52 protein-coding genes and 1 pseudogene (2 of these 53 cut by a window edge) are annotated in these 57,671 nt (G+C 68.5%); 33 read left to right on the forward strand and 20 right to left on the reverse strand.

Features of this window, described 5'->3' with window-relative positions:
- Nucleotides 1-982, reverse strand: the 5' portion of a protein-coding gene (locus IPN02_13895) for a DUF5317 domain-containing protein (protein ID MBK9297895.1). It extends 605 nt beyond the left edge of the window; 982 of the gene's 1,587 nt are visible here — the first part of the coding sequence; it begins with the start codon at nucleotides 980-982; the stop codon falls past the left edge of the window.
- A 91-nt stretch (nucleotides 983-1,073) separates the two neighbouring features.
- On the opposite strand from IPN02_13895, the gene IPN02_13900 reads away from it, so the two are divergent.
- From IPN02_13900 to IPN02_13915, 4 genes are all read left to right on the forward strand, one after another.
- Nucleotides 1,074-1,952, forward strand: a complete 879-nt coding sequence (locus IPN02_13900) for an enoyl-CoA hydratase/isomerase family protein (GenBank protein MBK9297896.1) — start codon at nucleotides 1,074-1,076, stop codon at nucleotides 1,950-1,952.
- A 17-nt stretch (nucleotides 1,953-1,969) separates the two neighbouring features.
- On the forward strand, nucleotides 1,970-2,716 hold the full coding sequence (locus tag IPN02_13905) for an enoyl-CoA hydratase/isomerase family protein (protein ID MBK9297897.1): 747 nt from the start codon (nucleotides 1,970-1,972) through the stop codon (nucleotides 2,714-2,716).
- A gap of 174 nt (nucleotides 2,717-2,890) precedes the next feature.
- Nucleotides 2,891-4,642: a VCBS repeat-containing protein gene (locus IPN02_13910; protein MBK9297898.1), complete on the forward strand. Its 1,752-nt coding sequence runs from the start codon at nucleotides 2,891-2,893 to the stop codon at nucleotides 4,640-4,642.
- 12 nt (nucleotides 4,643-4,654) lie between these two features.
- Nucleotides 4,655-5,107 carry a HEAT repeat domain-containing protein gene (locus IPN02_13915; GenBank protein MBK9297899.1) on the forward strand — a complete coding sequence of 151 codons (453 nt, stop codon included), beginning with the start codon at nucleotides 4,655-4,657 and terminating at the stop codon, nucleotides 5,105-5,107.
- Between the two features lie 134 nt (nucleotides 5,108-5,241).
- On the opposite strand, the gene IPN02_13920 is transcribed toward IPN02_13915, so the two are convergent.
- Complete coding sequence (locus IPN02_13920; protein MBK9297900.1) at nucleotides 5,242-5,781, reverse strand: septum formation family protein; 540 nt, start codon at nucleotides 5,779-5,781, stop codon at nucleotides 5,242-5,244.
- Nucleotides 5,782-5,809: 28 nt separating this feature from the next.
- A complete protein-coding gene (locus tag IPN02_13925; GenBank protein ID MBK9297901.1) occupies nucleotides 5,810-6,790 on the reverse strand; it encodes a class E sortase in 981 nt (326 codons plus the stop codon).
- Between the two features lie 105 nt (nucleotides 6,791-6,895).
- Between IPN02_13925 and ccmA the strand changes: the two genes are divergently transcribed.
- From ccmA to IPN02_13970, 9 genes are all read left to right on the forward strand, one after another.
- Nucleotides 6,896-7,624, forward strand: a complete 729-nt coding sequence (ccmA, locus tag IPN02_13930; protein MBK9297902.1) for a heme ABC exporter ATP-binding protein CcmA — start codon at nucleotides 6,896-6,898, stop codon at nucleotides 7,622-7,624.
- Nucleotides 7,617-8,309 (forward strand): heme exporter protein CcmB, encoded by a 693-nt coding sequence (locus IPN02_13935; protein ID MBK9297903.1) that lies wholly within the window; start codon nucleotides 7,617-7,619, stop codon nucleotides 8,307-8,309. The genes ccmA and IPN02_13935 overlap by 8 nt, the downstream gene beginning before the upstream one ends.
- Entirely contained in the window at nucleotides 8,306-9,136 is an 831-nt protein-coding gene (gene ccsA / locus IPN02_13940) for a cytochrome c biogenesis protein CcsA (GenBank protein ID MBK9297904.1), read from the forward strand. The genes IPN02_13935 and ccsA overlap by 4 nt, the downstream gene beginning before the upstream one ends.
- The gene (locus IPN02_13945; GenBank protein ID MBK9297905.1) at nucleotides 9,133-9,333 is read left to right on the forward strand and encodes a hypothetical protein; all 201 of its coding nucleotides are present in this window, start codon (nucleotides 9,133-9,135) and stop codon (nucleotides 9,331-9,333) included. The genes ccsA and IPN02_13945 overlap by 4 nt, the downstream gene beginning before the upstream one ends.
- Entirely contained in the window at nucleotides 9,326-9,811 is a 486-nt protein-coding gene (locus IPN02_13950; GenBank protein ID MBK9297906.1) for a cytochrome c maturation protein CcmE, read from the forward strand. The genes IPN02_13945 and IPN02_13950 overlap by 8 nt, the downstream gene beginning before the upstream one ends.
- A gap of 37 nt (nucleotides 9,812-9,848) precedes the next feature.
- A complete protein-coding gene (locus IPN02_13955; protein ID MBK9297907.1) occupies nucleotides 9,849-11,888 on the forward strand; it encodes a heme lyase CcmF/NrfE family subunit in 2,040 nt (679 codons plus the stop codon).
- 74 nt (nucleotides 11,889-11,962) lie between these two features.
- Nucleotides 11,963-12,508, forward strand: a complete 546-nt coding sequence (locus IPN02_13960) for a TlpA family protein disulfide reductase (GenBank protein ID MBK9297908.1) — start codon at nucleotides 11,963-11,965, stop codon at nucleotides 12,506-12,508.
- A complete protein-coding gene (locus tag IPN02_13965) occupies nucleotides 12,501-12,998 on the forward strand; it encodes a cytochrome c-type biogenesis protein CcmH (GenBank protein MBK9297909.1) in 498 nt (165 codons plus the stop codon). The genes IPN02_13960 and IPN02_13965 overlap by 8 nt, the downstream gene beginning before the upstream one ends.
- Entirely contained in the window at nucleotides 12,991-14,394 is a 1,404-nt protein-coding gene (locus tag IPN02_13970; protein MBK9297910.1) for a tetratricopeptide repeat protein, read from the forward strand. Before IPN02_13965 ends, IPN02_13970 begins: the two co-directional genes overlap by 8 nt.
- Nucleotides 14,395-14,401: 7 nt before the next feature.
- On the opposite strand, the gene IPN02_13975 is transcribed toward IPN02_13970, so the two are convergent.
- Nucleotides 14,402-14,887: a histidine phosphatase family protein gene (locus IPN02_13975; GenBank protein MBK9297911.1), complete on the reverse strand. Its 486-nt coding sequence runs from the start codon at nucleotides 14,885-14,887 to the stop codon at nucleotides 14,402-14,404.
- Between the two features lie 58 nt (nucleotides 14,888-14,945).
- Between IPN02_13975 and IPN02_13980 the strand changes: the two genes are divergently transcribed.
- The 8 genes and pseudogenes from IPN02_13980 to IPN02_14015 all read left to right on the forward strand — a co-directional run bounded on the left by IPN02_13980 (nucleotide 14,946) and on the right by IPN02_14015 (nucleotide 23,157).
- Entirely contained in the window at nucleotides 14,946-16,022 is a 1,077-nt protein-coding gene (locus tag IPN02_13980; GenBank protein ID MBK9297912.1) for a hypothetical protein, read from the forward strand.
- Between the two features lie 226 nt (nucleotides 16,023-16,248).
- Complete coding sequence (gene gatC / locus IPN02_13985; GenBank protein ID MBK9297913.1) at nucleotides 16,249-16,587, forward strand: Asp-tRNA(Asn)/Glu-tRNA(Gln) amidotransferase subunit GatC; 339 nt, start codon at nucleotides 16,249-16,251, stop codon at nucleotides 16,585-16,587.
- Nucleotides 16,584-18,002, forward strand: a pseudogene (gene gatA / locus IPN02_13990) (Asp-tRNA(Asn)/Glu-tRNA(Gln) amidotransferase subunit GatA). Before gatC ends, gatA begins: the two are co-directional and overlap by 4 nt.
- A complete protein-coding gene (gene gatB / locus IPN02_13995; protein ID MBK9297914.1) occupies nucleotides 17,977-19,419 on the forward strand; it encodes an Asp-tRNA(Asn)/Glu-tRNA(Gln) amidotransferase subunit GatB in 1,443 nt (480 codons plus the stop codon). The pseudogene gatA and the gene gatB overlap by 26 nt, the downstream one beginning before the upstream one ends.
- 10 nt (nucleotides 19,420-19,429) lie before the next feature.
- Nucleotides 19,430-20,035 carry a M23 family metallopeptidase gene (locus tag IPN02_14000; protein MBK9297915.1) on the forward strand — a complete coding sequence of 202 codons (606 nt, stop codon included), beginning with the start codon at nucleotides 19,430-19,432 and terminating at the stop codon, nucleotides 20,033-20,035.
- A gap of 180 nt (nucleotides 20,036-20,215) precedes the next feature.
- A complete protein-coding gene (locus tag IPN02_14005) occupies nucleotides 20,216-20,476 on the forward strand; it encodes a hypothetical protein (protein MBK9297916.1) in 261 nt (86 codons plus the stop codon).
- A gap of 133 nt (nucleotides 20,477-20,609) precedes the next feature.
- On the forward strand, nucleotides 20,610-21,998 hold the full coding sequence (locus tag IPN02_14010) for a cystathionine beta-synthase (protein MBK9297917.1): 1,389 nt from the start codon (nucleotides 20,610-20,612) through the stop codon (nucleotides 21,996-21,998).
- Entirely contained in the window at nucleotides 21,988-23,157 is a 1,170-nt protein-coding gene (locus IPN02_14015) for a cystathionine gamma-synthase (protein ID MBK9297918.1), read from the forward strand. Before IPN02_14010 ends, IPN02_14015 begins: the two co-directional genes overlap by 11 nt.
- Nucleotides 23,158-23,187: 30 nt before the next feature.
- Here the strand turns inward: IPN02_14015 and IPN02_14020 are convergent, their stop codons facing one another.
- Together IPN02_14020 and IPN02_14025 are read right to left on the reverse strand one after the other, a co-directional pair.
- On the reverse strand, nucleotides 23,188-24,828 hold the full coding sequence (locus tag IPN02_14020; GenBank protein ID MBK9297919.1) for a bis-aminopropyl spermidine synthase family protein: 1,641 nt from the start codon (nucleotides 24,826-24,828) through the stop codon (nucleotides 23,188-23,190).
- Nucleotides 24,825-25,667: a hypothetical protein gene (locus IPN02_14025; GenBank protein MBK9297920.1), complete on the reverse strand. Its 843-nt coding sequence runs from the start codon at nucleotides 25,665-25,667 to the stop codon at nucleotides 24,825-24,827. The genes IPN02_14020 and IPN02_14025 overlap by 4 nt, the downstream gene beginning before the upstream one ends.
- A gap of 340 nt (nucleotides 25,668-26,007) precedes the next feature.
- On the opposite strand from IPN02_14025, the gene IPN02_14030 reads away from it, so the two are divergent.
- On the forward strand, nucleotides 26,008-26,844 hold the full coding sequence (locus IPN02_14030; protein ID MBK9297921.1) for a PQQ-dependent sugar dehydrogenase: 837 nt from the start codon (nucleotides 26,008-26,010) through the stop codon (nucleotides 26,842-26,844).
- Nucleotides 26,845-26,849: 5 nt separating this feature from the next.
- Here the strand turns inward: IPN02_14030 and fetB are convergent, their stop codons facing one another.
- From fetB to IPN02_14055, 5 genes are all read right to left on the reverse strand, one after another.
- Entirely contained in the window at nucleotides 26,850-27,641 is a 792-nt protein-coding gene (gene fetB / locus IPN02_14035; protein MBK9297922.1) for an iron export ABC transporter permease subunit FetB, read from the reverse strand.
- Nucleotides 27,638-28,186 (reverse strand): phosphate ABC transporter ATP-binding protein, encoded by a 549-nt coding sequence (locus tag IPN02_14040; protein ID MBK9297923.1) that lies wholly within the window; start codon nucleotides 28,184-28,186, stop codon nucleotides 27,638-27,640. The genes fetB and IPN02_14040 overlap by 4 nt, the downstream gene beginning before the upstream one ends.
- A 78-nt stretch (nucleotides 28,187-28,264) precedes the next feature.
- A complete protein-coding gene (gene udk, locus IPN02_14045) occupies nucleotides 28,265-28,894 on the reverse strand; it encodes a uridine kinase (protein ID MBK9297924.1) in 630 nt (209 codons plus the stop codon).
- 93 nt (nucleotides 28,895-28,987) lie between these two features.
- Nucleotides 28,988-29,593: a hypothetical protein gene (locus IPN02_14050; GenBank protein MBK9297925.1), complete on the reverse strand. Its 606-nt coding sequence runs from the start codon at nucleotides 29,591-29,593 to the stop codon at nucleotides 28,988-28,990.
- Between the two features lie 117 nt (nucleotides 29,594-29,710).
- A complete protein-coding gene (locus IPN02_14055) occupies nucleotides 29,711-30,814 on the reverse strand; it encodes a zinc-ribbon domain-containing protein (GenBank protein ID MBK9297926.1) in 1,104 nt (367 codons plus the stop codon).
- A 223-nt stretch (nucleotides 30,815-31,037) separates the two neighbouring features.
- Here IPN02_14055 and IPN02_14060 point away from each other — a divergent pair, with 223 nt between their 5' ends.
- Nucleotides 31,038-33,782 (forward strand): cation-translocating P-type ATPase, encoded by a 2,745-nt coding sequence (locus IPN02_14060; GenBank protein MBK9297927.1) that lies wholly within the window; start codon nucleotides 31,038-31,040, stop codon nucleotides 33,780-33,782.
- 162 nt (nucleotides 33,783-33,944) lie between these two features.
- On the opposite strand, the gene IPN02_14065 is transcribed toward IPN02_14060, so the two are convergent.
- The gene (locus IPN02_14065; GenBank protein MBK9297928.1) at nucleotides 33,945-34,874 is read right to left on the reverse strand and encodes a type IV toxin-antitoxin system AbiEi family antitoxin domain-containing protein; all 930 of its coding nucleotides are present in this window, start codon (nucleotides 34,872-34,874) and stop codon (nucleotides 33,945-33,947) included.
- A gap of 471 nt (nucleotides 34,875-35,345) precedes the next feature.
- Nucleotides 35,346-36,122 (reverse strand): Sir2 family NAD-dependent protein deacetylase, encoded by a 777-nt coding sequence (locus IPN02_14070; protein MBK9297929.1) that lies wholly within the window; start codon nucleotides 36,120-36,122, stop codon nucleotides 35,346-35,348.
- Between the two features lie 153 nt (nucleotides 36,123-36,275).
- Between IPN02_14070 and moeB the strand changes: the two genes are divergently transcribed.
- A complete protein-coding gene (moeB, locus tag IPN02_14075) occupies nucleotides 36,276-37,508 on the forward strand; it encodes a molybdopterin-synthase adenylyltransferase MoeB (protein MBK9297930.1) in 1,233 nt (410 codons plus the stop codon).
- A gap of 12 nt (nucleotides 37,509-37,520) precedes the next feature.
- On the opposite strand, the gene IPN02_14080 is transcribed toward moeB, so the two are convergent.
- A complete protein-coding gene (locus IPN02_14080) occupies nucleotides 37,521-40,292 on the reverse strand; it encodes a glycosyltransferase (protein ID MBK9297931.1) in 2,772 nt (923 codons plus the stop codon).
- Nucleotides 40,293-40,394: 102 nt separating this feature from the next.
- Here IPN02_14080 and IPN02_14085 point away from each other — a divergent pair, with 102 nt between their 5' ends.
- From IPN02_14085 to IPN02_14115, 7 genes are all read left to right on the forward strand, one after another.
- A complete protein-coding gene (locus tag IPN02_14085) occupies nucleotides 40,395-41,510 on the forward strand; it encodes a glucose-1-phosphate thymidylyltransferase (GenBank protein MBK9297932.1) in 1,116 nt (371 codons plus the stop codon).
- A 36-nt stretch (nucleotides 41,511-41,546) separates the two neighbouring features.
- Nucleotides 41,547-42,113, forward strand: coding sequence for a dTDP-4-dehydrorhamnose 3,5-epimerase family protein (locus IPN02_14090; GenBank protein ID MBK9297933.1), 567 nt, complete (start codon nucleotides 41,547-41,549; stop codon nucleotides 42,111-42,113).
- Between the two features lie 42 nt (nucleotides 42,114-42,155).
- Nucleotides 42,156-43,127 carry a dTDP-glucose 4,6-dehydratase gene (gene rfbB, locus IPN02_14095; GenBank protein MBK9297934.1) on the forward strand — a complete coding sequence of 324 codons (972 nt, stop codon included), beginning with the start codon at nucleotides 42,156-42,158 and terminating at the stop codon, nucleotides 43,125-43,127.
- Complete coding sequence (locus tag IPN02_14100; protein MBK9297935.1) at nucleotides 43,124-44,596, forward strand: O-antigen ligase family protein; 1,473 nt, start codon at nucleotides 43,124-43,126, stop codon at nucleotides 44,594-44,596. Before rfbB ends, IPN02_14100 begins: the two co-directional genes overlap by 4 nt.
- Nucleotides 44,593-45,561, forward strand: coding sequence for a glycosyltransferase family 2 protein (locus IPN02_14105; GenBank protein MBK9297936.1), 969 nt, complete (start codon nucleotides 44,593-44,595; stop codon nucleotides 45,559-45,561). The genes IPN02_14100 and IPN02_14105 overlap by 4 nt, the downstream gene beginning before the upstream one ends.
- 93 nt (nucleotides 45,562-45,654) lie before the next feature.
- Entirely contained in the window at nucleotides 45,655-46,356 is a 702-nt protein-coding gene (locus tag IPN02_14110) for a phosphocholine cytidylyltransferase family protein (GenBank protein MBK9297937.1), read from the forward strand.
- A gap of 138 nt (nucleotides 46,357-46,494) precedes the next feature.
- On the forward strand, nucleotides 46,495-47,988 hold the full coding sequence (locus IPN02_14115) for a methyltransferase domain-containing protein (GenBank protein MBK9297938.1): 1,494 nt from the start codon (nucleotides 46,495-46,497) through the stop codon (nucleotides 47,986-47,988).
- An 85-nt stretch (nucleotides 47,989-48,073) separates the two neighbouring features.
- Here IPN02_14115 and IPN02_14120 read toward each other — a convergent pair whose 3' ends face one another.
- From IPN02_14120 to IPN02_14145, 6 genes are all read right to left on the reverse strand, one after another.
- Complete coding sequence (locus tag IPN02_14120; protein ID MBK9297939.1) at nucleotides 48,074-50,755, reverse strand: UPF0182 family protein; 2,682 nt, start codon at nucleotides 50,753-50,755, stop codon at nucleotides 48,074-48,076.
- A gap of 62 nt (nucleotides 50,756-50,817) precedes the next feature.
- Nucleotides 50,818-51,537: an ABC transporter ATP-binding protein gene (locus IPN02_14125; GenBank protein ID MBK9297940.1), complete on the reverse strand. Its 720-nt coding sequence runs from the start codon at nucleotides 51,535-51,537 to the stop codon at nucleotides 50,818-50,820.
- Between the two features lie 74 nt (nucleotides 51,538-51,611).
- Entirely contained in the window at nucleotides 51,612-52,451 is an 840-nt protein-coding gene (locus tag IPN02_14130; GenBank protein ID MBK9297941.1) for an ABC transporter permease, read from the reverse strand.
- A gap of 17 nt (nucleotides 52,452-52,468) precedes the next feature.
- Nucleotides 52,469-53,815, reverse strand: a complete 1,347-nt coding sequence (locus IPN02_14135; GenBank protein MBK9297942.1) for a sugar transferase — start codon at nucleotides 53,813-53,815, stop codon at nucleotides 52,469-52,471.
- Nucleotides 53,812-55,062, reverse strand: a complete 1,251-nt coding sequence (locus IPN02_14140) for an ABC transporter ATP-binding protein (protein ID MBK9297943.1) — start codon at nucleotides 55,060-55,062, stop codon at nucleotides 53,812-53,814. Before IPN02_14140 ends, IPN02_14135 begins: the two co-directional genes overlap by 4 nt.
- Nucleotides 55,063-55,064: 2 nt before the next feature.
- A complete protein-coding gene (locus tag IPN02_14145) occupies nucleotides 55,065-55,874 on the reverse strand; it encodes an ABC transporter permease (protein MBK9297944.1) in 810 nt (269 codons plus the stop codon).
- Between the two features lie 91 nt (nucleotides 55,875-55,965).
- On the opposite strand from IPN02_14145, the gene IPN02_14150 reads away from it, so the two are divergent.
- Nucleotides 55,966-56,886 carry a class I SAM-dependent methyltransferase gene (locus IPN02_14150; protein ID MBK9297945.1) on the forward strand — a complete coding sequence of 307 codons (921 nt, stop codon included), beginning with the start codon at nucleotides 55,966-55,968 and terminating at the stop codon, nucleotides 56,884-56,886.
- Between the two features lie 95 nt (nucleotides 56,887-56,981).
- Nucleotides 56,982-57,671 carry the 5' portion of a glycosyltransferase family 2 protein gene (locus IPN02_14155; GenBank protein MBK9297946.1) on the forward strand. It continues 12 nt past the right edge of the window, so 690 of the gene's 702 nt are visible here — the first part of the coding sequence; the start codon lies at nucleotides 56,982-56,984; its stop codon lies off the right edge, out of view.

A 57,671-nucleotide genomic window follows, 5' to 3' on the forward strand; every position in this document is an offset into this window, starting at 1 on the left:
CGGGATCGGCCTCGCGTGGCGGAAGGGGCTCGAGGTCGACGACCGCCGACTCGCCGGTGTCGGGCCCCAGCCCCGACGGTGCCGGCCGGATATCGCCCTGGGTCGGGACCACCCGGCGGCGGGGTCGGCTGGCGGGATCCGGATCGGCCTTGCGTTCGCTCCGGGAGACGCGATGAACGATCACGCTCCCGTCGTCGTCGATGGAGTCCGAACCGCTCATGCCCTCGACCTGCGTCCCGACCATGTCGAGTTGGGCTGGCGCGTCGGCCGTGCGCATCGGCACCGGGCGGACGTTGCCGGAGCTGCCCATCGACACGTGCTCGACCTCCACCCCATGGGTGTTGTCCGCCGGGCCCTGGCCCAGCGTCTCCAGGGCCTCCTGATAGGTCGCCAGCGTCACCCGTGGGCTGCGCTTTGGCGGTGCGGGGCCACCGATTCGCACCTGCCGCCGACGGAGGATGGCCTGGGTCACCAGGGTGACCCCAACGAGGGCGATCAGGTCGCCAAAGGAGATCACCAGACCGAACGGAAGCGGGATGACCGCGCCGAGTGGGGTGACGAGGTCTTCGGAGGTAGCCAGATGGCGCGGACCGGTCAGCTCGACGGTGCCCACTTCCGCCTTGGTCATCGCGCCGGAGGAGACCATGGCGTCGGTCGAGACCGGAGTTCCGCCGTTGACCAGCATGGGGACGAGGTTCATGGCCAGGCCGACGGCGACGAGCACCATGCCTCCGACGCGTCGGTTCATCCAGGCCACGTACACGAGGGCGGCGACCGAGGCCAGGCCAAGAACGAACGGGAACACCCCGGTCCAGCCGAACGCATCGGCGACCACTTGGACGACGATCGCACCGACCGCCACCTCCCACGCGGCGGGTCGCCACTGGAGAAGGTTTCCAATGTTGCCGCCGCCGATCAGCCCGATGCCGATGCCCAGGAGGATGGCGAGCAGCACGGGCAGCAGTGCCAAGAGCGCCGACATGGGGGGCAACGCTAGTTCACCCCGACACCGGCGGGCGGCACCCGTCGGCCGAAGCGCTGCGCCGAAGCGGTGACCTGGTTACGGTGCAACCGTGAGCGAACCGACCGACCAGCGACGATCCGACCGAGCGGCGCCACCACCCGCCTCCGGCGTGCCCGCAACCGATGGGTCCGCCGCCGATCTGCCCGGCGCCGGCATCGACGGCCTCGCCGTCGAGCTCGACGGGCGCACGCTGTGGGTCACCCTCGACCGCCCGAAGCAGCGCAACTCGTTGACCTGGGCGATGATCACCGGCCTGAAGACGATCTTCGAACAGGTCCGTAGCGATCGTCGGGTGGGCGCAGTCGTGCTGACCGGTGCCGGTGATCGGGCCTTCTGCTCCGGGGCCGACCTGTCGGGGATGACCGGCGGCTCGGCCTTTGAGATGCATGAGTCCCGGGGGCAACTGCCCGCCCTGTTCGAGGCGATGTGGGCAAGCGGCACCCCGACGATCGCCGCGGTCAGGGGTTACTGCCTGGCCGGAGGCATGGGACTGGCCCTCGCCTGCGACCTGGTCGTCGTCGCCGATGACGCGGTGTTCGGCACCCCGGAGATCAACGTGGGCCTCTGGCCCTATGTGATCTCGGTGCCGCTCCTGCGTTCGATGCCGCCCAAGCGGGCCCTCGAGCTGATGATGACCGGCCGCCGCATCGACGCCGCCGAAGCCGATCGTTTCGGGTTCGTGGCCCGTCTGGTCGCCGTCGACGAGCTTCGCAGCGCCACGACCGAGCTGGCGAGGGGCCTGTCGGAGGCGCCGACCGGGGTGATGGCGCTGGGCCGCGACTCGTTCTACCGGGTGGTCGACGCCTCGGCGACCGACGCCCTCGCCCACCTGCAAGCGATGTTGAGCCTAGGTTCGTCGCTCGACGATGCCACCGAGGGCACAACCGCCTTCCTCGAGAAGCGCCGACCGAACTGGAGTGGATCGTGACCGAACCGACCGAACAGATGCCGGCCCCAGATGCCGTCGTGCTCAGCGAGCGCCGTGGCGACGTCCAGCTGATAACGATCAACCGGCCCCGGCGGCGCAACGCCCTCGACGCCGAGGCGGTCGAGGCCCTTCACCAGGCGATTGACGCCGCCGCCGAGTCCGCACCGCGGGTGTTGGTGCTCACCGGCACCGACGGCCATTTCTGCGCCGGTGCCGACATCACCACCACCGAGGACCCCGACTACACGGTTGGTCTGCGCCACATGCTCGACGCGCTGGTCGGCCTGAGGTTCCCGACCGTGGCCGCTATCGCGGGATCGTGCATGGGCCTGGGCGTGCAGCTGGCCCTGTCGGTCGACCTCCGGGTAGCGAGCGAGGATGCTCGCTTTGCTGTGCCGGTGGCGCGGCTTGGCCTGCTGACGGACCATCAAACGCTCCAGCGCTTGACGTTGGCGGTCGGCTGGGGGATGGCGCGTTCCATGGTGCTTGCGGGTGACGTGTTGAACTTCGACGATGCCTGGCGCCTCGGTTTGGTGCAGCGGCGCGGCGACCTGGACGATGCGTTGGCGTGGGCCGCCGACATGGCCACCCTGGCGCCGCTGTCCCAGGCCGGCGCCAAGCTGGGTCTCGATCTGCTGGAGAAGCCGGTCGCCGACCACCCCCGCTACCGGGAGGCATTTCTGGCGGCCTGGGCCTCTGAGGACCTCGCCGAGGGTCGGGCGGCGTTCGCCGAGCGGAGGACCCCGACCTTTCGGGGCCGGTGACCCGCACTGCCAACAAAGCTTCCAGTCCGCCACAAATACCGTCAGGGAGGTGAAAGGGTCGAGTCCTGGTCGAGACTCATGACGCCAAACGGGTTGACTGTATGTGCTCAGAGGCGCATAATGCAGTTACCGCTTCATCACGCTGGACGCGTTCGGAGCTGTGGGGGGATTCAGATGTCTCGACACGATGATTTCGATGGTGACGGACGGGCCGAGCTGCTGGTGTCGAGTCCTTGGGGCATCGGGCTGTTGGAAATGTTGGGCAGCGCCTTCAATGCTCCCATGATGGCGCCGAACGGCACCCGATTCGGTGGCTGGAACCTGCAGACCGGCGATAACCGGTTTGGGCCGGTCGGCGACTTCGATGGAGACGGACAGGCGGAGATCGTGTTCTCCAGCCCATGGGGCCTCGGGGTCCTCGAACAGCGGAAAAACACGTTCGCACCCCTGATGATGGCGCCGAACAGCACCCGATTCGGTGGCTGGAACCTGCAGACCGGTGACAACCGGTTTGAAAAGGTCGGCGACTTCGATGGTGATGGACGTGCCGAACTCCTGATTACGAGCCCGTGGGGCGTGGGGATCCTGGAGCTTGCTGGGTCGACGCTCGCCGCTCCCATGATGGCGCCGAACGGCACGCGATTCGGTGGCTGGAACCTGCAGACCGGCGATAACCGGTTTGGCCCCGTCGGCGACTTCGACGGCGATGGACGGGACGAGATTTTTGTCTCCAGCCCGTGGGGTGTGGGGATTCTGCAAATGCAGGGGAACACCTTGCGGCCGCTCATGATGGCTCCGAATGGGACGAGGTTTGGCGGCTGGCTACTCAACACCCGCGACAACTTCTTTCGGATTGCGGCCGACTTTGACGGAGACGGCCGTGTGGAACTGCTCGTGACCAGCCCTTGGGGAATCGGGATTCTTGAGTTCACCGGCGGCACCCTCGGAGCGGTCACGATGGCATCCAACGGCACCCGATTAGGAGGGTGGATCGTCGACACCACCAACAACCGCTTCGGCCCTGCAGCGGACTACGACGGGGACGGCCGTGCGGAACTCTTGATGTCCAGCCCATGGGGGATCGGCACACTCGAGCTGAACGGCGGGGCGTTCACATCGCCGCTTATGGCCGCCAACGGAACCCGCGTGGGCGGCTGGGTGGTCGACACCCGCAACAATCGGTACGGACCTGCAGCGGACTACGACGGGGACGGGCGGGCTGAACTGCTCGCTACGAGCCCTTGGGGTCTCGGTGTGCTCGAGCTGACCGTCCCCGGGGGTGGTTCGCCGGTCATGGCTCCCAACGGCACTCGCTTCGGCGGGTGGAACCTGCAGACCGATGACAACCGATTCGGCGTCCGCCGCTCCTGCTTCGACCATGTGGTCGTCCACTTCAAGATGCTCGTCGCGCCGTCCGCCGCGCTCACCACGTTCATGGACAGGCAGTACAAGGCGATGGAGGACCTGTTCGCCGACTACGGCGTCGCAACCTACCGAGGAACGACAGAAGACCTCAGTGCTGATGCCAGACTAGCGGGCGTAGTCGACCTCGATGTCGGCGCCTGCACCCGCGGAAACCCAACGGCGGAGCACAATGCGCTCTTCGCTAACCGAAACGGTGTGAGGGCCAACGAGCTCGTCGTGTACGTCGTCCGCACCTTGAATAGCAGCGCGTCGACCAACCTTCTTGGGTGTGCCACCCACCCGAACAACCAGCCGGGATGCGCTGTCGTGCAGGCGAACGCCCGTTGGCTGGTGGCCCACGAAATCGCGCACGTGCTCGGGCTTCGCCACTGGCCGAAAACGCCAACAACCAACAGCCAATACCTGATGTTCCCCAACGTCGGATGGACCGATACTCCGCCGGACATCGTCCAGACGGAGGTAGCAACCATGGTGGACTCGCCCCTAACCCGGGCCTTCTGAAAGGGGATGGAGATGGCCTTGAACATGCCGGAGTTGCGATTGCGTCTCAGCTCGATCGAGGGCGACCCGCAAATGTACGTCGACCTTGGCCCCGACGAAGTCCCTCTCCTGGTGGAACTCCTCAACGACGAGGAAGCGTGGATGGCGTCGCGTGCGGTGTACGCACTGACGAGAATCGCGACGCCGGAGGCCGTAGATGCGATTCACGAGGCGAGCGCCAGTCCCCGTGGCGAGGTCCGTGTCGCAGTAGCGGCCAGCGCGAACCTGCTCCCAGTTCCGGAGGCCGACCAGGTCCTCACCAGACTGCTCGCGGATCCGGATGTCGGCGTGCGGAAGTACGCCATCGGTTCCGTGATGCCCGACAGCGATGCGAGTCTCAAGCAGCTGGTCATCGACATTTCCGACTCGGACGACGCTGTCCTCAAGGGCACGGCAGAATCCCGGGCACGCGACCTGGGCCTGTGAGCCGTCGACGTGGTCGGTGAACGTGCATTGTGGGTCGAATCAAGGAGTTCCGATCACCCTGGCTGACGCTGCGGGCCTTGCGTGAAGCGCAAGGGTCCGACCACCTGACGAACACCGCCCCGGGACAACGCCGCCTAGACGCCGGAGCCCTCCATCGATCCCGTCAGGTCCGCCTGGCTGCGGTGAAAGAGCACGCAGCTGAGCTTGCGGTCGTTGCCCTTCTCCCACGAGACCGACGTGGGAAACCAGGTCTCGATGTCGAGATCGGAGTCGCGCCACACCTGGCCGACGAAGCCCTCGAAGCGCTCGAAGCAACGCTCCTCGGCGAAGTTTCGCACTGCGTCGTCGCCCGGGTAGCCGTCGGACAGGCCCTCGTTGAAGCTGTCCGTGGCGTACACCTCGTACTGATGCGCCTGCTCGCAGGGTAGGAGCAGCACCATGATGTCGCGTTGGCTCGGATCGGGCGCCGGGTCATAGCAGTCGCCGAGCTCCAGGTTCTCCACCCCGCCCGGCACCGCTCCATCCGCCGGCTGGGACAGGTCGCGCTCGGTCGGCTTGGCCTCGGTCGTCGTCGTGGCCTCGGTCGTCGGCGGGATGGGCACGGCGTCGCCCCCACCGCCGCAGCCGGTGAGCAGCACAGCGCTCAACGCCACGAGGGCCGCCACGTTCCGCATTGGTCCTCCGGTCATCGCAGGCCCGGGGTCACAGGCTGGGAATCCAGTTGTTGATCCAGGTGAACGCAAACCACAGGCAGAAGGCGAACGGCGGCAGGGCCACCAGGTAGACGATCCAGCGTTTGGAACCGACGAACAGCCCGACGCCGAAGGCCACCAACCAGATGCCGAAGGTGGCGCCGGTCCAGGCGAGAACCTTGGGCAGGTGCTCGGGATGCCAACCGAGATCGTCCAGCTGGTCGGTCGCCCCCTCCGCCAACTCCACGCCGGCCTCACCGGCCACCTCGGTGCCCTTGGCCTGGTTGCCCTTGGTCGTCGCCGCCGGGTTGCCCACCAGCTCGGCCGCGACGATGATCCGTTCGGCGGCGGAGTACTTGGGGTGGCAGGCGGTGAGCGTCAGGCGGTTGTCGCCCTTGTCCTCGAGTACCGATACGTCCGAGGGGGGCACGATCCAGTGGGCCGGGCCCTTCTCGCCGGAGAAGTCGGCCGGCGGCGGCAGCACCCGGTAGGTGAACTCGCCCTGGCGAGTGAACACGCTGATCAGGTCACCCGGCACCAGCTCGTCGATGCGGTGGAACGGTGAGCCGTAGGTCACCCGGTGACCGGCGATCGACGCGTTGCCCTTCTGCCCCGGGAACGGCGTCCCCAGGTAGTGCCCCGGACCCTTCTTGAGGTCGTCCTTGTCGGTGCCCTCGACGAACACCTTGCGCATGTCGATGCCCGCCTTATTGAGGTTCGGCTTGAACTGGATGATGCCCAGGCTTTCCCCTTCTTCCGGCTTGGGGAGTTCTTTGGTGTCGGCCGGGTCGATTTTGCCCAGGCTGGCTGCGACCTCGCCGAGGTCTTGGTCGGCCGCTGCCGAGTCGGAGGTCAGCTGGCCGGCGAGCTCGTTCTGTGCGTTCGATTCCTCCAGCCCGGTACCCCACAGCTGGAACGCGACGAACAGAAAGGTGATCACGCCGAGCGAGATCATCGTTTTACCCAAGCCGGAGAGGAAGCGGGCCAACATCGTTTCAACTCTAGGTGGGCCACCGGAGCGGAAGGCACAGGCTCGGACGCCGTTCTCAGGCCCCGCTGAGGTCGGTGGGCGCTCGACGCCTACGATGGACTGTCCATGGCCCCCGTTGTCCAGCTCTCCTCGGCGGTCGCACTGCTGGGCAGGTTCCCGGCGCTGGCCGGTGTCGATCTGACGCTTGAGCAGGGTGAGGTCGTTCTGTTGCAGGGGCCCAACGGCGCCGGCAAGACCACGTTGCTGCGCGTGTGTGCCGGTTTGGTGCCGGTCGTCGAGGGCACCGCCGTCGTGCTCGGTTCCGACCTGGTGGCCGACCCCACGACCGTGCGTCGTCGGGTGGGATACCTCGGTCATGGGTCGGGTCTGTACCCGGACCTGACCATCGCTGAGAACCTGCGCTTTTGGTCGAAGGCGGCCGGCATCGATCTCGGCCCCGACGATGCCGCCCTCGAGGTCGTCATCGATCGGCTCGGACTTGGCGGTCGGCTGACCGACCTGGCGGTGGCACGGCTCTCCGAGGGTCAGCGCAAGCGGACCGCCCTGGCCGCACTGGTTTTGCGCCGACCGGAGCTGTGGCTGCTGGACGAACCCCACGCCGGCCTCGACCGGGCGGGACGGGACCTGACCGACGAGCTGATCCGAGAGGCGGCGGCTGCCGGGGCCACCGTAATGATGTCAAGCCACGAACTCGATCGTGCCCGCACCGTCGCCGGCCGGATCGTCACCGTCGCCGGAGGCGTCGTCGTCGCCGACCCGAACCCTGCTGACCCGAACCCTGCTGACCCGTTGCCCGATCGGGCTCGGCTCGACTCGGCGGTGACCGATGGCTGACGCGACCCGCCGTGTTTTTCGAGATGCAACCCTCCTCGCCGGCAAGGACCTGCGCCTCGAGGCGAAGTCCCGGGTGGGGCTGGCCCAGGTGCTGCCCTTCGGCGTGCTCGTGCTCGTCGTCATGGCCTTTGCCCTCGATGCCGAGAGCCGCCTGCTCATCGAGGTGTCGCCAGGACTGTTCTGGGTGACCGTCACCTTTGCCGCCGTCCTGACCGTCGGCCGTTCGGCCGCACTCGAGATCGAACCCGGAGTGGACGACGCGCTGCGCCTGTCCGGCATCGCCCCGATGGCGATGTTCCTCGGCAAGTGGATCGCCGTCGCCGTGCAGCTGCTCGTGTTGGAAGCGGTCCTGGTGGCGGCGATGGCGGTGCTCTACCGAACGCCGTTGTCGGGGCCGGCGCTCGGTATCGCCACGATGGTGACCGCCACGGCAGGCATCGCTGCGGTCGGTACGCTGCTGGCGGCGCTCGCCTCGACAACCCGGGGACGGGAAAGCCTCATTCCCCTGTTGACGTTGCCGGTGCTCGCCCCGGTGCTGATCGGTGCAACCCGTGCCACGGACGTGGCGTTGGGTGGCTCCGACGGAACCGGCGGATGGCCCTGGGTGGCATTGCTCGGGGTGTTTGCACTCAGCTATGTGTCGCTTGGCGTGCTGGCCTACCGGCCGCTGATGGAGGATTCATGACAGCTACTCGAACCGGTTCGGCCGCCGATGTCCGCACCGACGCTCCGCAGGGCACCGGCTCGACCGCCACCCGCGTGCTCGGCGTCTTCGTCGTCGTCGGCGGTGTGCTGCTGGCGGTGCTCGGCCTGGCGGTCACCAAGCCTGACGTCGACCTGGGCGAGCGGATGCGACCGATCTACGTCCACGTTCCCACCGTCTCCGCGGCCTACCTGCTGTTCGTCGTCAACGCCATCGGCTCGGCGATGTGGCTGTGGCGCAAGTCCCGGTTCTGGGACCAGCTGGCAGCGGCCGCCGCTGAGGTAGGGCTCATCTTCCTGGGCCTCACGCTGCTCACCGGGTCGTTCTGGGGTCGCATCACCTGGGGCGTCTACTGGGACTGGGATGCCCGGCTCACCTCGACCTTGGTGATGTTCCTCGCCTACCTGGGATATGTCGCCCTCCGCGGGTCGATCCTCGACCCGACGACCCGGGCCACCCGAGCCGCCGTGCTCGGCATCGGCTCGGCGCTGTTGATCCCGCTCGTGCACAAGTCGGTCGACTGGTGGCGGTCCTACCACCAGGGCTCGACGCTCTTCGGTGAGCTCGACCCGTCGATGGGCGGCCTGCAGCTGTTCACGCTGTTTCTGGGCCTGAGCGTCGGCATGGCCCTGGCGGCCTGGCTTCTCATCCACCGGTTCCGCGTCGGATGGCTGACGCTCCAACTTGAAGAGGGCGGGTTGACCGAGGCGATCGACGCCCGTCGTGCCGAGGCTGCGTCGGCTGCCGATGGCATCGAGCGCCCATCCCAGGGGGTCACCACTGCCCCAGCCGAGGAGGCAAAATCGTGAGCGCATTCCTGGCCCAACAGATCACCGGTGCCGACCCGTGGCCCCTGATCTGGGCATCGTTTGCGGTGACCTTCGGCACCTTCGGGGTGTACGCGGCGGTGCTCGTACGGCGAGGTCGCCGGCTGAGCCGCGAGGTGCCACCCGAGCGACGTCGTTTCCTCGTCCAGGGGGGCCATGATGGGACGTCCCATGGCTGACAACTCGCTCGACCTCACCCCCCGAACCGGCCCCGACGATGCCGTCCCGCCCCGCAGCCGGTCCAGTCGGCGCGCCTGGGGTTTCGTCGGCGTCGTCGTGCTCGTTGGCTTGGTTGTCGCCGTCGTGATGGGTCTGTCCGACGCCACGATGTTCTTCCGCAACGTCGACGAGGCGGTGGCCGAGCGAGCCGAGCTGGGTGATCAGCCGTTCCGCATGCAGGGGTCGGTGATACCCGAGAGCGTCACCAAGACCCCCAACGGCGTCTCGTTCGACCTGACCTACAACGGTGCCACCGCCAGCGTGGCCCACTCGGGCAGCGAACCGGCACTGTTCGAGAACACCGACATTCCCGTGGTCGCCGAAGGCCGCTGGAAGGGCGACGTGTTCCAGAGCGAGCGGCTGGTCATCAAGCATGACGAGAACTACGACGAGGAAAACCCCGACCGGATCGACGCAGCCCGCGACGCCGGGCGATGAGTAACGGATCCACCTCGCTGAGCTGCGGTTCCCGCTCGTGAGCAACGTCGCCCTCGGGCGTTTGGGCATCACGATCGGCATGGTTGCCGCGGCCATGGGTGCCATCGGCACCGCCTTCGGCATCATCAGGCACCGACCAGCCATGGTGCAGTCGTCGCGCACCTATGCCTGGGCGGTGCTCGCCGGAGCCATCACAGCGGTGATTGCCATGGAGCGGGCCCTGATCACGCGCGACTTCTCGGTGAAGTACGTCGCCGAACACGGCAGCTCCGCCACCCCGCCCCTGTTCAACGTGGCGACGATGTGGTCGGCGCTCGAGGGATCGATCCTGCTGTGGGTCATCATCCTGTCCGGGTACCTGGCGTCGGTGGCGTGGCGCTTCCGCAAGCGCATCGACGACGAGCTCGTCGGTTGGGCGATGGTCACGCTGTTCGCGATCGCCCTGTTCTTCTTTCTGCTGTTGCTGGGGCCGACCAACCCGTTCGTGTCGACGACGGTGCCGCCCGGGTTCGACGGCCCGGGCCCCAACCCGCTGCTGCAGAACCACATCCTGGTCGCCTTCCACCCGCCGCTGCTCTACCTGGGCTACGTCGGGTTCTCCGTGCCCTTTGCCTTTGCCATCGGGGCGCTGATCACCGGGCGGCTGGGCGAGGGCTGGCTGATCGAGACCCGTCGCTGGACGCTGCTTGCCTGGGGCGCCCTCACCGGCGGCATCATCCTGGGCGCCTGGTGGAGCTACGAGGTTCTCGGCTGGGGCGGATACTGGGGGTGGGACCCGGTCGAGATCGCGTCGTTCATGCCCTGGTTGACCGGGACCGCCTTCTTGCATTCCGTGCTGGTCCAGGAGCGTCGGGGCATGTTGCGGGTCTGGAACCTGGCGCTGCTGTGCTCGACGTTCGCGCTGACGATCTACGGCACCTTCCTCACCCGGTCCGGCGTGGTCAACTCGGTGCACGCCTTCTCCGAGGGCACGGTGGGCCCGATGCTGCTCGGCGCGTTCGGCATGGTCGTGGCGCTGTCGATCGGGCTGATCGCCTGGCGGGGCGATCTGTTGCGGGGCGAGGGCCGGATCGATCGGGCCATGTCCAAAGAGGGGGCGCTGCTGGCCAACAACATCCTCTTCGCCGCCTTCACGTTCGTCATGTTGCTCGGCACGACATTTCCCCTGGTCGTCGAGGCGCTCAACCGGGGCACCCTGTCGATCGGTGAGCCGTACTTTGAGCGGATGTCGGGCCCGATCGGGCTGGGCCTGCTCGCGTTGATGGCGGTGGCGCCCGTGTTGCCCTGGCGCAACGCCGCCCCGGAGCTGTTGTCCAGACGGTTGCTGTGGCCGGCCTGGAGCGGTGCCGCAGCGCTGGTGATCGCCCTGGTGCTGGGGGCGAGGGGCCTGATGCCGTTGGTGGCGATCGGGCTGGCCGGGTTTGCCGGGGGTACCGCCGTGCGGCACCTCATCCTCGCCGTGCGCCGCCACGGGGTCAGCGGGCTTTTCGGTCGGTCCTCGGGCGGCATGGTGGTGCACCTGGGGCTGGTCGTCGTCGCGCTGGCCTTCACCGTGAGTTCCGCCTACGCCAGCAATGGCCAGTTCACGATGTCCGAGGGGGACACGGTGGAGCTGGCGGGGCATACGCTCACCTACGAGGGCGTCGTCCAGCGCGACCTGCCCCAGGGGCTCGAGTACACGATGGCGGTTCGCATCGACGACCAGGTGTACGAGCCCAAGGTCACCCGTTTCGCCTCCAGCGGTCAGGTGATCGGCACGCCGTCGGTGAAGACCGGCCTGCGCCGCGACATCTACCTGGCCGTGTCGGCGCCGCCGACCGAGTCCGAGCCCCGCATCACGCTGCGGGTGATCATCCAGCCCGGCGTGTCGTTCCTGTGGATCGGTGGCATGGTGATGGTGATCGGCACGGCGATGGCCGCCGTTCCGGAGGCGGGCCGGGCCCGGCGTCGCGGCATCTCAACGGTCGATGATGGACCGGCAGGGCGCGCTCCCATCGAGGGGGGTCCGATCGACGATCCGGTGGACGCCGACGCCGAACCGATCGGCGTGGGCGCAGCCGAGCCTCCGGCCCCGTGAGCACGACCGTGCGGCCGGGTTCCCCGGACGCGACCGTAGGGGGGTCGGAGCCACCCCGGACCAACGTGCGCCGGGTGGCGCTGGGTGTCGCGGGAGTGATGGCGCTGCTGTTCGGCGTGTTGATCGTGGCGACCACGCGCAGCGACGACCCCAAGGAATCGGCCAGCTCGCCGCTGGTCGGGGCCGAAGCGCCGCCCCTCGTCGCCGACACGCTCGACGGCGACACGGTCGACCTGCGCGACTACCGGGGTAGCTGGGTACTGGTGAACTTTTTCGCCACCTGGTGCGTGCCCTGTCAGGTCGAGCATCCCGAGCTGGTGCGGTTCTCCGAGCAGCACGCCGGGCCCGGTGACGCCCATGTGATCTCGGTGGCCTTCCAGGACGAGCCTGCCGATCTCAAGGCCTTTTTCGCCGAGAACGGGGGCGACTGGCCGGTGGCGGTCGGCGACACCTCATCGATCGCCCTCGACTACGGGGTGGTCAAGTTGCCGGAGAGCTACGTGGTGGCGCCGAGCGGCGTGATCGTCGCCAAGGTCGCCGGCGGAGTGAAGGCCGACGACATCGATCGGTTGATCGCGGCGGCCAGCGGGGCGAGCGCTCAGGTCGGCAACGATGGCTGAGGTGCGCACGCCGGCGCGGAAGTGGCGGCCGATCGCCTGGGGCCTCCTCGGCCTCGTCGTCGCTGTGGCGCTGGTGATCGGCGCGTTCGGGCGCCGGCCGACGGAGGGCGAGGATCGCGTGCAGGCGCTCGCCGGCCAGATCAAGTGCGTCACCTGCGTGGGCGAATCGGTCGCCGGGTCGCAGAGTGACTTCGCCGTCAACGCCCGTGAGGACATCCGCACGCGGGTCGACGATGGCGACACCGACGAGGAGATCCTCGGCTACTTCTCGTCCCGCTATGACGACGTTTTGTTGAACCCGTCGGCATCCGGGGTGAACTCGCTGGTGTGGATTTTGCCGATCGTCGTCGTTGCGGTTGCGATCGCCGGCGCGGTGTTGACCGTCCGTCAGCGCCGTCAGACAAGCGCCAGCCGCCCGAGCGCCGAGGATCGTCGTCTGGTGGAGGCTGCGCTCCAGGACTTTCTTGCGGGGGGTGAGCCCCATGGATGAACCCTCCGACGCTGGGCCGACCGCTGCTGGGTCATCCGATGCTGGACCTACTGATGCTGGACCTACTGATGCTGGGGATCCCGGGACCGGCCCGTCCGGTACCGAGCGGCCCGAGCACTCCCGGGGCGACAGCGCTGCGCATCGCGCCGACGAAGCCGAGCGCGACGAGTTGCTCGCCACGCTGCTCCGCCTCGACGAGGACGCTGCCGCCGGCGACCTCGACGCCGAGGAGGCCGACGCTGTTCGCGACGACCTCACGCTGCGCCTGGCCGCCGTGCTGCGTCGCCTCGACGCGCCCGCCCGGCCGGCTCAACGGTCGCGTCGATCCGAGGCGTCCACCGGCACCGATGAGGATGGAACCCAACGCGCGGAGGTCCCCCTCTGGCGTCGGCGCGGCAACCTGGCGGTCGTCGCCACGCTGGTGATCGTGGCGGTCGTCGGCGGCGTTCTCGTCGCCCAGTCGGCCGGCACCCGAGCTCCGGGCGGGGCGATCTCGGGGGCCACCGGCTTCTCCGAACGCCTCGATGCATGTCGCACGCTGCGAGCCGACTCCGGCGCCGAGATCGACTGCTACGAGCAGCTGGTCGAGGAACGGCCCGACGACATCGAGGCCCTCACCTACAGCGGGTGGGCCCTGGCCCGGGCCGGCCGGACCGACGAGGCAACCGACCGGTTCGACCGGGTGGTGAAGGTCGACCCGAGCTATCCCGATGTGCGGGTGTTCCGGGCCTCGGTGGCGCTGCGCTCCGGCGACCCCGAGGCCGCCCAGGACGAACTCGATGCCTTCTGGGCCTCCGACCCGCCCCCGGGCATGGTGACCATCCTGCGGGACCAGAACCTGGAGTCGGCGGTGGCCGAGGCCAACCTTCCCGACAACGTTCGGCGCTGCTGGAAAACCGTGGATGATGCCGCCTCGGCAGCGGCGACGACAACGACCCCCGGCCAGGACCTGCCCGACCTTGAGAGCGCCTTGGGCCTCACCGACGGCTTGAAGTGCTTCGACGACCTGATCGAGGCCAACCCCGACGACGTCGTCGCTCTCACCACCCAGGGGTTGGTGTTCACTGCGCTCGGCCAGGGCGTCTTCTACGACCGGGCGGTGCAGCGCCTCAACGCCGCCCTGAAGATCGACCCCGAAGAGCCGACGGCGCTGTTGTTGTCGGCGGGCATCGCCAACGCCCAGGACCGGCCCGAGCTTGCCATCAAGTTGTTGGACCGCTTCGACGAGGTGGGGGAGCGGCCGAGCGGTCTGTTGCCGCCTGAGGTCACCGCCGACGCGATCCGTCAGGTGGCCGAAGGACGCCTTGACGCCGGTCCCAGCCCGACCTCGACAACGCAGCCCGAAAGCGGCCCGTCACCGACCACCGCCGGCGGTTCGAACCCAGACGGGGGCTAGCCGTGGGCTAGCCGGGCAGCGCTGATTTGGGCGGTGGCGCTTCCCAGTCGCCCCGCACGATGCGACCGTCGTCGACGGTGAAGGTCCAGAGCGACCCTTTGGTGAACCCAGCTCGACCCGGCACGATCATGCCCCGCCCCTGGGCGCGGCGCACCAGGTCGGGAATGACGTCGCCGTGGCTGCACATCAGGACGTCTCCGTTGTGTTCGAGCCCTTGGGCGATCACCGCCCAGGAGGTGTCGATGTCGGTCCCTTCGGCCAGTCCATCGAACAGCTCGACATCCAGCCCGGCGGTCACAGCAAGAGGCTCGACCGTCTGGTTGCAGCGGGGTAGGGGGCTCGACCACACGGCGTCGATGGGCTGGTCGATCAGTCGGTCGGCCAGCCAGATCGCCTGACGGCGGCCCTTGTTGTCCAAATGCCGCTGCGTGTCCAACGGATCACCGTCGTCGCGCTTCCCGGCCCTGCCGTGACGGACGAGGTAGAGGGTCACCCGGGCAACGCTACTACCGGACGGACCGCCTCGGATGGGACACCGTTAGCCTCCGCTGGTGGCCGACCTGCGGACCGAGCTGACCGAGATCGTCACCGGCCTGGGCACGCTCGGCTTTGCCGACGTTCATCACGCCGTCGCCGCTGCGCCCCGGGCGCTGGTCGGGGTGGACCCTGCCGTGCTCGGCCGGGTGGGTGATCACCTCGACGATCCCGTGCTGGGACCCCTCGCTCGGGTGGCGTTTACCAACGGTGCCACCTTCCTCGCCGCCACCGAGGGCCTGCGGGGCCGGGTGCCTCATCGGGTCGAGTGGAAGGGACCCCACAAGCCGCCGGGGTTCGAGACCGTGCCGGCCGACCTGCGCATCGACCACGTCTATCTGGTGAGCTGTAAATACGGTTCGGACATCCTCCATAACGTCAGCCCTGCCCATCTGATCGACCGCCACCTGGCCCAGAAGCGCAGCCCCACGACGGTCGACTGGTTCACCGAGGTCGCCCCCGAGGCATATGGCGACCTGTACCGCCGAACGGTGGCCTGGTCTGGCTTGGATCTTCCGCCAGAGGTGACCCAACTCGATCGAGATCAGCGCACGTCACTGCGCCGGGCCCTACCCAAGGGAACCTGGCCCGACGATCTGGCGCAGGAGTATTGGTCCTTCGTCGGCGAGGTGGCGGAGGCGACGGCCAAGCGTTGGCAGGGTGCGCTCGCCGTGCCGGCTCAGCGTGAGGAGATGGTCTGGCGGTTGTTGCGGCTGCAATCGGCGCCCTATTTCGTGCTTGGCCAGAGCCGCTCGGGCGAGCCGCTGCGCTACCGGGTGGACACCCCGTGGGACTTCCGTCGCCGCTATGCCCTTGAGTCCTTTGTGGTGTTCGCCGAACCGGCCGGCCAGGCGGTCGTCGGTTGGCGGGCGGAGGTGCGCGTGCGTTCGGACGCAATCGACGATGAACGGCCGGCCTCGGGGGTTCCGTCCCTGGAGGCTCTGCCCTTCGAGCCGGCGGAGGATCGGCGCGCCGTCGAAGGTCGGGTTGAGTTGCGCTGGAGCCACGGCAAGTTCTCCGGCAATCCGGAGGCCAAGGTGTACCTCACCACGCCGCCCCACGACGTCCCCGGCTATACGCAGTTGCTGTCCTGAACCTGCGCCGACCAGCTAAGGCGTCCCGGAGCGCTCGCCGACCGACGATCTGCACCTCATCGCCGTGTTGAAAGACATCCGTAGGTCCTTGACCGATTGATGGGACGTACGACCGGCCGACCCGCCCATTCCCGGCCTGGGTCCGGTCCTCGGTACCATCGCTGCCTGATCGACGACCGCCCCGGACCAGCGGGCCGACGCCATCCGCACGCCGAAGTTCGTGGAAATGCATCAAGGAGCCCACCCTGTGACCACCGATGACGGATCACCGCCCATCACAACCGATGACGTGGCCAAAGTGGCCGCCTTGGCACGCTTGGAGCTGACGCCGGCCGAGCTGGACACCTTCACCGGCCAGTTGGCCGACATCCTCGACCATGCCGCCGACCTGTCGGCGATCGACCTGGACGGGGTCGAGCCGTTGGGTACCCCGGTGCCGATGGAGAACGTGCTGCGAGCCGACGTCCCCGGTGACACGCTCGACCGCGACGAGGTTTTGGCGTCGGCACCTGCGTCGGAGGACGGCAAGTTCAAGGTCACCTCCATCCTGGGGGAGGGGGCATGAGCGCCCGCACCGCACTCGGGACCGCGGCGGCGGTCAGGTCCGGCGAGCGCTCCGCACGCGACGTGGTCGACGAGTCGCTCGCCGCCATCGACGAGGCCAACGCCGACCTCAACGCCTTCCTGTGCGTCACCGCCGACGAAGCGCGGGCCGCCGCCGACGCAGTCGATGCCCAGGTGGCGGCCGGCGATGACCCCGGCCCCCTGGCCGGCGTGCCCATCGCGCTGAAGGACAACCTGGTCACCCGCGGCGTGCCCACCAGCTGCGCCAGCAGGATCCTGGCCGGCTGGGTGCCGCCCTATGACGCCACCGTGGTGCAGCGCCTGCGCGCCGCCGGCGCGATCAGCGTCGGCAAGACCAACCTCGACGAGTTCGCCATGGGCTCGTCCACCGAGAACTCGGCGTTCGGCCCCACCCGCAACCCCCACGATCGCGAGCGGGTTCCCGGTGGTTCCTCGGGCGGTTCGGCCGCTGCGGTGGCCTCGGGCATGGTGCCCCTGGCGCTCGGATCGGACACCGGCGGTTCGATCCGCCAGCCCGCCTCGCTGTGCGGGGTGGTGGGCGTGAAGTCCACCTATGGCACCGTCTCTCGCCTCGGCCTGGTCGCCTACGGCTCATCACTCGACCAGATCGGTCCGTTCGCCGCCAACGTCGCCGACGCCGCGCTGTTGCTCGAGGTGATCTGCGGGCACGACCCGGGCGACTCGACGTCGCTGAAGCTGCCCGCCCCCGAGGTGAGCGCCCACCTGGACGACGGCGTCGACGGCCTGCGGGTCGGCATCATCGCCGAGCTGATGGGCGAGGGCATCGCCCCCGAGGTGGTCGCCCGCATCCGCTCCGCCGCCGAGGCGCTGGAGGCCGCCGGTGCCACGGTGGAGGAGGTGTCGGTCCCGTCGATCACGACGTGCCTGTCGGCGTATTACATGGTGGCGACGGCCGAGGCGTCCTCCAACCTGTCCCGCTACGACGGCGTGCGCTACGGCAACCGGGTGGAGGCGGCCAACGTCACCGACATGATGACCGCCACCCGAACCCAGGGCTTCGGCGACGAGGTGAAGCGGCGCATCATGTTGGGCACCTACGCCCTCTCGGCCGGCTACTACGACGCCTTTTACGCTACCGCCCAGAAGGTGCGCACCAAGGTGCGGGCCGACTTCGACGCGGTGTATCAAAACCACGACCTGCTGATGTGTCCCACCTCGCCGACGCCGGCCTGGCGCCTGGGCGAGAAGATGGACGATCCGCTCACGATGTATCTGAGCGACATCTGCACCATCCCGGCCAATCTGGCGGGGCACCCTGCCGTGTCGGTCCCGTTCGGCGCCAACGGTGCCGGGCTGCCCATCGGCGTGCAGGTGCTGGGTCCGACGCTGGGGGAGACCGCCATGTTCCGTGCGGCCGCCGCGTCCGTCGAGCACCACGGTGGACCTGTCCACGTGGGAGATCGTCATCGGCCTCGAGGTGCACGCCGAGCTGGCGACGGCCACCAAGTTGTTCTCCGCTGCGCCCCAGCTGTTCGGTGCCGAGCCCAACACGAACATCGACCCGCTCACCCTCGGGCTGCCCGGCAGCCTGCCGGTGCTCAACGAGCAGGCGGTGGAGCTGGCGATCCGGGTCGGCCTGGCGCTCAACTGCACCGTGCAGCGTTCGGTGTTCGCCCGCAAAAACTACTTCTACCCGGACCTGCCCAAGGACTACCAGATCAGCCAGTTCGACCTGCCGATCGACATCGACGGCTGGCTGGAGCTGCCGACCGGCAAGATCGTGGGTATCGAGCGGGCCCACCTGGAGGAGGACACCGGCAAGTCGACCCACGCCGGCGACACCGGCCGACTTCAGGGCGCCTCGTCGTCGCTGGTCGACTACAACCGCGCCGGCGTGCCGCTGCTCGAGATCGTCAGCCGCCCCGACATCCGCGACGCCGATCAGGCCCGGGCCTATGTGTCCGAGCTTCGCTCGATCCTGGTGGCGGTCGGGGCCTCCGACGGCAAGATGGAGGAGGGCTCGATGCGGGTGGACTGCAACGTGTCGGTCCGCCCCCAGGGTTCCGACACGCTCGGCACCCGCTGCGAGATCAAAAACGTCAACTCGCTGCGCTCGTTGGGCCGGGCGGTCGACTACGAGGCCGCCCGCCAGGTCGATCTGATCGAGGGCGGCGGCACCGTCCGTCAGGAGACCCGTCACTGGAACGAAAACGACGGCCGCACCCACACGCTGCGGGTCAAGGAGGAGGCGGACGACTACCGCTACTTCGCCGACCCCGACCTGGTGCCGTGCGACCCGGGCGATGAGTGGATCGAGCGGGTGCGCGCAGCGCTGCCCGTCCTGCCCGCCGCTCGGCGCGCTCGCCTGGGTGAGGCGACGGGAGGCGACGCCGAAGGGATCGCCATCGTCGTCGAGCGCGGCCTGGACGATCTGGTGCTCGCTGCGATCGACGCCGGGGCCGACCCGGCGCGTGCCCTCACCCGCGCCGAGCACAACCTCTCGGACGAGCGTTCGGCCGAGCTGGACCCGGCTGCGTTTGCCAAGCTGGTCAACCTGGAGGTCGAAGGCAAGCTGTCGGCCACCCAGGCCAAGACGGTGCTGGCCACGCTGGTCGCCGAGGGCGGCGACCCGGCCGAGGTTGCTGCTGCGGCCGGGTTCGAGGCGATGGACACCTCCGAACTGGAGGGCATCGTCGACGGGCTGATCGAGGCCAACCCCGCCGAGTGGTCCCGCTTTTGCGAAGGCGATCAGAAGGTGACCGGCTTCTTCGTCGGTCAGGTGATGCGGGCGACCAAGGGTCAGGCCGACGGCAAGGTGGTTACCCAGCTGCTCAACTCCCGCAAGCGGTAGCATCCTGCGGGTGCGACCTCGTCAAAGTCGAGTGCTCGGGCATTCCCGCCGCGGTGGGAGCGCCCTGGCGGTGTGGGCCATTTCACTCAGCGCCGTCGGGCTGCTGGCCGGCGGATGCGCGACCACGCCCCCTCGGGCGTTCGCCTTCCCGGTGAAGTCGTCGGCCACCCGTTATGCCCGCACCCACCACCACTACCCGGCGGCGGACATGTTCGCCCCCTGCGGCACGGCGGTGGTGGCCCCCACCGATGCCGTGGTCGAGGAGGTCGAGACACGGGACCGGTGGAGACGGGCCACCGACGATCCTGCGCTGCGCAGCGGGCTGCTGGTGTCGCTCGTCGACTTCCGGGGCGTGCGCTACTACGGCAGCCACCTGTCGAAGGTGCAGGTGTCGGTGGGCCAGCGAGTGAGCCGTGGGCAACGGGTGGGATCGGTGGGCGACACCGGCAACGCCAAGGGCACCGGCTGCCACCTCCACTTCGGGCTGTCGCCCGCTTGCCTCACCGGCTGGCAGAATCGCAGGGGCAAACTCGCCCCTCAGCCCTATCTGGACTCGTGGCGCAAGGGTGCCCGGAACGACCCGGCTCCGGCGATCGCCCGCATGGCCTGCCGGTGAGCAGATCTCCCGCCCGCGGAGCGGTGGTTTGGTCACCCAGTGCGGATCCGGCGACGGCGCCGGCGCGAGGCCCTGCACGCGCTTGCCTTGGCGTCCCACGGTGAGCTATGGTCAAGCCGTACGACGTACGAGCAGCTGGAGCGACATGCCGTGACGATCCGACGGAGTCTCCTGGTAGGAATGCTGCTCACCGTTGCGATCGGTGCGATCCTGATGGCCAGTCCGTTGCGTTCGGTCACGTCTGACGCCTTCGACAAGGTGAGCGTGACCCGCTCAACCAAGGAGGGCAAGACCAGTGCGGCGGGTTCGGAGCTCAACGTGTCGGGCGCCTCGGCCGAGGATATCGATCGGTCGCTGGTCGGTGTGGCCACGCTGGGAGCGGTTTTCCTTGGTCTCTCCGCGCTGATGTTTGTCATCGTCGCTATCAGCCTGCGTTTCTGAAGCAACAGTCGTTCTCGCAACGGGGTGGGTCGGATCGAGCCCGAGGTGGCAGGCTGTGCCCGATGACCGAGGATCTTGCGTGAGCCCGACCGAGCCCATTGAAGCGACCGGGCACGGCGGCCTGCCGGCGGGTATCGCCCCTTCGGTCCTCGACCTGTTTGGCAACACCCCGCTGGTCCGCCTTGGTCGCCTGTCCGAGCAGGAAGGCCTGGTCGCCACGCTGGCGATGAAGATGGAGACCACCAATCCTGGCGGTTCGACCAAGGACCGTCCGGCGCTGCAGATGATCCTCGACGCCGAGGCCGCCGGCGAGCTGGTTCCCGGTGGCACGATCGTCGAACCGACCAGTGGCAACACCGGCGTTGGCCTGGCGATCGTCGCTGCCCAACGGGGCTACGATTGCATCTTCGTCATGACCGACAAGGTGGCTCCCGAGAAGGTCGACCTGCTCCGCTCCTACGGGGCGGAGGTGGTCGTGTGCCCGGTGGCGGTGGCACCCGAGGACCCCGAGAGCTACTACTCGGTGGCCGAGCGGCTGGTCGAGGAGACCCCCAACGCCTATCGGCCCAACCAGTACGCCAACCCGTCCAACCCGGCCGCCCACACCGCCTCGACCGGCCCCGAACTGTGGGCACAGACCGAGGGACGCATCACCCACTTCGTCGCCGGCGCCGGCACCTGCGGCACGATCACCGGCGTGGCGACGTACCTCAAGGCGCAGAACCCCGAGATTCAGATCATCGCAGCCGACCCCGAAGGTTCGGTGTTCTCCGGTGGCTCCGGGCGGCCCTACCTGGTCGAAGGGGTCGGCGAGGACTTCTTCCCCGACGCCTGGAACACCGACCTGTACGACGGCATCATCGCCGTGTCCGACGCGGACAGCTTCTCGATGGCTCGGCGGGTGGCCCGCACCGAGGGCATCCTCGTCGGCGGCTCGGGCGGCATGGCGGTGGCCGCTGCGCTACAGGTGGCCGCCGCGGCCGGGCCCGACGACCTGGTCGTCGTCCTCAACCCCGACTCTGGGCGTGGCTACCTGTCCAAGGTGTTCAACGACGACTGGATGGCCAACTTCGGGTTCACGACGTCCTCCGGGCCGACGCTTGCAGACGCCATCGAGCGCTCGGGCGGGCCACGCGACCTGTTGTACGTCAACCCCGAGCAGCCGGTGCGGGAGGCGATCGACGTGATGCGCTCCAACGGCATCAGCCAACTGCCGGTGTGCAAGAACACGCCGCCCTTCGCCGCCGCAGAGGTGATGGGCTCCGTCGACGAGCTGGTGCTGATGCGGGCCGCCGCTGGTGATCGGGCCACCCTGGACCTGCCGGTCGAGTCGGTGCTGGGCCCCAGCCTGCCGACGATCGGGATCGGCCAGGAGGTCAATTTGGCGATCGAGCAGCTCCGCACCGCTACCGCCCTCCTCGTGCTGGGCGGTGGCCGGCCCTGTTGCATCCTGACCCGCAGCGACGTGCTGGGGTTTCTTGAGTTTGGGGATGACCCAGGAGGAGATCGCCATGTCGACTGACGCCCAACCCGGGAAAGCCCACGGTTTCGCCACCCGGGCGATCCACGCCGGCCAGCCCCACGATCCGATCACCGGCGCCGTCGTCACCCCGATCAGCCTGGCCACCACCTTCGCCCAGCCCGAGGTGGGCCAGCTGATGGGCGGCTTCGAGTACGGCCGCACGGGCAACCCGACCCGGGCCGCCTACGAGGCCTGCCTGGCCAGCCTGGAGGGAGGCACCGATGCGGTGGCCTTCGCCTCGGGGCTGTCGGCCGAGGACGCACTGCTCCGGCTGGTTGCGCCCGGCAGCAGGATCGTGCTCGGCGACGACGCCTACGGCGGCACGTACCGGCTGATCTCGGCGGTCCATGCCCTCGAAGGCCGCGATCACCTGGCCTTCGACCTGACCGACCCGGGCAAGCTGGAGGCCAACTGGCCCGACGATGCGACGATGGTGTGGCTCGAGACGCCGACCAACCCGCTGCTCACCTGCCTGGACATCACGGCGATCGCCGAGGTGGCCCACGCCCACGGGGCGATCCTGGTGGTCGACAACACCTTCGCCACCCCGGCGCTCCAGCGTCCTTTGGAGCACGGCGCCGACGTCGTCGTGCACTCCGCCACCAAGTACCTGGGTGGCCACTCCGACGTGGTCGGTGGCATCGTCGCCACCTCCGATGAGGAGCTGGCCCAGCGGCTGCGCTACCTGCAGAACGCCGTCGGCGCGGTGCCGTCGCCCTTCGACTGCTATCTGGTGCTGCGGGGCCTCAAGACCCTGGACGTCCGCATGGAGCGGCACAGCGCCAACGCCGCGGTGATCGCCGAGGCGCTCCAGGCCCACCCGCAGGTTGAGCGCGTGCGCTACCCGGGGTTGAAGAGCCACCCGACCCACCGGGTGGCCGCCCGGCAGATGTCCGGGTTCGGCGGCATGGTGAGCTTCGAGTGTCGAGGCGGCGAGGCGGCGGCGCTCGAGGTGGTCAGCCACACCGAGCTGTTCACGCTGGCCGAGTCGCTCGGCGCAGTCGAGAGCCTGATCGAACATCCGGGTCGGATGACGCACGCGTCCGCAGCCGGTTCGCCCCTCGAGGTGCCCGCCTCGCTGGTGCGCTGTTCGGTGGGCATCGAGGATGCGGCCGACCTGGTCGCCGACCTGACCGCTGCGCTCGACCGCCTCCCCTGAGTCCCAACGGGTCCGCCGGACCCTGTGGTGTCAGCTCGACGCCGGTGCCGGGTCGGTGAGCAGCGCTGCGATCCGATCGAGGGGAAGGTCGAGCAGCGAGTCACCGGGACGCACCGTCGTACCGAGCGAGGCGAGGTGGTCGCTCGCTGCGGCCCGGGCCTGGCGACGCGTGGGTGGGGGATCGATCTCCGATGACCGGGTCAGCCACTCGGCGATCACGTTGCGGGGGTTGGCATGGCCGCGTCCGACCAGCGGCGGGCCGGCAGGTGAGGCCGGGGCCTCGTCGTCGATTCGGCGGGCGACCAGCAGGTCGGCCCCCGCTACCGCCCGCTGGGCCGGTTCGAGGCGCCACCACCTCGACAGGTGGGCCTCGACCCAGCCGCGACCTCCGGTCGTATCCCGCTGCTCGGGATCGGCGCTGCGGTCGGCTGTGTCGACGTCGCACACGAGCACCGCAGAGGGCGCCGCCAGCGCCAGGAGGGCTCGGGGCAACCATGCCCCCGGATCGCCGCGCAGGTCGACGACCGGGACCGCTCCGCTGCGCAGCTTGGGCGCCTGGTCGCCACCGATCAAGCGCCGGACCCCGATCACCTGGGCGTCCGGCCCGGCCTCCTCGGTGGCGGCGCTCAGCGGCGCCGAGTCGGCCTCGATCGCCGAACGAGCAGCGGCCGGACCCTGGGAGTAGAGGTTTTCGGCCGCCTCGCCCTGGGTGCCCTCGCGGCCGGTCGGTGCGAGCAGATACAGGTCGGCGCGGCCGCCGATCGCTTCGGCACCTGCGTAGGTGACGACGTCGGGCCACATGGCCGAGATGGCGAAGGCGGCGCGCATCATCTCGCGCTGCACCTGCCAGCCGAGGGTCGCACGGGTCTCGCCGAAACCGTAGGTCACCGCCACCCGCCCGTCGGGCCCCGCCAGCGCATCGGTGGCGACGGCGAGGAACGCGGCCATGCCCTCCGGAGTGAAGGGCGGGTTGACGATGACCAGGTCGGCCCAGTCGGCCAGCGATCGGGGCAGACCAACCCGCACGTCACACCACCGCAACAGCGGTCCGCGCCCGTCCAGGCCGGTCGACCCGAGGGTCGCGAGGACGGAGTCGTCGACGTCGACGACGGCCACCTCTTCAGCCCGGCCGTCGGCGGCGAGCGCGAGGGCGTCGAGGTCGCGTCCGCCCAGCACGAGCACGTGGGCGCCCCGCAGATCGAGGTGGCGGTCGAGCACGTCGAGGCGGGCGGCTACGCCGTCGTGGGTGGCCGGGCGGTGATCGAGATCCCGACGCGGTGCGTCCAGCCCGAGCGACCAGGCCTGAAGGCGGGTGTGCAGTTCCGGGTCGGTGAAGGCTCCTGATTCCGAGGGCCCGTCGAGTGCCCAGCCTTCGATCAGCTCGGCCCGCAACGGGTCGGAGAGCTCCCAGCGGTCGTCCTCGAGGCTCAGGCCAGGGGTGGCCTCTTCATCGCCGGCGGCGGTCGTCAACCCTGCGAGCAGCGCCTCGATACCCCGCCGCGAGATGCCGCTGGCGGCGACGAGCTCACCGATCGAGGCCGGTCCCTCGACGAGCAGCGCGACGGCCGGGCGCAGTGCGATCGTCGCCAGGCCTGCAGGAGCTTTCGCTGCGCTGATGACCTGCTCCTCGTCGATGACCTGCTCCTCGTTCGTGCCGTGCTCGTCGTTCATGATGTGCCCCCCAGCGATGGTGCATTGCGTCGGCCGAGTTGGTCGAGAGCGTTGAGCACGGGCGTGTCGGCGATCAGCTTGGTGAAGCTGACCCGTTCGCTGGCCAGGGTGGTGGCGATCACGCCGGCCAGCGCGAGGTGGCGGGCCCTGGGTGACCAGCGACGAACCGCGTCGACCGCCAGTGCCGCCCCGAGTGCGTTGGCTCCGGTATCGCCCAGCATCGCCCGCTCGGCGAGATCGTCGCCGAGCAGCCCGAGCGCCGTGCCGATCACCGCGCCGGACTCGGGGCCTGGCTGACGCTGCGCCGGGACGGCCGCCAAAGCGGTTGCGACGAGGAGTGAAACCTTGAGTGCCCGGCCCGGCCGGAGGTCGAAGAGGTTGATCAGGTTGGCAGAACCGGCGATCAGTGCGCCGTCCGCCGCCACGACCAGCGGGTGGGATCGGCCACGGGATCCCAGGGTGGCGGCCAGCAGGCCGGCGGCGCCGATGGCGACGATCTTGACCGCCCCGGTGGTCACCTCGCCACGGGCCAATGCCCGGAGATGCCCCCCGATCCCCTTGGTGTCGGTGACGCCGAACAGATCATCGAGACCGCCGGCAAGGCCCGCCCCCACGACGGCGACCAACCCGGGCGTTGCGCTCGCCGGAGCGTCGCCTGCGATCACCGTCCCCACCATCACGCCGGAGGCCAGCCCGATGACCGCCGCCGGGCCTCCGAGCAGGGTGACCGGTTCGGCCCGGTGGTTGGTGCGCTGCCAGCGCGCCGCACCGCCCGGGACCCGTCCGGGCAGCACCCGAAGCGACCCCGAGGCCGCAACGGCGGCGGCACCGGTTGCCAGGGGTCGGGAGACGGTGAAGCGGAGCGGCGTAGGCGGTGACACCCATGCCACGGTATCGGTCCCGGCGAGCCACCCTCGATGCCGTGCCGGGCCTCGGCCCGATAGGTTGCCTTGGTGGGCGAGAAGGCCGCCCGGGAGCATCGATGGAACATCGGAGGAGTGGGGAGTGAGAACGTTGGCCAGCCGACGGGGGTCCGTGGCCGCTGGTGCCCGACATCGCACAGGCCGATGGGCGGCAGGCCTCGTGCTCCTCGCCGTGGGCTGCTCCTCGACGGAGGATTCTACGGCCGATTCCGGACCTCAGCCGTCTGGCGATCCGGCCGAGCTGGCCTCGCAGGTCGTGGCGCGGTTTCCGGCCGAGGAGGCGACGGCGTTGGCCGTTGACGAAGACGGTCAACTGTTTGTCGGCGAACGTCTCAGCGGACGGGTGTCGAAGGTCGACCCGGACTCGGGTGAGGCCGAGGCGCTGTTCACCGTCGACGACCTCGACACCGATCTGGAACAGGGCGGACTGCTCGATGTCGCCATCGACACCGAGGGCACCCTGCTCGTCTCCTACACAGCCACCGACGGCCACCTCGTGATCGACGAGGTCGCCGGCTCCCCGGGGAAGCTCACCCGTCGTTGGGACGGGCCGGTTGCTGCGGAGCGATCAAACGGTGGCCGTCTGGCCGTGCTGGGCGGCGATACCGCCGAACAGGACACGCTCGTGGTCGGGGTCGGCGACCTGCTCGACCCCGAGTCGAGTCCGCTGCCCGACACCGCCAACGGAAAGCTGCTCGTCGTCAACGATTCGGGTGAGGCCAGCCCGTTCGCCACGGGGCTCAACAACCCATTCGCGCTGGGGACCGATGGGAAGAACACGGTGTGGGTCGCCGACAACGCTCCGGGTGATAACCCTGAGCGGCTGTTGCGCCTGACCGCCGCCCGTTCCGAGAAGGTGGCCTCCTGGACCGACACCCGGGTGCCCTCCGGACTGGCGGTGCTCGACGACCGCACCTTGGCCATCTGCTACTACGCCACCGGCGAGCTGGTGCTCGTCGATGCAGACAACCCCCAAGGGGGCTCCGGACCGCTGGTGGCGGACGATTGCCGGTTCGGGGTGCAGTCGCTCGGCGACCGGCGCCTGGCCTACGCAACCGACGATGAGGTGGTCATCGTCGACGTCGCCGGCTGACGATCTCACTCGGCCGGCGGGAGTTCCACCAGGCGATCGTCGGCGGTGATCAACCGGGTGCTCAACCCGATCGCCATCACGGTCGTCGTCACCGCCACCGAACCGAGGATGAGGTACATCACCGCCAGCTGCACCCTCACCGCGGCCGCCGGCTCCACTCCGGCCAGAATCAATCCGACCATCGCCCCGGGCAAAAAGACCAGCCCCACCGACTTGGTCGTCTCGATCTGGGGGATGAGGGCCGTTCGTGACGCGGCTCGCAACTGGGGCTGGACGGCCTGGCGGCCCGAAAGGCCCAGCGCCAACCGTGCCTCGACCCGGTCACGTTGTTCTCGAAGCTCCTCGATCGTGCGACGAGCGGCCAGGACGGTCGAAGACAACGAGTTGCCGATCACCATGCCGGCCAGCGGCACGATGGTGCGGGACGTCATCGGAAAGATCCCTGCACCGAAGAGAACACCGAGTGAGATGATCGTCGTGGTCGAGAAGGCGACAAGGGCCAGGGGGAACGCTGCGGGCACTTCGGGGGCACGTCGGCGAACCGTGATCGCAGCGAAGAGCACCATGGCGACCAACCAGCACCAACTCCACGCCAGCGGCGCGCCGTCGCCGACGACCAGCGTGAGCGCCCCGCCGATCAGCGCCAGCTGGCCCGCTGCGCGCAGCGCAGCCCACAACAGCGACCGCTCCACACCGAGCCGTCGCCAGGCCGATACCGCCAGCGCAAGGGCCACCAGGATCGCCGATGCTGCCAGACCCCACGTCGTCGGCTCGGTGGCACCGGATTGGGCGATCATGGCGGGCCGAGTCGAAGGTGGTGGTCGGCCAGCCGCTCGGCCTGTTGGGGATCGTGGGTCACCCACACCAGGGTGGTGCCGCCTTGGGCCAGGCTGAGCGCCAGCGTCTCAAGGTGGGCCGTCGCCTCGGGGTCGAGGCTCGACGTTGGCTCGTCGGCGAGCAGGACCGACGGCCGGGTGGTGAGCGTCCGGGCCAGGCACATCCGCTGGGCCTCGCCTCCCGACAGCCTGGTGGCCTCACGCTCGGCCATCGACGGCTCGAGTGCCACTGATCTCAGAAGCGACGACACCTCGTCGTCGCTCAGCGCGACCGCGGCGCGCAGGTTGTCGGCAACCGTGCCGGGGAACGGAATCGGCCGCTGGAAGACCATGCCGACGTCGCGTCGGAGCGCTCGGGCCTCCCAGTCGGAAACGTCGATGCCCCGGTAGGAGACCGTCCCGGACGACGGCACCACAAGCCGATTGCAACACCGCAACAGCGTGGACTTTCCGGCGCCGGACGGCCCCGAGACGACGGTGATGCCGCCCTCGGCGATGTCGGCCATTCCCAGCGCAAGCCGCCGGACGCCCCCACTGGCGACGACCACGTCTCGGAACACGAACAGCGTCTCGGTCACGAGGTGTCAGCCGGTGCTTGGCTCGGTGGTCGCCAAGGCCACCCGCTCGCGGATCAGCGCCACCAGCATCGAGATCGCGGAAGTGTTGCGTCCACCGTGAGGGATGATGACGTCGGCGAAGCGTCGGGTTGGCTCGACGAACTGCACGTGGCTCGGACGGACGGTGGTCAGGTACTGGCGCACGACCGTCTCGGTCGTTCGCCCTCGCTCGGTCACGTCGCGCTCCATCCGCCGGATGAAGCGGAGGTCGTCGTCGACGTCGAGATAGACGGCCAGGTCGAGCAGTTCTCGCAGGTCGGGGTCGTGCAGCACGAGAATCCCGTCGACGACGATCACCGCTCCGGGGTGGGCAGGCTCGGTGATCGACGATCGGGTGTGGGTGGTGAAGTCGTAGACCGGCACCTCGACCGCAACCCCAGATCGCAGGCGGTTGAGGTGCTCGAAGACGAGTGGCCACTCGAACGCAGTGGGGGAGTCGTAGTTGACCTGTGCCCGCTCCGACATCGGCCGGTCGGACTGATCGAAGTAGTAGCTGTCGACGGTGAGCATCGTCACGTTGACGAGGTTGACGGCCTCGACGATCGACCGGGTGACCGTCGTCTTGCCCGAACCCGACCCTCCGGCGATCCCGATCACGAACGGTCGCTGCGGTTCCACGGAGCCGCAGGCTATCGGGCCACCGGACCTCGTCCTGTTGGCACAAACGGTGTTGCGACAGCGCCTCGGTCTTCAGGCGGCTGTGCCGAAGCCCCTCGGTTGCACCGAGACGCTGAACTGTTCGAGGCACACCTTCATGCCTCGCGTCTCGGTGAAGTCCTTACAGCCGGACTGCTTCAGCCCGAGCACCCGGTCGTAGAGCTCGCCGATGTCGGGCCTCGAGTGCTCTCGTGCCAGTTCGTTGAGCTTCTGGCGGAGGCGCGCACGGAACAGCACCACCGGGTCGGCGTGCTCGCTGTAGTAGCGCACCGCCTCGATGGCGTTCTCCTTCAGCGCGTTGGATGCGTCCTTCACATCGCCGGCGGTACGCCGACCGTTGGGCTTCGGCTGGGCCTCGTTGCTCAGCTCCAGCGTGAAGGAGTACTTGAACTTGAACTCCACCTCGATGTCACGCGTCAGGGCATGATGGACATCTTCGTTGATGCCGCTGTGGCGGCGAACGACGTAGTAGACGCCGAGACGCAGAGCCTTGAGTAGCCCGGGCTCGGTTGCGGGCAGGATCACCTCGAAGCGATTGCGTCGGAGGTGAGCGACCAGCAACGCTCCGGCCGGTGCCGACGGGTAGCGCTGGAAGGTCTTGGGTGGGTGGTATGGGCCGATGATCAGTGGGCACGTCATGATGGGCCTCCTCGGTGCGAGCTTGGTGACCGACCTTCAACATAACCTTTTCACCGTAAGGGTGAAAGTGATTTAAAAATTGAGAATCCCTTGATCCGGGGTGACCTGAGCGGCTCTTCAGTGCTTGGACCGGCTGGCGACCGGTGCCAGGCAGGCGAGTAGCACGCCAACCGCGATACTGACGCCGGCGGGAACGTAGATCTGGCGGATCTCCTGGCCGACGGTCAGACCGGTGATCAGGTCGAGCCCGACGATCAACCACACGAGCTGGACGACCCCGAAGGTCAGCACGGTCGCGCCGGTCGCGATCAGGCCGATCTGCATCGCCTTGCGGTTGCGGGCCATCCATGCGGCGAGGATGACGAGCGCCCCAAAGCCGGCAAGTAGCGCCAGCGCCCGCAGCGATACCGTCCACGCCAGCGGCGCTGCGGTCGAAGACCAGACACCCCACGACAGTCGCGTCGGTGCTGCGATGGCGACCAGCTCAAGCCCTGACCGCTCGAGCAGCTTGCCCTGGTCGAGTACGACGTAGATCAAGGCGCTGACCGGTAGCCACACCGAGACCACCCCGGCGACCACCCTGGCCCAGCGCCCCGACCCCGGCGTCGACCCGGATTCGGACGGCGGCTGCACCCGGCGTGGCGCCGCCAGCGGTGCAGGGGCCGACCAGACGCTGCTGGGAGCGGGCGCCGGAAGCGGCTTCGCGGCGGCTCGGGGCGGCTCCGGGCTCGACAGGTCGTGCACCGCCGTCGCCGCCCCGCCGTCCGGCTGGTCCCAGGCCGACGGAGCGGCGGGAATGCCCGGCGTGACCGAGGTCGGTGTGCCCCCGATGGGCGAGGTCGGCGCCGACGGCGATTCCGGCGGCTGCGATCCGGCGGGGCCGATTTGCGGGTTGACCTGGGTCGAGGTTCCGCCGTCCTGCGGCGGTCGAGGGGGTGTCACCACACCGACGGCGTCCGTCTTCGCCAACCCGTCCGCGGCGGGCGCCTCGGAGCGGCGTCGCCGTTGAATGACGGGCGGTCCTTCGCCGTCGGTTGAACCTCGGTTGCCCGCATCCCGGTTTGTGTCCCGGCCCGCGCTTTCACCGGCGGTCGGATGAACACCACTGGGCGTCTGCGACCGATCGCCCACACCCGGGGACGAAGCGTTGAGCGCCGCCCCGCAGTGGGTGCAGAACCGGGCATCATCGAGGGTATCGGCGTGGCAGTGGGGGCAGATCACAGCGAGCGGTCCAAGGCTGAACGTTCGGGCGGCAGAAGCGGTTGGCAGAGCAGGCGGAGAGTTTGCCGTTGCAGGGAAACGTAGCCCAGGTCGCTGGGATCACCGCAGGTGGGCGCCGGTAAGCTGCGTACCGGGACGGTCTCCGCGTTGGCGAGCGATGCCCGAATGCTCGGTCGGTAACGGCGGGGGCGACGAATGAAACCGACCTTGTGATGGACTCCCGATGACACCTTCCGCCGCCCGTACGATCGATACCGTAGGCCCGCCCGACGGCCGCCTCGTCGAACCTCGATCACCCTGGTACCGCCTCGATCCCGCCGAAGCGGCCAACGAACTCGACGTCGACGTCGCTCGCGGCCTGAGCGAATCCGAAGCCGTCCGGCGCCGGGAGCAGACTGGCCCGAACGAGCTGGTCGGCGAACCGAAACGGCCGTGGTGGAAACGGTTGCTCGACCAGTTTCGCGGGGTGCTCATCCTGCTCCTGCTCGGGGCTGCGGTGATCTCGGCCGCAGTTGGCGACTTGAAGGACCCGATCGTGATCGGGGTGGTCGTCATCATCAATGCGTTGCTCGGCTTCGTTCAGGAACAGCGGGCCGACCAGGCGATGGAAGCGCTGTCGGGCATGTTGACCACGCAGGCCAAGGTGCGCCGGGACGGCGCGGTCGAGGAGATCGCCTCCGCCGACGTGGTGCCCGGGGACCTGGTTCTGCTCAAGTCTGGCGACCGGATTCCCGCGGACGGCCGCTTCGTGAAGGCGAACTCGTTGTCGGTGGACGAGAGCACCCTGACCGGCGAGTCGGAACCGGTCGACAAGGACGAGCCCTCGTTGCCCGCCGGCGAGGGCGAGGTCGCCCTGGCCGACCGGTCCAACATCGGACACATGAACACGACGGTGGTGCGCGGCACCGCCGAGTTGCTGATCACCGAGACCGGCATGTCGACCGAGCTCGGACGTCTGGCGGGCATGATCTCGGCCGATGAGCCCGGGCTGACCCCGCTGCAGGAGGAGCTCGAGCGGCTGGGCAAACGCCTGGCGGTCATCGCCGGCGTCGCTGTTGCGCTGGTGATCGCCGTCGGCATGCTGCGTGGCGACACCTTTGCTGCGGCCATCCTGGGCGGCGTGGCCCTGGCGGTGGCCGCCATACCCGAGGGGCTTCCCGCCGTTGTCACCGTCACCCTGGCGCTCGGCGTACGGCGGATGGCCGAGCACAACGCCATCGTCAAGCGACTGGCGTCGGTCGAGACGCTCGGTTCGACCACGGTGATCTGTTCGGACAAGACCGGCACGCTGACCCTTCATCAGATGACCGCCACACAGGCGTGGTGTGGCGGTCGAACCCACGAGATCGACGGGTTGGGTTACGGCCCCGACGGAACGATCGATCCACCCGCCACCGACGCGGTGCGCCGGATGGTGACCGCCGCCGCCCTGGCCAGCGACGCCGTGCTGCGCGCCGGCGCCGACGGCACCCACGAGCTGGTGGGCGATCCGACCGAAGGTGCCCTGATCGTTCTCGCCGGCAAGGCCGGGGTGACCGCCGAGTCGGTACGGGCCGATCTGCCCCGCCTCGCCGTGTTGCCCTTCGATTCCACCCGCAAGCTGATGGCGACGGTGACCGAGGACCCATTCGGCGGTCCCGGTCGGCTGTTGGCGGTCAAGGGCGGCAGCGACGTGGTGTTCGGTCGTTGTACCGCGATGCTCGTCGCCGACGGCATCGCCGACCTGGATGAGGCCCGCAGAGCAGGGGCCACCGAGGTGATGCGGTCCTTGGGTGCTGACGGCCTGCGGGTGCTGGCCATCGCCGGCAAGGAGCTGGCGGCGGACTGGGACGGGGATCCCGACGACGAGCTCGACGACCTGGTGCTCTACGGCGTGGTCGGCATCCTCGACCCGCCCCGCATGGAGGCTGGCGTCGCCATCGCGGAGTGCCGCGACGCCGGCATCGCCGTCAAGATGATCACGGGCGACCACGCCACGACCGCGGCGGCGATCGGGCAGCAGCTCGGCCTCGACGGCGAGGTGGTCACCGGAAGCGATCTTGACGCGATGAGCGACGACGAACTCGCCGGCAGGATCGAAGCGATCTCGGTGTGTGCGCGGGTGTCGCCGGAGCACAAGGTTCGGGTGGTTCGGGCCCTCCAGGCCAACGACGAGGTCGTGGCGATGACCGGCGACGGCGTCAACGACGCCGCCGCCCTACGCCGGGCCGAGATCGGCGTGGCGATGGGCATCACCGGCACCGAGGTCACCAAGGAGGCCAGCGACCTGGTGCTGGCCGACGACAACTTCGCCACGATCGTGACCGCGGTCGAGCGGGGCCGGGCGATCCGCTCAAACATCGTGCACTTTGTGCGGTTCCAGCTGACGACCAGCCTGGCGGCTGTCGGCACGATCCTGGCGGCGCGAATTCTCGATCTGCCCATACCGTTCAGCCCGATCCAGATCCTGTTCGTCAACATCATCGCCGACGGTCCGCCGGCGATGAGCCTGGGCGTCGACCCGCCGGCCCCCGAGGTGATGAAGCGCAAGCCGCTGGGACGTACCGAGCCGATCCTGACCAACACACGCCTGCGCCGGATCCTCGCCACGACAGCGCTGATGTCAGCAGCGATCATCTGGGTGCTGGTGCGCTACCGCAGCGCGGATCCGTTGCTGGCATCGACGATGGCCTTCACCACGTTTGTGTTTGCGCAGCTGGTCAACTCGCTCATCGTCCGGTCCGACGGCAAGGGGGTGTTCCGCCGGTACACCTTCAGCAACGGTGCGTTGTGGATGACGATTGCCGCTGTCAGCGCCATGCAGGTCGCCGTCGTCGAGGTACCGGTGCTCCAGCGGATCTTCGACACGGTCGGGCTCACTTGGGCCCAGTGGGGCCTCTGTCTGGCGGTGGTCGCAGCGTTGCTGTTCGTCGAGGAGGTCTGGATCCGGGTACGACTGTTGATCTGGCCTGATACCGACCTGACCTGACCTGACCTGACCTGACCTGACCATGGTGCGTGGGGCCAGCGCACCGCCGGTCTGACCATCGCCTGACGCTGACCGTCGGATCCCTTCGTCCCTCCGGGTAACGGCTCGCCCCAGCGATCTCTGCTCTGGTTCGCTGTTCGCGGCGACCCAGCAAACCAAGCCTCACCTTGTCGCCGTGCCCTCCTGGCTGCGGCCGGGCCGCGCCGCGAGTGCGAGCACATTGCGCACCGCCTCGACGATCTCGTCATCGGAAAAGGCCGACGTGAGGTGTACCCCGGTCCACCCCGCAGCGGCCAGGTGATTGGTGCGATGACGATCGGCATCAAAGGCCCTGCGGCTTTCGTGGTGTTCGAATCCGTCGGCTTCGGAGAACACCCGTGCATCCACCCAGGCCATGTCCAGCCGGTACTCCTTCACGCCGACCGTGATCCGATGCTGGCACGTGGGGAGAGGGACGCCCGCCTGGGCCAGCACTCGGAGTATCCGGGCTTCGAGCGGGCTCTCCGTTGGACCGGCGCCACGCCGAAGCTCCATGAGGTTGCTCAGCACACGGGGACGCCGCCCGTACGTCGCTTGGGTGGCGGTGATCATGGCGTTGATGGCATCGATTGTGGCCTGGCGACGACGTAGGGCCGTGTCCAGGCAGGTGGCCAGTTCGTCAACCGTGATGCGGCCGGACAGGTCGATCAGGGTCCGAGCCGGGCTGGTGACGGGAATGCCGCCGACGATCGCAACGTCCTCAGGGTCCAGGCGCGTACTTCGGTGCACCCGCACGTTGCGACGCTCAACCTTGCGCCCGCCGGGCACGATCACCTCCACCCGGGCATGACGAACCTCCCATCCCCACACGCGGGCGGCCGTGCTGTGGCTTGCCCATGCCTCGCCGATGCTCAACACTGCCGCGAGCGTCCGCTGATGAAGCGTGGCCGGCGTGGCCCCCAACGCCAGCACGCCGATGCCCGCTCGACGCCAGCGCCCCTTTGCCACCGCAGAGGTCACCGCTCCTCGGTCGAAGCCGAGTTGCCCAGCCTGCTGGGTCGTCACCAAACCGTGCTGACGCGTCGCCAACTGGACCAGGGCCCGTTCGCTCATGAGAACAGCGTCTGCCGGGCCGGATGATTCGGCAACGGGCACCACACCCCGGGCGACGCTCCACCGGGTTGGTGTCGGGCGGTCCCCATGGGGCCTGTGCCTCGGGCATCGCCGAGCGGCGCCGTCGATCGGGCGCCCAGGTCCAGCCGACATGCTGCGAAAGTCTGACCGCCGGGTTACGCATGACCACCATGCGAAAGTCGGCGGTGAGACTCTCGCACGACCGCATGGGGGCCGTCTGGTGGGTTCGGGCGAGCAGGCGCCCGGGTGCCGTGTCGCTTGGGTGTCGTGTCGCTTGGGTGTCGTGTCGCTTGGGTGTCGTGTCCCTTGGGTGCCGTCTCGCCCGGCTCTCGTCTCGCCCGGCTCTCGTCTCGCCCGGCTCTCGTCTCGCTCGGGTGCCGTCTCGCCCGGCTCTCGTCTCGCTCGGGTGCCGCCTCGTTCGGCTCCCGTCTCGCTCGGGTGCCGTCTCGCTCAGGTGTCGATGATGGCGGGCAGCACCTCGGAGATCGAACCGAGCACGACCACGTCGGCCAGATCATCCATCGGCGTGGGTTCGCCGTTGACGATCACGATCGACGCGCCGTTGGAGGCGGCGATCGGCACCATGTCGGCCACCGGGTACACCTGCAGTGTGGTGCCGACGCTCAACAGCAGGTCGGCCTGGGCCGCGGCGGCGAACGCTCGATTGAGGTCGGCCGCAACCAGCGCCTCACCGAAGAAGATCGTGGCCGACTTCAGGATGCTGCCGCAGAGCTGACAAGGAGGATCGGCCTCGCCGGCGCGCACCCGGTCGAGGGTGGTCTGCATCGGCGACGTGATCCCGCAGCCGACACAGCGAACCTGGCGCATCGTGCCGTGAACCTCGACGACCTCCTCGGTCGGCAGCCCCGACTCGACGTGGAGACCGTCGATGTTCTGGGTGACGGTGAGTGCCAGGCGGCCGGTTCGCCCGAGCTCGGCGAGCGCGGTGTGGCCGGGGTTGGGATCGGCGCGCCAGGCCGGGTGGTCCATGCGGGCGCGCCAAGCCCGCTCCCGCACCTCGGGGCTGGCCAGGTAGTGATCGATCGTCGAGAGCTTTTCCGTCTCCGGGTTTCGGGTCCACATGCCGTCAGGGCCTCGAAAGTCGGGGATGCCCGAGTCGGTCGAAATGCCGGCACCGGTCAGCACGACGATCCGCCGGGCGTCGGCGACCAGCTGAGCGGCCCGTCGCACGGCTTCGGGATCGGCGGTCGGGTGAGTCGTGGCCATGGCCTCAACCTACCGAGCGGCCTCATCGGGTGGTCACGCGCCAGGCGGCCGGCCCGCTTGGTGGGAATGTCGACCAGGTTGGTAGGGTTTATGTCAAGCGAGCCCGGAGACTTTCCCCGGGAGTGCACCAACCCCGAGCAACGAGCGTGATCGATGGCCAACTTCCGTGACCTCCTCAAGACGACCAAGCAGCAGATTCGTGAGGTCGATACCGAGACCTCCGACCGACTGCGCGACCAGGGCTCGATGATCCTCGACGTGCGCGAGGCCGACGAGTACGAGGCGGGTGCAGTACCCGGGGCGTTGTTCATCCCCCGTGGCCACCTCGAAAGCCAGATCGAGATGAAGCTGCCCGACAAGGACACGCCGCTGATCGTGCAGTGCGCCGGCGGCGTGCGTTCGGCCTTTGCCGCCAAGACGCTCGAGGAGCTGGGCTACAGCGATGTCGCCTCGATGGCCGGCGGGTTTGGCAAGTGGAAGGACGAGGGCCGCGAGTGGAAGGTGCCCCAGAGCCTCGATCCCGACCAGAAGGACCGCTACAAGCGCCATCTGCTGCTGCCCGAGGTGGGCGAGGAAGGTCAGATGAAGCTGCTCGATGCCAAGGTGCTGCTGCTCGGCGCCGGCGGCCTCGGCAGCCCGTCGGGCCTGTACCTGGCGGCGGCGGGTGTCGGCACGCTCGGCATCGTCGATATGGACGTCGTCGACCGCTCCAACCTGCAGCGTCAGATCCTCCACAACACCGACCGGATCGGTATGCGCAAGGTGGACTCCGCCAAGGAGGCGATCGAGAAGCTCAACCCGGACGTCAAGGTGATCACCCACGACGTGCGCCTCGACGCCGACAACATCGAGGAGATCATCTCCGGGTACGACCTGGTCGTCGATGGAGCGGACAACTTCCCGGTGCGCTACATGCTCAACGATGCCTCGGTGAAACTGGGCATCCCGGTCGTGCACGGCTCGATCTTCCGCTTCGAGGGGCACGTCACCGTGTTCGACCCCAAGAACGGGCCCACCTACCGCGACCTGCTGCCCGAGCCCCCGCCGCCGGACATGGCACCCTCGTGCGCCGAAGCCGGCGTGCTCGGCGTGCTGCCCGGCATCGTCGGGTGCATCCAGGCGGTCGAAGCGATCAAGTACTTCCTCGACCTCGGTGACCCGCTGATCGGCCGCTACCTGGCCTTCGACGCCCAGGAGATGAGCTTCCGGGAGTTCAAGATCCGTCGCGATCCGGCCAACGAGATCACCTGGGAGAACCGGGACCAGATCAAGGTGGTCGAGCTGACCGACCAGTGCATGCCGGCGCCGCTGGAGGCGCCGGTCGCCTCCGTAGCCACGTCCAATGGCGACTCAGCGCCGGCCGGCCGGCAGACGGTCGGCGTCTGAAAGTCGGACGACTCAGCCCTGTCCCCTGGGATCTGCGCGAACCAGGATCTCGGCCAACGCAGAGGCGCCGGCGTCCCAGGTGGGTAACTCGACGTCGGCGGCACGGTCGAACCCGTCGGTGAGGGCCTCGTCCAACGCAACGGCGAGGGCGTTGGGGTCGGTGGCTTCGACGTAGGTGACCAGCTCGCCGCCGATCTCGCGTAGCGAGCCGCCCGTCGAGGAGACGACCCGACAGCCGTGCCGAAGCGCCTCGACGACCGGCAGGCCGTAGCCCTCGGCGTGCGACGGCACGGCGACGACGGTCGCCAGCTCGTACAGCGCATCGAGGGTGGCGTCATTCACTTCGGCTGGCCATACGATCCGATCGCCGAACCCCGGGTGGGTGCGGATGCGCTCACCAAGCTCGTCGGCCTTCCATCCCTGGCGTCCAACGATGACCAGGGTGGCATCGGCGTCGACGGACTCGAAGGCGTCGAGCAGCCCGGCATGGTTCTTGCGGGGTTCGAGGGTGCCGACGACGAGGACGACCGGCCGTTCGGCCAGGCGGTCGAGAAGGCCTTGATCGACAGGTTGGGGTGAACGCGCAACCGGGTCGGCACCCAGCGGGATGACCTCGATCGCCAGCGGCCCCCGGCGACGGTCGCGTGGGCGGTCGTCCGCAAGGCGCAGGAGCTCGCCGGCGGAGAACCGTGAGCTGGTGACGACGACGTCGGCGTGTGCGAGTGCAGCGTCGACGTGGTCGACGAAGACCCGGGCCAGGTTGGGGTCGAACCAATCGGGGTGGGTGACCGGCAAGACGTCGTGCAGCAGGCTGACCACGGTGACCCCGGCGTTGCTCAGCCGGGGGTAGAGCACACGACGGGGAATGTCGCCGAGGTTCCAGCTGGCGTCGAGGTCCAACACGATCGACCCGGCAGGGAACTCCTCGATGATCAACTCGCCGTGGTGGGCCGGGCGTCGACGAAGCTGTGTCCGTCGGCGCGTGGCGTCGATGCGGGATCGCACCGGAGGTACGGCGGCCGCCCGGGTCACGGTCCGGCGCCAACGGGGCGCCCGACCCGGCGGGGGCGGCGGAGGATGGTTGGGCATGGCTTCGGGGTCGAAGAAGGCGGCGGTCTCGGCGTCGTCGAGACGCCGGTAGGCGCCATCGAGCGAACTCCACCGCATGAGCACCAGCGACAGCTCGAGGTGGTCGAGCGCCAGCCTGGTGACCAGCTCGGAGACCGCCCGCTGGATGCCGGCTCGCCAGCGCGAGACGAGCGTGTCGGTCACGTCGATAAAGACGATGGTCGGTCCCCCCATCTCGGGCCGGGGGACCGACGGGGCCGAGGTGCGCAGCCAGCGACTGCCGACCGCGTCGGTGGACGAGGTGCCCACCCGGCGCCAACGGTCGTCCAGTCGGGTGGCGAGGGCGCGGGGGAGGGAGGCACCGGTTCCGGCCATGACCGCGAGCCAGCGGCGGGTGATGTCCAGGTCGGGGCGCTGGAGCCGGCGTACCTTGCCCACGACGTTGCGACGGGCGAACGGCCAGGAGTTCCCCCAGGCGGCACCGAGGGCTCGCCGGGCGTCGGTGCTCGAGCCGTTGCGGGCGACGGTGAGCAGCCAATTTCGGTAGTTGAGGAAGAAGAACCCCGACCACGACGACCCGGCGGTCGCCCCGAGCCGATGGTGGAGTACGGAATGCGGAGCGGTCATGGTCATCCATCCGGCCCGTCGCATCCGCCAGGACAGATCGCTGTCCTCGTAGTACATGAAGAACCTGGGGTCGAACAGGCCCACGTCGGCCAGGGCAGCCCTGCGCAACAGCACGCCACCCCCGGTGAAGCCGGGTACGACCTCTGGCTCGGCGAGGCTGTCGACGCGGTCTCCGAGGCGCAGCTCGTAGCCCTCGCAGTGGTCGGTCAGCGCGGTACCCAGGCTGTTGACCCGGCGCCCGGGTCGTCCACCGGCCGGAAGGCTGAGGCGCACGACGCCGTCGATCGGCTCGCCGGTCGCCGACGATGCACCGCAGCGAAGCGCGATCGGCCGGGTGCTCTCGAAGGTCAACTCCAGCCAGGCCGGTTCCTGGCGGTCGCCCTCACCGTCACCGTCGTCGGTGAGGCCGGCGGGCACCGGTATGGCGATCGATCCCTCGTTGGCCACCTCGAGCTCGCGACGAAGTGGGATCGACCAGTGCGGCGGGCGTGCCACCCCTGGGCCGGCGAGCACCTGGGACCATCGCCCGTGCCCGTCGACCGATACCTCGGTCAGCCGGGCCCGGCCGCCCTCGCCACCCACTGCAACCTCGACGTCCACGAACCAACGATCGAACACGATCAGCGGGGCGGCGGCGCCGACCTCCGGGTGGGCCTCGAGGGTGTCGACCAGGGGCGCAAGCCAGCCACGGTCGACGACGGCATCGTTGTTGACCAACGCAATGAAGTCGGCGTCGGCTGGGCGCAACGCCCGGTTGATCCCCTCGGCGAAACCCAGGTTGGCGCCATTGCGGATGACCCTCCAGCCGGGATGGCGGCGGGCGAGCACCTCGGCGGAGCCGTCGATGCTCCCGTTGTCGACGAGCACCAGGTCCAGCTCACCCGGGGGCCACTCGGTGGCCTCGATCGATCGAATGCAGCGCGACGTCAGGTCGGCGGCGTTCCAATTGAGCACCACGACCCGAACCGACGGCACCTGCGCTGAGGTGACCTGAACAGCGGGCTCCCGTGCGGACGGCTCCCGTGCGGACGGCTCCCGTGCGGGCGGCGTCCGGTCGGCGTCGTTCTCGGTCGTAGAGGGCTCGGACATCGACCCACGACGCTACCGTCGGGGCCGTGGCCGGCGATCAATCTGGGCTCGGCACGAAGCCGGACGCTGGGGAACCTCGCTGGACCTGCTAGAACGGCGGTGATGAAGGGCCTGATTCTCTCGGGCGGCGCTGGAACGCGTCTGCGCCCGATCACCCACACCAGCGCCAAGCAGTTGGTGCCGGTTGCCAACAAACCGATCCTTTTCTACGGGATCGAGGATATGGCCGCTGCCGGGATCACCGAGATCGGGATCATCGTCGGTGCGACCGCGCCGGAGATCGAGATGGCGGTGGGCGACGGCTCCGACTTCGGGGTGAGCATCACCTACCTGACCCAGGACGAACCGCTCGGGCTGGCGCATTGCGTGCTGATCGCCCAGGAGTTTCTCGGCGATGACGATTTCGTCATGTACCTGGGCGACAACATGTTGCAGCAGGGCCTCGACGGGTTTATCGACCGCTGGCGGACCATGCACGCCGATTCCCGGCCACCGTCGCTCGATGATTCAAACCGGTCGAACAGCGGCCCGGCGGCCCAGATCCTGTTGACCCCGGTGCCCGACCCGCATCGCTTCGGGGTGGCCGAACTCGACGCCGCCGGCCACGTGGTGCGGCTGGTCGAGAAGCCTGAGGATCCGCCGTCCGACCTGGCGCTGGTCGGCGTGTACCTGTTCTCGTCGGCGATTCACGAGGCGGTCGCGGCGATCGAGCCATCCGACCGAGGCGAGCTGGAGATCACCGACGCCATCCAGTGGCTGATCGACCACGACGTTCCGGTCCATCACGACCTCCTCGACGGCTGGTGGCTCGACACCGGCAAGAAGGACCCGTTGCTCGAATCGAATCGCCGCGTGCTCGAGAGCCTCGAGCCGCGGATCGACGGCGACGTCGACGAGAACTCGACGGTCGATGGCCGGGTGGTCATCGAGGCGGGGGCCCGGCTGATCAACGCCGAGGTGCGTGGCCCCGCGATCATCGGACGCGGTTCGACGATCACCTCGAGCTACATCGGACCGTTCACGGCGATTGCAGCCAACTGCGAGGTGATCGATTCCGAGATCGATCAGTCGGTGATCATGGAGGGGGCCCGCATCCTGTCGGTGCCCCGCCTGACCGACTCGCTGCTGGGACGCGACACCGAAGTGGTTCGCAGCACCCGTCGACCCCACGCAACCCGGGTGATGCTCGGGGATCACTCCGCAGTCGAGCTGGCGTAAACCCACGAAGTCGTTCTCAACCCTGGAGGTTGGCCCATGGCCGAACTGAACCCATCCGACACGATCGACGGCGTGGTCGTCGTCACCCCCGACATCCACCGTGACGCCCGCGGCATGTTCATCGAGACCTACCGGCGCAGCTGGTTTCCCGGTCAGCGGGAAATGATCCAAGGCAACCGCGGCGACCGTCAGGCCAACTCGGTGGTCGGCCTGCACTACCACCTGCATCAGTCCGATTACTGGTATGTCCCCAACGGCTGGGCGAGGGTGGTCCTCCACGACCTGCGCGCCGGCGGTCCCACCGACGGCGCCACCCTGTGCCTGGACATCGGCGAGGTTGACGGCGGCCCCAACAATCACCTGGGCGTCTACATCCCACCCGGCGTCGCCCACGGGTTCGCAGCCCTGACCGACATGACGATCACCTACCTGGTCGACGGCTATTACAACCCGGCCGACGAGCTGGGGGTGGCTTGGAACGATCCGGCGATCGACGCCGATTGGGGGCTCGTCGACCCGCTGGTGTCCGACCGGGATGCCGCCAACCCCGGCCGCGATGCGTTGGAGCCCCAGTGGCGTCCCCACGCCGCACTGCGCACCTGATCACCTCTCTCCCCTCAACAGGACCTCTCAGCAAGGACTCATATGAAGCTGTTCGTCACCGGCGGAGCCGGGTTCATCGGTTCCAACTACGTCCGTCATGTGCTCGACACGAGCGATGATGAGGTGACGGTGTTTGACGCATTGACCTATGCCGGTAACCGGGCCAACCTGGCCGACGTCGAGGACGACCCCCGCTACCGCTTCGTCCACGGGGACATCTGCGACCGCGACGCGGTGAGCGAGGCGATGGCCGGCCACGACGCGGTCGTCCACTTCGCCGCCGAAAGCCACGTCGACCGCTCGATCCTCGGCCCCGACGTGTTCGTCCGAACCAACTGCACCGGCACCAACGTGGTCTGCGATGTCGCCCGGCAGGTCGAGGTGGACGCGATGGTCCACATCTCGACCGACGAGGTCTACGGCTCGATCGAGGCCGGCAGCTTCACCGAGACCGACCCGCTCGATCCCCGGTCGCCGTACTCGGCGGCCAAGGCCGGCTCAGATCTGATCGCCCTCAGCTACTACTCGACCTTCGACCTGCCGGTGCGGGTGACCCGCAGCTCCAACCAGTTCGGTCCCTACCAGTTCCCCGAGAAGCTGATTCCGTTTTTCGCCACCAACCTGATCCAGGGCAACAAGGTGCCGCTGTACGGGGACGGGCTCAACGTCCGCGACTGGCTCTACGTCACCGACAACTGCGTCGCTGTCGACCTGGTGCTGCGCCGGGGAACGGCGGGGGAGATCTACAACATCGGCGCGGACAACGAACGCACCAATCGGGAACTGACCGACCGCGTGCTTGGGCTGTTGGGCAAGGATGAGACCTCGGTCGAGTACGTGGCTGACCGGCTGGGCCACGACCGCCGCTACTCGGTCGACTGCGACAAGGTGCGTGCGTTGGGCTGGGTGGGCCCGACGCGTCCTTTCGAGGAAACGCTGGCCGAGACCGTGCAGTTCTACGTCGATCGGCCTGACTGGTGGGAACCCTTGCTCGAGCGGGTCAAGAACCGGTGAACCTCCCGGCCGACGCCAAGGCGTCGCCCGCGTCCCCCATCGGTTCCTTCGGTGATCCGGTCGGCCTCGTCGTCACGGTTGCCTGGTTGTTCGCCCTGGGCCTTGGGCCGGTGTACACGCTGCGCAACCGCATCAACCCACCGCTGAGCGGCCAGTACATCGACGACGCCCTCGTCAACGCGGCCTTCGTCGGGCTGCACGTGGGGGTCATCGCCGTGATTTTCGTGCTCGCCCGGCGTCGGCCGGCGATCTCTGGACTTACCGCCGTGCTGCTCGTGGCGCTCCACCTGCTGGTGATCGCCTCGGCCTGGTGGTCGCTGGCCCCGGGACGCTCGGCGACGCAGGGGGTGTTGTTTGCGCTGACGACGGTGGCGGCGCTGGTGGTGGGCGACCGGGTCGGCGTGCGGGGCGTCGTCCTCAGCCTGGCGGTCGCCTCCCAGGCGGGCGTCGTGCTCAGCCAGCTGGCGGTGCGGCGGGGCTGGCCCAACACGATCGACCTCAACGGCGACTGGGCGGGCATCTACCTCAACCGCAACTCGCTCGGGCCGGTGTCGGTGTTGGCCCTGCTGGCGACGACGGCGACCGCTGCGCTGTGGTGGTGCGACCGGAGGAGCGGTGATCGGCGGGCGTCCAACGGAGCTGGCGCCCGGGCTTACGGCAGCGTCGTCGGCGTGGTCGTCGCCACCGTCATCGTGGGCCTGCTGCTCGTCGATGCTCACACGCTGATCCGTTCGGCCTCGCTGACGCCCCTGGTCGGCGCCGTCGTGGGACTGCTGACCGCGCTGGTGGCGCTGGCGTTGCCGTGGTGGGCACACCGGCGCCGCCCGGCGGGCGCAGCGACGGGCCGGGCAGCGAGCCCGGCGATGCTCGGCGTCGGCCTGCTCGTCACGTGGGCGGGCCTGGCGCTGGCGGCGGTCGTGGGTCGATCGGCGCTGGCGACCGGGCTGGACCGAAGCACGACTCTCTCGGGCCGCACCGAGCTGTGGGGGTGGTTGATCGATGCGATCAGCCGTCGCCCGTTCAGCGGCTGGGGCTGGCTTGGGGTGTGGGAGGACCGGGCTCTCGAGGCCGAGGTGGTCGGCCGCTTCGACGTCGACTTCTCGACGGCCCACAATGCGGTGATCGAGATGCTGCTGGGGGTCGGAATCGTCGGTGCGGTCCTGTTGGTGGCGGCCGTCGGCGTGACGACCTGGCCGATTGTTGTCGTTGCGACGAGACCCGGCGTTCAACGCGCCGTCGGCGTCGTGGCGTTGGGGTTTGTCGGATACGTCGTGGCGGTCAACCAGCTGGAGACCTACGTCGGCGCCAACCTGTTGCCCTGGGCCCTGCTGATCGCGCTCGGGGCCGGCTGCGCTCGCCAGTTGAGGGCCGGCACGGCCGAACCGGTAGGCCTGGATGGCTCGCACGGATTGGATGGCTCGGACGGTCCGGCCGCAGATGCGATGCCGCGTTCGGGGGTGGCGTCGTGAGCCACCCGCGCATTGACTGGGTGGTGCTGACCACCGGCGACCGGCCGGCCGAGCTGGCTCGGGCGCTCAACTCGCTCGCCGGTGGGCTCGCCGCCGAGGACCGGGTCCACCTGGTGCTCAACGGGCCGGACCTCGATCCGCCCGCGGCGTCCAGCCTGGCCGCCGACGTGGCCGGTGCGCTGCACGTGATCCACGCCGGGGAGAACCTGGGCATCCCGGGCGGCCGCAACCTGGGCGCCGGCATCGGGAGCGCCGGCGTCGAGCGCGCCGCGACCGTCGAGGCCGTCCAGAACAGTGCCGTTGAAGGTGGGGCCGACGTGATCGCCTTCTTGGACGACGATGCCGTCGTCGTGGGGGCGGGCGCACTGTGCGCCGACCTGCGAGCCCGCTTCGGATCCGATCAGCGGCTGGGCGGTGTCTCGTTTCGCATCGTCGACCCGACGACCGGGGCCACCGCTCAGCGCCACGTGCCCCGCCCGGGCGGTGCCGGGTTGGAGCGCGAGGGGCCGGTCACCAGCTTTCTCGGCGGTGCCTCGGCGCTGTCCGGGCCGATGTTCCGCCAGGTCGGCGGCTACGAGGCCGCGTTCTTCTACGCCCACGAGGAGAGCGATCTGGCGTGGCGGGCAATCGGCCAGGGCTGGAGCTTCGTCTATGCGCCCTCTCTGGTCGTCACACACCCGATGCTGCCGACCACCCGTCACCCGGGGGCGATCGAGCGTTCGATGCGCAACCGGGTGTGGCTGGTGCGTCGCAACCTGCCCCTGCCGGTGGCGCTCGTTCACCTGGTGGTGTGGGTGGCGATCGGGCTGACCCGCTCGCGCTCGGCCGCCGGTGCCGCATCGCTGCTGCGGGGCCTCCGCACCGGGCTGGGCCCGTGTCCCCGGCCGCCGGTGCCGGTGGGCACCTCCCAGCGGTGGCGCACCACCTGGCGCCTCACCCGGGCGGGTCGTCCGCCGATCCTCTAGTCCGCTGTCGCTTCGCCTGGTCGGCGGATTCGAACGGTCAGCTACCATCGGCCTTTCATCCTGCGAAAGGTCTGCCGAGTGAGCCCACGTGTTGTGATCCTGGCCGCCGGAGTGGGTTCACGCCTCGGCAAGCCCCATCCCAAGCCGCTGACGCCCATCGCGGGTGGTCGCACGATCATGGACCTGCAGCTTCGCCACCTCAGCGACCGTTTCGATGCCGACTTGATCTCCACCGTCGTGGGGTTCAAGAAGGAAATGATCATGGAGGAGCACCCCGAGGTCTCCTACATCTACAACGATGAGTTCGGTGATACGAACACCTCTAAGAGCCTGCTGAGGGGGCTGCGCCTCACCGGCAGCGACCCGGTGCTGTGGCTCAACGGCGACGTCGTGTTCGACCCGGCAGTGCTCGAGATTCTTCAGCCCTACATCGACCGTGACCAGAGTTTCGTGGCGGTCAACACCGAGTCGGTGTCCGACGAGGAGGTCAAGTACACCCTCGACGACCGGGGCTTCATCAACGAGATCTCCAAGGAGGTCTCGGGAGGCCTGGGCGAGGCGGTCGGCATCAACTTTGTCGGCTCCTCGGACAAGCCGTTCCTGACCGCTCGCCTGGAGGACTGCGGCCCCCAGGATTACTTCGAGCGAGGCATCGAGCTGGCGATCCAACGGGACCGCCGCAAGTTCCGGGCGGTCGATATCTCTGCGGCCCGTTGCATGGAGGTGGACTTTCCCACCGATCTCGCCCAAGCCGAGACCACGTTTGCCGACCTGGGGTCGGTCCGCAAGGGCTGACGGCCCGCCGTTGGAGCACTGCCCCGAAAACTGGGGGCCGTCCGGGCCTCGGTACACTGGAGGGCCGTTTGGGACAGCCGTCCGGACGGATTGTCGACAACCCCGAGGTGCCCCGTGCCAGAGCCGACCGATCCTGAGATGACCTCCCCGGCCGAGACAGCGGTGGGCGATCTGCGGATCGGCATCCTCGTCGTTGCCTACAACGCTGCGTCGACGCTGCGCGAGGTGCTCGATCGGATCCCCGAGGACTTTCGCACCCGGGTCGAGAAGGTCTACGTGTGCGATGACTTCAGCACCGACGACACCTATTTGATCGGCCTTGGGTACTCCCAGACCCGCGATGACCTGCCGATCACGATGGTGCGCCAGCCTCGCAACCTGGGCTACGGCGGCAACCAGAAGTCGGGGTACCGCATGGCGATCGACGACGGCCTGGACGTGGTCGTGCTGCTGCACGGCGACGGGCAGTATGCCCCCGAGAAGCTGCCCGACATGGTGGTGCCCTTCGAGAGCGATTCGGCCGACGCGGTGTTCGGCAGCCGCATGATGACCCCCGGCGGTGCCCTGCAAGGCGGTATGCCCCGGTACAAGTACGTCGGCAACAAGGTCCTGTCCCGCTTCGAGAACCTGATGCTCGGCACCGAGCTGTCGGAGTTTCACAGTGGGTACCGGGCCTATTCGACCAAGGCGCTGGCCTCGATCGATTTCGAGAGCAACTCGGACGACTTCGATTTCGACACCGAGATCATCATCCAGCTGGTTGAGGCTGGAATGCGGATCGAGGAGATCCCGATCCCCACCTACTACGGGGACGAGATCTGTCGGGTCAACGGCATGAAGTACGCAGCCGACGTCGCCACCCATGTGGTGACTTGGCGCCTGAACAAGATGGGCCTCGGGCAGGGGCGCTTCGCCGACGTCGGCGAGGAGTACGACCTCAAGCCGTCTGCGGACAGCTCGCACGGCGTGCTGCTGCGCTGGCTGGACTCGATGCCGTCCTCGCGCGTGCTCGATCTGGGTTGCTCCGGCGGCCAGTTCGCCGCAGTGGCCCGGGCGAGCGGACACCACGTGACCGGGGTCGATGTCGCCGCTGCGCCGGGGGTCACCGACCGACTCGACCGGTTTGTACAGGCCGACCTCGATGCCGGCCTGGGCGAGGAGCTGATCGTCGAGCTGGGCGACGAGCCCTTCGACGTGGTGGTGATGGGCGACGTGCTCGAGCACGTGCGTCATCCGGGCCGGCTGCTCGCCGATGCGCGCAAGCTGCTCGCCCCCGGGGGGTCGATGCTGATCTCGGTGCCCAACTTCGGGCACTGGTACCCGAGGTTCCGCACCGCGCTGGGCGCCTTCGACTACGACATGCGCGGCATCCTCGATCGCACCCACGTGCGCTTCTTCACCCGACGCAGCCTGATGCGCCTGCTCGACGATGCCAACCTTCGGGTGGTGAGCTTCGACCAGGTGGGCCTGCCGCTCGGTGCGCTGGCCGAGCGCAGCGAGCTGGGCGTCGATGAGCACGGCGAATTTGATGAGCAGGGCCCGGGTGTGCTGGCCAAGGCGGAGGGCGCCCTCGCCCAGGCTTGGCCGACGATGTTTGCCTACCAGTTCCTGGTCAAGGCCGAGCCGGCCTGACCGAAGCCGGCCCAGAGGGCAGCCGCCTCCAGCTCAGGCCTCGCAGGCCAGAGGGCCGGGCTCACGGAGTTCGGTCGCCCGCGGATCAGCCGTCCGGTGTCCCGGCGTCGGCCGCCACCGTCTCGGGTGCGGTGGCCACCGGTTGACGCAGGTTGTTGAGCGCCTCTTCGAGGGTGCTGCCTCGCCCGACCAGCCCGTCGGCGTAGGCCAACACCTCGACCAGCTGCTGGGTGGCGTCGGGGCCGTTGGCGGTGACGTACACCGGTCGCACGTACAGCACGTCCTTGCCGTTGGGTACCAGCGTCATGGCGCCGAAGCGAACGGTGGACCCGCCGGCGGAGAGCAGCGTGAACTGTTGGCTGAGCTCGGTGTCGCCGTTGATCGCCGCCTGGACGACTGAAGGGCCCCCGATCTGTGTCTGGCCGTCCGACCCGTCGGGGCTGGGCACGGTCAACAGTTCGAGCTTCTCGCCGTCGTCGTTGTCGGCCAGTGCAAACGCCGACAGGGCGGCGCGCGGCGAGTTGGCGTTGGCGGCCGAGCCAAGGTTGAACGGACGCACCCCCACCCAGCGGGGTCCCTCGCCGGTCGAGGTGTCGAGTACCTGGGCGACCGGCGGAATGCCGCCTGGTGCCGGGTCCGAGCCCTCGATATCGCTGCCCGGGTCGCCGGAGACCACCCAGTTGCGGCTGCCGTCGAGGAACAGGTCGGGGTCGGTCACGTGGTAGCGGCCCAGCATGTTGGTCTGCACCTTGAGCATGTCGACCGGGTAACGCAGGTGTGCCCGAATCCCGGCAGGCATCTCGGAGATCGGGGTGAACGCCCCCGGATAGACACGGCTCCAGGCGTCGAGGATCGGGTCGTCGCCGCCCTGGCGCTCGGTGCGGTACAGCGTGACCGTGCCGTCGTAGGCGTCGACGGTGGCCTTGACCGAAGCGCGCAGGTAATTGAAGCGTCCCTGGGTGAGGTCGCTGTCCGGTGCCAGCCCTGCGGTGTTGGCGAACTGGGAGTTCGGGTAGGTGTCCGACGTGGTGTAGCCGTCGATCACCCAGGTGATCCGGCCGTCGGCGACCACCGGGTACGGGTCGGACCCGAACTTGAGGAAGGGCGCCATCGTGTGCAGGCGCTCGTTGATGTCGCGGCGGTACAACAGCTGCGAGTCGTCGGTGACGTAGTCGCTGACCAGCGGGTCGAGTTCGCCCTGGGTGAGTGCCAGCGCACCCTTCCGCCAGATCGAATTCATCGCTATGCCCGTGTCGGCGTCGAAGGTGGCACCGTTCTGCTGAGCGCGCTCGGTGCCGACGATTGCGTACCAGTTCTTGACGCCCTCGCCGAAGTACAGCTCCGGGTGATCGACCTCGAACTCGCCGGTCAGGGACTCGAAGTCGGGGCGGCCGTCGGGACGCACCTCGTCCGCCGGGGCCACTGCCAGGCCGTCGCCGTGGGTGTAGACCAAGTGCCTTTGTTCCCAGCCGCCCTGCGGAAGGCCGCCTGCGTCGGAGCTGCGGGCGGCGAGCAACACCGGCCGGAGTTCGCCATCGATCTTGTAGCGGTCGAGGTCGACGTTGGTGATCTTCACCGCTGTTCGGCCTTCGAGGACCTGGAAGGTGGAGGCATAGGGCCCCGGGTCGAGCAGCGGAACACGAGCGGGAACACCCTTGGCCGAGCCGGCCGACACCGGCAGGTAGAGCGACGGGGGCGTGGGGTCGGCCTCGACCAGCGAACGTTCGGTGATGTCGTTGAGGGTGTAGGCCGACCGGGTGGCCTCGAGGTTGTTCTCGACGTAGGGTCGCTCGACGATGGCCTCCTGCGGGGCGACCCTGAGGCGTGTGACGATGCCGGGCATCAGGTACAGCCCGACGACGGCGATCACGCCCCAGAGCGCGGCCGCGATCACCGCCAGGCGTCGGAGCCTGAAGCGAAGGTTGGCCAGGCACAGGCAGCCGACGACCACGGCGATCAGCGACAGCGTGTACAGGGTGGTGCGCTGCACGGTCAGCTCGGTATAGCCCGCCCCGACGAAGGCGCCGGAGGTCGACATGGCCAGGGACCGTTGCTGGACGACCATGAAGTCGATCGCCTTGACGAAGGCGAGCAGCCCGAACAGGACCGACAGGTGCGCCACCGCCCGCTGGTCGGAACGGCTGACGAAGTGGGTGAGGCTGATGCGCCGGTTGACCAGGTACACGAGCAGGGCCAGGGCGATGGCGCCGACGAGCATCCAGCTGAGCCAGGTGGTCACCAGGTTCCAGAACGGCAGCTTGAACAGGTAATCGCTGACGTCTCCGCCCAGCTCGGGCACCTCGATCCCGGTCGGGCGACCCTCGCGGAACAACAGCCACACCTGCCACTTCGAAGCGACCCGACGGGTCTCCCACAGGGCGAAGAGCACCGGAGCGGCCACGGTCAGCCATGTGTGGGCGGGACCCATCTTGGCCTCGTACCACTTCAGGATGCGGCCCTTGGGTCGATCGACCTCGGCTGCGCCTCGATGATTGGCCAGGTAGACGGAAGCGCCGGTGACGACGAGGGTAATGACCAGTGCGATCGCGCCCAGTTGCAGCCGCGCCACCATGGTCGTGCGCCAGATCGGCACGTCGGACACCGTGCGGAACCACCACATGTTGAGGGCCTGTTGGGCGATGGCGCGCAGGCTGAAGACGCCGACGAGGATGACGGCGATGACGGCGATGACGGTTCGCTGACGGTGGGATCGGCGCTCGACGAGGCTCACGAGCATGGCGCGTTCGGTGGTGGTGGCGACAGGCATGGTTCAGTCCCGGGTGGCTTCGTCGTGCTGGTGGGGGGAGCCGATCTTCGGTCGGTGCGGGCTCACTTCTGCTTCTCCGTGTACTGGGCGATGACGTCTGCGATCGGTCCGTCGGCTTTCAGCACGCCCTGCTCCAGCCAGATCCCACGCTTGCACAGGCGTTTCAGCTCGTTCATGTTGTGGCTGACCATCAACAACGTGCCGGCGTGGTCCAGCATCTCCTGGATTCGCCCCTCCGACTTGGCTCGAAACTCCTTATCGCCCACCGAGAGCGCCTCGTCGATCATCAGGATCTTGGGGCGTATCGATGTGGCGATGGCGAAGAGCAAACGGGCCTTCATGCCCGACGAATACGATCGCAGCGGACGGTTGATCGCATCGCCGATGTCGGCGAACTCGATGATTGAGTCCATGTGTTCGTCGATCTGTTCGAGCGACATGCCGAGGGCCAGGCAACCGATGCGAATGTTGCGGATGCCGGACACCTTGGGCAACAGGGCTGCGCCCACGCCCATCAGCCGGGGTTCGTAGGCGGCGTAGATCTGCCCGTTGGTCACCGGTAGCAGACCGGCGATGGCGGCCAGGATGGTGCTCTTGCCGGATCCGTTCGAGCCCATGATGGCAACCGACTCGCCCTCGTAGACGGCAAAGCTGGCGCCCTGGACAGCGTGGATGATCGTCCTGCCTGCACCCTTCAGCCCTGTGAAGCGCTCGCGGAGGCCGCGTTGGCGGTCCTCCCATACCTCGTAGTCGATGTCGACGTCGTTGAGCAGCAGCACCATCGGGCCGCGTTGGGCGGAGTCGGCGTTGGATGCGTCGCCCGGCCGTTCGCCCGGGGTTGGGGTCGTCACCGCCCTCACCCCCGCCCGTATCGCAGCTCGGCCCGCCGGAAGAACCTGAAGCCCCAGACGAGGGCGAAGACCGACCAGCCGATCGCCACCGCAAGCTGGTGTCCGGTCAGCGGGAGACCGAGGAACGACCACCGGTAGAGGGTCAGGTAGGCGGCGAACGGGTTGAGCTCAACCAGCAACAGCATGGGGCCATGGATCCGATCGGCGATCTTGTCGAGGGGAAACATGACCCCGGAGGCGTAAATCCCCAGCCGAAACAGAAACGGCACGATCTGGGCGACGTCTCGAAATCCATCGTTGAGGCGGGCCACGATCATGGCGGCACCGAGGTTGAAGCCGGTATGAATCAGCAGGAACACCGGGATGGCCAACCACCGGGGGTTGGGATAGAGCCCCATGACGATCGACAGCGCCGCCAGCATGCCCAACTCGAACCAGAACGTGATGATGTGGCTGAAGGTCACCGACACCGGCAACAGCGCCCTCGGAAACTGCACCGCCCGGATCAGCCCCTCGTTGGAGGTGATCGCCTGTGCGCCGGACAAGACGGTCTTCGATGTGAGGTTGTAGGAGAACACCCCGATCGTGAGCCACAGCAGGTAGTTGTCGACGCCGCGTGAGGAGTTCAAGATGACGCCGAAGATCACGTAGTACACCAGCACCGTCAGCAGCGGGTTGGTGATGTGCCACAGGTTTCCCAGCAGCGTGTCCTGGTGCCGAGCCCGGACCTCCTCCATCGGGAGGGAGGTGGCGAAGTCGCGGCGGCGCCACATCTCGCGGAGGTAGACGAGCAGCGGTTGCTGCGCGGCAACTGGGCGGAGCGGGGGAGTGACGTCGGTGGTCATGGGAGGGAGCCGGCGACCTAGCGGGCCTTGCGCAGCGCTACCAGGCTGCGAAGGGTGAGAATCACGATGCGGAGGTCAAAGGGCAACGATTGATTCCTCAGATAGTAGAACTCGTACTGGAGTTTCTCCCGCGCGCCTTGGGAATCAGAAGTGTACCCGAGGTTGATCTGAGCCCAACCAGTCAGGCCGGGCTTCACCAGGTGGCGGTGGTCATAGAACGGAATGATGGCGCTGAGTTCCGCGACGTAGGACGGCTGCTCGGGTCGAGGGCCGACCAGGGACAGGTCTCCGCGCAGAATGTTGGCAGCTTGGGGCAGCTCATCGATGTGCAGCTTGCGCAGCACCTTGCCGAACGGGGTGACCCGGGGGTCGTCCTTCTCCGTCCACGGGGTTTTTGTCGTTTCCTCTGCCTGATCGCCGGCGTTGCGCAGCGGCACCATCGTGCGCAGCTTGTGGATGCGGAACTCCTCACCGAGCTTGCCCACCCTGGGCTGGGAGTAGATCAGCGGTCCGCGGTTGCCCAGCAGGTTGCCGATCGCCACGAAGGGGACGGCGACGATGAAGGCCAGGCCGAGGGTGAGGCCGGCGACCACGTCGAGCAGCCGGTTGACGCGCAGGTACACCGGGGAGTGCACCTCGCCGATGTCGAAGAGCAGCGACACGTCGGCCAGCTCGGAGAGCGGCACGAGGCGGAACCAGTCCTCGTAGAAGCCGAGCAGCGTGCGGATGCGCATGCCCTCGGCGTGCAGGTGTGCGGCCTCGCGTGCCAACGGCGAATCGTTCATCAGGTCGTCGGCCAGCACCAGGATGCTTGGCCGATGCACCTCGACGGCTCTGCGCAGCCGCTCGGCCGTGTCGGTGGCGCCGGGGACGACGCTCAGCGTGGCGCCGATGCGCAACATGTTGGGCACGCCGCGCTCGGTGACCCGTTCGAGGTCGGCGAGCTGGTCGGGCGACGCGAGGACGATCGCCATCACCGCACCTCGGCCTCGGCTGGCGACCAACGGCAGGCTGACGAGCAGGTTCACCACCGGCATCACCGCCAAGCTGGCGAACACGACGAATCGGGGTAGCAGGGCATCTCCGGCGGCCAGCTGGATGATCGACGCCACCCCGACGGTGACGGCCGGGGCGGCAAAGCTGGCGCCGACCGCTCGACCGACGGTGCGGACAGCGTCGGGCAACCCGGCCATGTAGGCGACGAACAACAGCCCGATGGTCCACCCGGCGGCGGCGGCAGTTCGACCGGGGTCGCTCAGTGAGTACCGGGGCTCGGCGATGGCTGAGGCGTGAAAGGTGAAGAGCCCGACCACGGCCAGTGCAGTGGCGACGATCAACGCCAGCTGACCGACCCTCCGCCTCATGGGAGTGGCGCCTCCCAGCTGCCGGCGAGGTCGATCAGGCCCGCAACGATCGGGCGCGAGCCCTGTCGAACGACCAGCCGGTATCCCTTGTCGATCCGGTCGTAGAAGTGCTGGTTGTGCTCATCGCGCACCGCGACGGTCAGCTCGTAGGTGCCCGGCGCCAGCGGCACTTTGTCGACCACCCAATCGATATGGCCGATGCCGTCGACCGTGCCCAGCTGGCGTCCTTCCAGCCAGGTGGAGGTGTCGGCGACGTGGGTACCCGATTCGTGGTGCACCGAGAAGCCCAGCACCGGCGCCTTGACCGGTTGGGTGGTCCGGTAGGCGAAGCGGATCGTGCCCGGTTCGCCACAGATCAGCGATTGGGTCTCGGCTCCGGCGTCGTCGACCAGCCCTACCTCGGTGATCTGTATCTCGCCGGAGCCGTGGTGTTCCACGTCACCGAAGCTTCTCCCGGCCCGAGCGTCCTCAGCGGCATTCACCCGGTCGAGGTAGGCGCTGACCACGGCGGAGGCGTCACCGACCAGTTGCACCTCGCCGCCCTCGAGCCAGACCGCCCCGTCGCACATCGTCTCGACGACCGTCATGCTGTGGCTGACGACGATCACGGTGGCGCCGCCCTTGCGCAGCTCGTAGAGGTACTCGAAGCACTTGCGCTGGAAGGCCTCGTCGCCGACGGCAATCACCTCGTCGATCAACAGCACCTCGGGGTCGATGTTGACCGCCACGGCAAAACCGAGCCGCACGTACATGCCGGAGCTGTACACCCGCACGGGGGCATCGATGAACTCGCCGATCTCGGCGAAGTCGACGATGCGGTCCATGCGGGCGTCCACCTCGGCCCTGGTTAAGCCGAGGATGGCGGCGTTGAGGTAGACGTTCTCCCGGCCGGTGAGGTCCGGGTGAAAGCCGGAGCCCAGCTCGAGCAGGGCCGACATGCGACCCGACACATCGATGGTGCCAGCGGTGGTTTGATAGATCCCGGCGATGCATCGCAGCAGTGTCGACTTGCCGGAGCCGTTGTGGCCGACCAGCGCCCACATCGAGCCGGCGGGCACATCGAAGCTGACGTCGGACAGCGCCCAGAACTCCTCGTTCTTGGCGCGTCGCCCGGAGGTGAGGCGCTCCTTGAGCGAGCTGGCGCCCTCGGTGCGCAGGTTGAAGTGCTTGGAGACACCGTTGACCTGGATCGACGAGTCGCCCGTGCGCTCTCCGGGGCCCGTGGCCTTGAGTAACCGCTTCCTCAAGCTCACAGTTCCTCGATGACCGACGGGGCGGTGCGGGAGAAGTACCACCAGCCGAACACGACCGATCCGATTGCCCAAGCCGCGCCGTACGCCACGCTGTTGACCGACGGCATTTGGCCCTCGTACATCAGGAGCTTCATCTGCTGGACGTAGTGGGTCACCGGGTTGAGCTTCAGGATCTGCTGCGCGGTGAACGGGCCGACGTCGGCGTTGATGTCGTCGAGGCGGTACACGATCGGCGTGGCGTAGAACATGAGCTGCAGCATCAGCGTGATCAGGTAGCCCACATCACGAAAGCGGGTGTTCCACACGCTGGCGGCCATGCCCATGCCCAGCCCAAGGCCCATTGCGCAGAGCATCACCAACGGGGCCAGGAGCATCATCCAGGTGGCGTTGCCCACGACCAGCATGAACGCAACCAGGATGCCGAACTCGATTGCAGCCTGAAACGCCACGCCCGCCACCGACGCCAGCGCCGGCAACTCGGGCGGGAAGTACACCTTGGTCAGTAGCTGACCTGTATCGGAGAAGGCACCCAGCGGGCCATCGAGTGCGGCCGAGAAGGCGTTCCACACCACCAGGCCGCAGAAGAGGTACAGAGCGAAGTTCTTGAGCGTGCCGTTGGCGCCGATCGGCGCCTGCACCTTGAAGAACACCCCGAACACCAGGCTGTAGATCGCCAGCGACATCGCCGGGTTCATCAGCGACCAGGCCCATCCCAACACGCTGCGCTTGTACCGACCCTTCAGGTCGCGCTGGGTGAGGTTGCTGATCAGCTCGCGGTGGCTCAGGATGACGGCGGGGCTGGTCATAGGACCTGGCAACACTATCGGTCCAGGGTGGTGATCTACAGACACCCAGGCGGTCGGCGGCGGTCCGTTGGCCGTTGGGTAGCGTGATGCGATGACCTCCAGCCGCTATCACGTCGATGAGCGACCCCACGAGCCCAACAACTCCCACACGCTGTTGTTGGACCTGGTCGGCTCCAACCGACGGGTGCTCGAGCTGGGATGCTCGACCGGATACATGACCCAGTGGCTTGCTGCCGCCGGCTGTGATGTCACCGGAGTCGAGGTCAGCCCCGAGGCCGCCGAGGAGGCCCGCCAATGGGCGCAGGAAGTGGTCGTGGGTGATCTTGACTCGCTCGATCTCGAGGCCCAGTTTGGCGACCGGCGCTTTGAGGCGGTGCTGTGCGGCGATGTGCTCGAGCACCTTCGCGACCCGGGCCGGGTGTTGGTGGCGGCCCGGCGCTTGCTCGAGCCCGGCGGTGTCGTTGTCGCCTCGGTGCCCAACGTTGCGCATGGCGATGTGCGCCTGGAGCTCCTCGCCGGACGCTTCGAGTACCGCAACCTCGGCCTGCTCGATGACACCCACGTCAGGCTGTTCACCAGGGACTCCTTGCAGCGGCTGTTGAGGGACTCCGGTCTGGTCGGCGTCGACTGGCGCACGACGCGAGTTCCGTTGGGCACCACCGAACTGGCGGCCGCGGTCGACGCGGCCCCACCCGGGGTGCGGGAAGCGCTCGAGGCCGATCCCGACGCCGAGACCTATCAGTTCGTCGTGGCGGCCGTGCCCGACGACGGCACCAAGGCGCTGGGCGAGTTATCCGACCGATTGGGCGCCGCCCAGCTGCTGGCCGAGCGCTCCGAGGTCGAGAACGTGGCGCTGCGCGCCAAGGTGGAGCTGCTCATCCGAGAGGCCGAGGCTGCTCGCACCGAGGCGGTACGGCTCACTCAGGGCCTCAGCGCCGCACAGGCTGTCAAAAGCTGGAAGGGGCTGACGCCGTTGCGCACAGCGGTGCAGCGGAGCCGAGGCGATCAGTGAGCGATGGTCCGACGGGTCGTCAGGCCGATGAGCCTCGTCCTCCGATGAGCCTCGTCCTCCGATGAGCGCCGCATTCCGATGAGCACAGCATTCCGATGAGCACCGTCACGACACCGGTCATCATCATCGTGCGCGACCGGCTCAAGCCTCTGGCGCTGCTGGTCGACTGGCTGGAGCGTGCCGGTGCACAGCGCCTGGTGCTGCTCGACAACGACTCCACCTACCCGCCGCTGGTTGACTACCTGGCCGCCTCCCCCCACGACGTCCGGTTGTTGGGGCGCAACCTCGGACATCGCTCGCCGTGGCTCTCGGGCGTCGCCCAAGAGCTGGGCTGGTCCCGCCACTATCTGGTGACCGACCCCGACGTCATCCCGGTCGAGGAGTGTCCGAGCGATGCGATCGATCATCTCCACGAGGTGCTCAATCGCCATCGCTGGCTGACCAAAGTCGGCCTCGGGCTGCGCATCGACGACGTGCCGGGCCACTACGCACATCGCGATGACGTGATGCGTTGGGAGGCTCAGTTCTGGAAGCAACCCATCGAGCCCGGCCTGTTCGCCGCTCACGTCGACACCACCTTTGCGTTGCACCGGGCCGGCCCGCCGCCCCGCGAGGAAGTCTCCGCCCGCACCGGGTGGCCCTACGTGGCCCGCCATCTCCCCTGGTACGCCGATAGCGCCAACCCGACCGAGGAGGAGCGCTACTACCGCAGCCACACCGACGCCGGGGTCAACAGCTGGGACGGCGACGTCCTGCCCCAATGGCTGCGTTCCACCATCGACGGC

This window comes from Candidatus Microthrix subdominans (assembly GCA_016719385.1).
GTDB classification, from domain to species: Bacteria; Actinomycetota; Acidimicrobiia; order Acidimicrobiales; family Microtrichaceae; genus Microthrix; species Microthrix subdominans.

Excerpts from the sequence above, each read along its gene's own strand:
- IPN02_13905 (MBK9297897.1), top strand. The coding sequence starts at position 1,970 with ATGCCGGCCCCAGATGCCGTCGTGCTCAGCGAGCGCCGTGGCGACGTC.
- IPN02_13910 (MBK9297898.1), top strand. The coding sequence starts at position 2,891 with ATGTCTCGACACGATGATTTCGATGGTGACGGACGGGCCGAGCTGCTG.
- IPN02_13915 (MBK9297899.1), top strand. The coding sequence starts at position 4,655 with ATGGCCTTGAACATGCCGGAGTTGCGATTGCGTCTCAGCTCGATCGAG.
- IPN02_13920 (MBK9297900.1), bottom strand. The coding sequence starts at position 5,781 with ATGCGGAACGTGGCGGCCCTCGTGGCGTTGAGCGCTGTGCTGCTCACC.
- IPN02_13925 (MBK9297901.1), bottom strand. The coding sequence starts at position 6,790 with ATGTTGGCCCGCTTCCTCTCCGGCTTGGGTAAAACGATGATCTCGCTC.
- ccmA (MBK9297902.1), top strand. The coding sequence starts at position 6,896 with ATGGCCCCCGTTGTCCAGCTCTCCTCGGCGGTCGCACTGCTGGGCAGG.
- IPN02_13935 (MBK9297903.1), top strand. The coding sequence starts at position 7,617 with ATGGCTGACGCGACCCGCCGTGTTTTTCGAGATGCAACCCTCCTCGCC.
- ccsA (MBK9297904.1), top strand. The coding sequence starts at position 8,306 with ATGACAGCTACTCGAACCGGTTCGGCCGCCGATGTCCGCACCGACGCT.
- IPN02_13950 (MBK9297906.1), top strand. The coding sequence starts at position 9,326 with ATGGCTGACAACTCGCTCGACCTCACCCCCCGAACCGGCCCCGACGAT.
- IPN02_13965 (MBK9297909.1), top strand. The coding sequence starts at position 12,501 with ATGGCTGAGGTGCGCACGCCGGCGCGGAAGTGGCGGCCGATCGCCTGG.
- IPN02_13970 (MBK9297910.1), top strand. The coding sequence starts at position 12,991 with ATGGATGAACCCTCCGACGCTGGGCCGACCGCTGCTGGGTCATCCGAT.
- gatC (MBK9297913.1), top strand. The coding sequence starts at position 16,249 with ATGCATCAAGGAGCCCACCCTGTGACCACCGATGACGGATCACCGCCC.
- IPN02_14005 (MBK9297916.1), top strand. The coding sequence starts at position 20,216 with ATGCTGCTCACCGTTGCGATCGGTGCGATCCTGATGGCCAGTCCGTTG.
- IPN02_14015 (MBK9297918.1), top strand. The coding sequence starts at position 21,988 with ATGTCGACTGACGCCCAACCCGGGAAAGCCCACGGTTTCGCCACCCGG.
- IPN02_14020 (MBK9297919.1), bottom strand. The coding sequence starts at position 24,828 with ATGAACGACGAGCACGGCACGAACGAGGAGCAGGTCATCGACGAGGAG.
- fetB (MBK9297922.1), bottom strand. The coding sequence starts at position 27,641 with ATGATCGCCCAATCCGGTGCCACCGAGCCGACGACGTGGGGTCTGGCA.
- IPN02_14040 (MBK9297923.1), bottom strand. The coding sequence starts at position 28,186 with ATGGCCGACATCGCCGAGGGCGGCATCACCGTCGTCTCGGGGCCGTCC.
- IPN02_14050 (MBK9297925.1), bottom strand. The coding sequence starts at position 29,593 with ATGACGTGCCCACTGATCATCGGCCCATACCACCCACCCAAGACCTTC.
- IPN02_14060 (MBK9297927.1), top strand. The coding sequence starts at position 31,038 with ATGACACCTTCCGCCGCCCGTACGATCGATACCGTAGGCCCGCCCGAC.
- IPN02_14065 (MBK9297928.1), bottom strand. The coding sequence starts at position 34,874 with ATGAGCGAACGGGCCCTGGTCCAGTTGGCGACGCGTCAGCACGGTTTG.
- IPN02_14070 (MBK9297929.1), bottom strand. The coding sequence starts at position 36,122 with ATGGCCACGACTCACCCGACCGCCGATCCCGAAGCCGTGCGACGGGCC.
- moeB (MBK9297930.1), top strand. The coding sequence starts at position 36,276 with ATGGCCAACTTCCGTGACCTCCTCAAGACGACCAAGCAGCAGATTCGT.
- IPN02_14080 (MBK9297931.1), bottom strand. The coding sequence starts at position 40,292 with ATGTCCGAGCCCTCTACGACCGAGAACGACGCCGACCGGACGCCGCCC.
- IPN02_14085 (MBK9297932.1), top strand. The coding sequence starts at position 40,395 with ATGAAGGGCCTGATTCTCTCGGGCGGCGCTGGAACGCGTCTGCGCCCG.
- IPN02_14090 (MBK9297933.1), top strand. The coding sequence starts at position 41,547 with ATGGCCGAACTGAACCCATCCGACACGATCGACGGCGTGGTCGTCGTC.
- rfbB (MBK9297934.1), top strand. The coding sequence starts at position 42,156 with ATGAAGCTGTTCGTCACCGGCGGAGCCGGGTTCATCGGTTCCAACTAC.
- IPN02_14115 (MBK9297938.1), top strand. The coding sequence starts at position 46,495 with ATGACCTCCCCGGCCGAGACAGCGGTGGGCGATCTGCGGATCGGCATC.
- IPN02_14120 (MBK9297939.1), bottom strand. The coding sequence starts at position 50,755 with ATGCCTGTCGCCACCACCACCGAACGCGCCATGCTCGTGAGCCTCGTC.
- IPN02_14125 (MBK9297940.1), bottom strand. The coding sequence starts at position 51,537 with ATGGTGCTGCTGCTCAACGACGTCGACATCGACTACGAGGTATGGGAG.
- IPN02_14130 (MBK9297941.1), bottom strand. The coding sequence starts at position 52,451 with ATGACCACCGACGTCACTCCCCCGCTCCGCCCAGTTGCCGCGCAGCAA.
- IPN02_14135 (MBK9297942.1), bottom strand. The coding sequence starts at position 53,815 with ATGAGGCGGAGGGTCGGTCAGCTGGCGTTGATCGTCGCCACTGCACTG.
- IPN02_14145 (MBK9297944.1), bottom strand. The coding sequence starts at position 55,874 with ATGACCAGCCCCGCCGTCATCCTGAGCCACCGCGAGCTGATCAGCAAC.
- IPN02_14150 (MBK9297945.1), top strand. The coding sequence starts at position 55,966 with ATGACCTCCAGCCGCTATCACGTCGATGAGCGACCCCACGAGCCCAAC.